53 protein-coding genes (2 of these 53 only partly in view) are annotated in these 57,671 nt (G+C 37.9%); 19 read left to right on the top strand and 34 right to left on the bottom strand.

All coding sequences use genetic code 11. From position 1 onward, the window contains the following. The 8 genes from meaB to ABC228_RS08625 all read right to left on the bottom strand — a co-directional run. On the bottom strand, positions 1-910 hold the 5' portion of the coding sequence (gene meaB, locus ABC228_RS08660) for a methylmalonyl Co-A mutase-associated GTPase MeaB (protein ID WP_345824719.1). 23 nt of this gene lie to the left of the window's left edge; 910 of the gene's 933 nt are visible here — the first part of the coding sequence; its start codon is at positions 908-910; its stop codon lies beyond the left edge, outside the window. Between the two features lie 14 nt (positions 911-924). After that, a complete protein-coding gene (locus tag ABC228_RS08655) occupies positions 925-2,064 on the bottom strand; it encodes an acyl-CoA dehydrogenase (protein WP_345824718.1) in 1,140 nt (379 codons plus the stop codon). 12 nt (positions 2,065-2,076) lie between these two features. Then, on the bottom strand, positions 2,077-3,213 hold the full coding sequence (locus ABC228_RS08650; RefSeq protein ID WP_345824717.1) for an acyl-CoA dehydrogenase: 1,137 nt from the start codon (positions 3,211-3,213) through the stop codon (positions 2,077-2,079). Positions 3,214-3,240: 27 nt separating this feature from the next. Beyond that, entirely contained in the window at positions 3,241-4,092 is an 852-nt protein-coding gene (locus ABC228_RS08645; protein WP_345824716.1) for a 3-hydroxybutyryl-CoA dehydrogenase, read from the bottom strand. A gap of 112 nt (positions 4,093-4,204) precedes the next feature. Next, positions 4,205-5,392: an acetyl-CoA C-acetyltransferase gene (locus tag ABC228_RS08640; protein ID WP_345824715.1), complete on the bottom strand. Its 1,188-nt coding sequence runs from the start codon at positions 5,390-5,392 to the stop codon at positions 4,205-4,207. Between the two features lie 276 nt (positions 5,393-5,668). Beyond that, on the bottom strand, positions 5,669-7,777 hold the full coding sequence (locus tag ABC228_RS08635) for a (Fe-S)-binding protein (protein WP_345824714.1): 2,109 nt from the start codon (positions 7,775-7,777) through the stop codon (positions 5,669-5,671). 348 nt (positions 7,778-8,125) lie between these two features. Next, entirely contained in the window at positions 8,126-9,796 is a 1,671-nt protein-coding gene (argS, locus tag ABC228_RS08630; protein WP_345824713.1) for an arginine--tRNA ligase, read from the bottom strand. Positions 9,797-9,798: 2 nt separating this feature from the next. Beyond that, the gene (locus ABC228_RS08625) at positions 9,799-10,224 is read right to left on the bottom strand and encodes a YwiB family protein (protein WP_345824712.1); all 426 of its coding nucleotides are present in this window, start codon (positions 10,222-10,224) and stop codon (positions 9,799-9,801) included. Between the two features lie 198 nt (positions 10,225-10,422). On the opposite strand from ABC228_RS08625, the gene ABC228_RS08620 reads away from it, so the two are divergent. Next, entirely contained in the window at positions 10,423-12,474 is a 2,052-nt protein-coding gene (locus ABC228_RS08620; protein WP_345824711.1) for a transglycosylase domain-containing protein, read from the top strand. Between the two features lie 310 nt (positions 12,475-12,784). On the opposite strand, the gene ABC228_RS08615 is transcribed toward ABC228_RS08620, so the two are convergent. The 3 genes from ABC228_RS08615 to ABC228_RS08605 all read right to left on the bottom strand — a co-directional run bounded on the left by ABC228_RS08615 (position 12,785) and on the right by ABC228_RS08605 (position 15,181). Next, positions 12,785-13,297 (bottom strand): YwhD family protein, encoded by a 513-nt coding sequence (locus tag ABC228_RS08615; protein ID WP_345824710.1) that lies wholly within the window; start codon positions 13,295-13,297, stop codon positions 12,785-12,787. Between the two features lie 74 nt (positions 13,298-13,371). After that, positions 13,372-13,875: a YwgA family protein gene (locus tag ABC228_RS08610; protein ID WP_345824709.1), complete on the bottom strand. Its 504-nt coding sequence runs from the start codon at positions 13,873-13,875 to the stop codon at positions 13,372-13,374. A 4-nt stretch (positions 13,876-13,879) separates the two neighbouring features. Beyond that, positions 13,880-15,181: an HD domain-containing protein gene (locus ABC228_RS08605; protein WP_345824708.1), complete on the bottom strand. Its 1,302-nt coding sequence runs from the start codon at positions 15,179-15,181 to the stop codon at positions 13,880-13,882. A 99-nt stretch (positions 15,182-15,280) separates the two neighbouring features. Here ABC228_RS08605 and ABC228_RS08600 point away from each other — a divergent pair, with 99 nt between their 5' ends. Together ABC228_RS08600 and ABC228_RS08595 are read left to right on the top strand one after the other, a co-directional pair. Next, complete coding sequence (locus ABC228_RS08600) at positions 15,281-16,132, top strand: lipoate--protein ligase family protein (RefSeq protein WP_345824707.1); 852 nt, start codon at positions 15,281-15,283, stop codon at positions 16,130-16,132. 166 nt (positions 16,133-16,298) lie between these two features. Then, positions 16,299-16,766 (top strand): hypothetical protein, encoded by a 468-nt coding sequence (locus tag ABC228_RS08595; protein WP_345824706.1) that lies wholly within the window; start codon positions 16,299-16,301, stop codon positions 16,764-16,766. A gap of 274 nt (positions 16,767-17,040) precedes the next feature. Here the strand turns inward: ABC228_RS08595 and pta are convergent, their stop codons facing one another. Next, positions 17,041-18,015, bottom strand: coding sequence for a phosphate acetyltransferase (gene pta / locus ABC228_RS08590; protein ID WP_345824705.1), 975 nt, complete (start codon positions 18,013-18,015; stop codon positions 17,041-17,043). Positions 18,016-18,312: 297 nt separating this feature from the next. On the opposite strand from pta, the gene hemQ reads away from it, so the two are divergent. The 4 genes from hemQ (at position 18,313) to ABC228_RS08570 (ending at position 20,606) form a co-directional block, all read left to right on the top strand. Beyond that, positions 18,313-19,062, top strand: coding sequence for a hydrogen peroxide-dependent heme synthase (gene hemQ, locus ABC228_RS08585; RefSeq protein WP_345824704.1), 750 nt, complete (start codon positions 18,313-18,315; stop codon positions 19,060-19,062). Positions 19,063-19,319: 257 nt separating this feature from the next. After that, positions 19,320-19,742, top strand: coding sequence for a cell wall hydrolase (locus tag ABC228_RS08580; protein ID WP_345824703.1), 423 nt, complete (start codon positions 19,320-19,322; stop codon positions 19,740-19,742). 26 nt (positions 19,743-19,768) lie between these two features. Next, positions 19,769-20,239 (top strand): spore coat protein GerQ, encoded by a 471-nt coding sequence (gerQ, locus tag ABC228_RS08575; RefSeq protein ID WP_345824702.1) that lies wholly within the window; start codon positions 19,769-19,771, stop codon positions 20,237-20,239. Between the two features lie 115 nt (positions 20,240-20,354). Then, complete coding sequence (locus ABC228_RS08570) at positions 20,355-20,606, top strand: hypothetical protein (protein ID WP_345824701.1); 252 nt, start codon at positions 20,355-20,357, stop codon at positions 20,604-20,606. Here ABC228_RS08570 and ABC228_RS08565 read toward each other — a convergent pair. From ABC228_RS08565 to ABC228_RS08555, 3 genes are all read right to left on the bottom strand, one after another. Beyond that, on the bottom strand, positions 20,601-20,969 hold the full coding sequence (locus ABC228_RS08565) for a DUF423 domain-containing protein (RefSeq protein WP_345824700.1): 369 nt from the start codon (positions 20,967-20,969) through the stop codon (positions 20,601-20,603). The two genes, ABC228_RS08570 and ABC228_RS08565, sit on opposite strands and share 6 nt — an antisense overlap. A 21-nt stretch (positions 20,970-20,990) precedes the next feature. After that, positions 20,991-21,296, bottom strand: a complete 306-nt coding sequence (locus ABC228_RS08560; RefSeq protein ID WP_345824699.1) for a YwdI family protein — start codon at positions 21,294-21,296, stop codon at positions 20,991-20,993. A gap of 212 nt (positions 21,297-21,508) precedes the next feature. Beyond that, entirely contained in the window at positions 21,509-21,658 is a 150-nt protein-coding gene (locus tag ABC228_RS08555; RefSeq protein WP_345824698.1) for a hypothetical protein, read from the bottom strand. Positions 21,659-21,921: 263 nt separating this feature from the next. Here ABC228_RS08555 and ABC228_RS08550 point away from each other — a divergent pair, with 263 nt between their 5' ends. Further along, positions 21,922-23,268, top strand: a complete 1,347-nt coding sequence (locus ABC228_RS08550) for a YjiH family protein (protein ID WP_345824697.1) — start codon at positions 21,922-21,924, stop codon at positions 23,266-23,268. A 144-nt stretch (positions 23,269-23,412) separates the two neighbouring features. On the opposite strand, the gene ABC228_RS08545 is transcribed toward ABC228_RS08550, so the two are convergent. Further along, the gene (locus tag ABC228_RS08545; protein ID WP_345824696.1) at positions 23,413-24,405 is read right to left on the bottom strand and encodes an acyltransferase family protein; all 993 of its coding nucleotides are present in this window, start codon (positions 24,403-24,405) and stop codon (positions 23,413-23,415) included. A 268-nt stretch (positions 24,406-24,673) separates the two neighbouring features. Next, positions 24,674-25,513: a non-homologous end joining protein Ku gene (gene ku / locus ABC228_RS08540; protein WP_345824695.1), complete on the bottom strand. Its 840-nt coding sequence runs from the start codon at positions 25,511-25,513 to the stop codon at positions 24,674-24,676. A gap of 109 nt (positions 25,514-25,622) precedes the next feature. Here ku and ABC228_RS08535 point away from each other — a divergent pair, with 109 nt between their 5' ends. Beyond that, positions 25,623-27,434: a DNA ligase D gene (locus tag ABC228_RS08535; RefSeq protein ID WP_345824694.1), complete on the top strand. Its 1,812-nt coding sequence runs from the start codon at positions 25,623-25,625 to the stop codon at positions 27,432-27,434. 112 nt (positions 27,435-27,546) lie between these two features. On the opposite strand, the gene ABC228_RS08530 is transcribed toward ABC228_RS08535, so the two are convergent. From ABC228_RS08530 to ABC228_RS08520, 3 genes are all read right to left on the bottom strand, one after another. After that, complete coding sequence (locus tag ABC228_RS08530; RefSeq protein WP_345824851.1) at positions 27,547-28,941, bottom strand: L-cystine transporter; 1,395 nt, start codon at positions 28,939-28,941, stop codon at positions 27,547-27,549. A gap of 254 nt (positions 28,942-29,195) precedes the next feature. Further along, a complete protein-coding gene (locus tag ABC228_RS08525) occupies positions 29,196-29,636 on the bottom strand; it encodes an OsmC family protein (protein ID WP_345824693.1) in 441 nt (146 codons plus the stop codon). Positions 29,637-29,674: 38 nt separating this feature from the next. Further along, a complete protein-coding gene (locus ABC228_RS08520) occupies positions 29,675-30,853 on the bottom strand; it encodes a chromate transporter (protein WP_345824692.1) in 1,179 nt (392 codons plus the stop codon). 152 nt (positions 30,854-31,005) lie between these two features. Here ABC228_RS08520 and ABC228_RS08515 point away from each other — a divergent pair, with 152 nt between their 5' ends. Then, a complete protein-coding gene (locus ABC228_RS08515; RefSeq protein WP_345824691.1) occupies positions 31,006-31,974 on the top strand; it encodes a DUF4003 family protein in 969 nt (322 codons plus the stop codon). 84 nt (positions 31,975-32,058) lie between these two features. Here the strand turns inward: ABC228_RS08515 and ABC228_RS08510 are convergent, their stop codons facing one another. Continuing rightward, the gene (locus ABC228_RS08510) at positions 32,059-33,789 is read right to left on the bottom strand and encodes a phospho-sugar mutase (RefSeq protein ID WP_345824690.1); all 1,731 of its coding nucleotides are present in this window, start codon (positions 33,787-33,789) and stop codon (positions 32,059-32,061) included. 196 nt (positions 33,790-33,985) lie between these two features. Between ABC228_RS08510 and ABC228_RS08505 the strand changes: the two genes are divergently transcribed. Next, positions 33,986-35,068, top strand: coding sequence for an AI-2E family transporter (locus ABC228_RS08505; RefSeq protein WP_345824689.1), 1,083 nt, complete (start codon positions 33,986-33,988; stop codon positions 35,066-35,068). A gap of 62 nt (positions 35,069-35,130) precedes the next feature. On the opposite strand, the gene ABC228_RS08500 is transcribed toward ABC228_RS08505, so the two are convergent. After that, entirely contained in the window at positions 35,131-35,979 is an 849-nt protein-coding gene (locus ABC228_RS08500; RefSeq protein ID WP_345824688.1) for a GNAT family N-acetyltransferase, read from the bottom strand. Positions 35,980-36,075: 96 nt separating this feature from the next. Between ABC228_RS08500 and ABC228_RS08495 the strand changes: the two genes are divergently transcribed. Next, a complete protein-coding gene (locus ABC228_RS08495; protein WP_345824687.1) occupies positions 36,076-36,255 on the top strand; it encodes an SE1832 family protein in 180 nt (59 codons plus the stop codon). Between the two features lie 49 nt (positions 36,256-36,304). Here ABC228_RS08495 and ABC228_RS08490 read toward each other — a convergent pair whose 3' ends face one another. After that, positions 36,305-38,137 carry a cation:proton antiporter gene (locus ABC228_RS08490; RefSeq protein WP_345824686.1) on the bottom strand — a complete coding sequence of 611 codons (1,833 nt, stop codon included), beginning with the start codon at positions 38,135-38,137 and terminating at the stop codon, positions 36,305-36,307. A 358-nt stretch (positions 38,138-38,495) separates the two neighbouring features. On the opposite strand from ABC228_RS08490, the gene recQ reads away from it, so the two are divergent. Then, entirely contained in the window at positions 38,496-40,640 is a 2,145-nt protein-coding gene (gene recQ / locus ABC228_RS08485) for a DNA helicase RecQ (RefSeq protein WP_345824685.1), read from the top strand. A gap of 473 nt (positions 40,641-41,113) precedes the next feature. Beyond that, entirely contained in the window at positions 41,114-41,920 is an 807-nt protein-coding gene (locus tag ABC228_RS08480; protein WP_345824684.1) for a YitT family protein, read from the top strand. Between the two features lie 88 nt (positions 41,921-42,008). Here the strand turns inward: ABC228_RS08480 and ABC228_RS08475 are convergent, their stop codons facing one another. Continuing rightward, on the bottom strand, positions 42,009-42,446 hold the full coding sequence (locus ABC228_RS08475) for a hypothetical protein (RefSeq protein WP_345824683.1): 438 nt from the start codon (positions 42,444-42,446) through the stop codon (positions 42,009-42,011). Between the two features lie 74 nt (positions 42,447-42,520). Between ABC228_RS08475 and ABC228_RS08470 the strand changes: the two genes are divergently transcribed. Further along, complete coding sequence (locus ABC228_RS08470) at positions 42,521-42,919, top strand: hypothetical protein (RefSeq protein WP_345824682.1); 399 nt, start codon at positions 42,521-42,523, stop codon at positions 42,917-42,919. Between the two features lie 138 nt (positions 42,920-43,057). Here the strand turns inward: ABC228_RS08470 and ABC228_RS08465 are convergent, their stop codons facing one another. Continuing rightward, complete coding sequence (locus ABC228_RS08465) at positions 43,058-44,302, bottom strand: aminopeptidase (protein WP_345824681.1); 1,245 nt, start codon at positions 44,300-44,302, stop codon at positions 43,058-43,060. Positions 44,303-44,598: 296 nt separating this feature from the next. On the opposite strand from ABC228_RS08465, the gene ABC228_RS08460 reads away from it, so the two are divergent. After that, positions 44,599-44,937: a winged helix-turn-helix transcriptional regulator gene (locus tag ABC228_RS08460; protein WP_345824680.1), complete on the top strand. Its 339-nt coding sequence runs from the start codon at positions 44,599-44,601 to the stop codon at positions 44,935-44,937. A gap of 34 nt (positions 44,938-44,971) precedes the next feature. On the opposite strand, the gene hutG is transcribed toward ABC228_RS08460, so the two are convergent. The 5 genes from hutG to ABC228_RS08435 are packed head-to-tail and all read right to left on the bottom strand — an operon-like array spanning position 44,972 to position 50,483. Then, positions 44,972-45,925, bottom strand: coding sequence for a formimidoylglutamase (hutG, locus tag ABC228_RS08455; RefSeq protein WP_345824679.1), 954 nt, complete (start codon positions 45,923-45,925; stop codon positions 44,972-44,974). Beyond that, positions 45,922-47,175, bottom strand: coding sequence for an imidazolonepropionase (hutI, locus tag ABC228_RS08450; protein WP_345824678.1), 1,254 nt, complete (start codon positions 47,173-47,175; stop codon positions 45,922-45,924). Before hutI ends, hutG begins: the two co-directional genes overlap by 4 nt. A 12-nt stretch (positions 47,176-47,187) precedes the next feature. Further along, positions 47,188-48,840, bottom strand: coding sequence for a urocanate hydratase (gene hutU / locus ABC228_RS08445; RefSeq protein ID WP_345824677.1), 1,653 nt, complete (start codon positions 48,838-48,840; stop codon positions 47,188-47,190). Next, a complete protein-coding gene (gene hutH / locus ABC228_RS08440) occupies positions 48,833-50,359 on the bottom strand; it encodes a histidine ammonia-lyase (RefSeq protein ID WP_345824676.1) in 1,527 nt (508 codons plus the stop codon). The genes hutU and hutH overlap by 8 nt, the downstream gene beginning before the upstream one ends. Next, complete coding sequence (locus tag ABC228_RS08435) at positions 50,340-50,483, bottom strand: hypothetical protein (RefSeq protein ID WP_345824675.1); 144 nt, start codon at positions 50,481-50,483, stop codon at positions 50,340-50,342. The genes hutH and ABC228_RS08435 overlap by 20 nt, the downstream gene beginning before the upstream one ends. Before the next feature lie 141 nt (positions 50,484-50,624). Between ABC228_RS08435 and ABC228_RS08430 the strand changes: the two genes are divergently transcribed. Beyond that, positions 50,625-51,716 (top strand): hypothetical protein, encoded by a 1,092-nt coding sequence (locus tag ABC228_RS08430; RefSeq protein ID WP_345824674.1) that lies wholly within the window; start codon positions 50,625-50,627, stop codon positions 51,714-51,716. Positions 51,717-51,792: 76 nt separating this feature from the next. Here the strand turns inward: ABC228_RS08430 and ABC228_RS08425 are convergent, their stop codons facing one another. From ABC228_RS08425 to cls, 3 genes are all read right to left on the bottom strand, one after another. After that, entirely contained in the window at positions 51,793-53,214 is a 1,422-nt protein-coding gene (locus tag ABC228_RS08425; RefSeq protein WP_345824673.1) for an alanine/glycine:cation symporter family protein, read from the bottom strand. 184 nt (positions 53,215-53,398) lie between these two features. Continuing rightward, positions 53,399-53,923, bottom strand: coding sequence for an acyl-CoA thioesterase (locus tag ABC228_RS08420; RefSeq protein ID WP_345824672.1), 525 nt, complete (start codon positions 53,921-53,923; stop codon positions 53,399-53,401). Between the two features lie 58 nt (positions 53,924-53,981). Continuing rightward, entirely contained in the window at positions 53,982-55,424 is a 1,443-nt protein-coding gene (gene cls, locus ABC228_RS08415; protein ID WP_345824671.1) for a cardiolipin synthase, read from the bottom strand. Between the two features lie 170 nt (positions 55,425-55,594). On the opposite strand from cls, the gene ABC228_RS08410 reads away from it, so the two are divergent. Beyond that, on the top strand, positions 55,595-56,152 hold the full coding sequence (locus tag ABC228_RS08410) for a short-chain dehydrogenase (protein ID WP_345824670.1): 558 nt from the start codon (positions 55,595-55,597) through the stop codon (positions 56,150-56,152). A 1-nt stretch (position 56,153) separates the two neighbouring features. Here ABC228_RS08410 and megL read toward each other — a convergent pair whose 3' ends face one another. Further along, on the bottom strand, positions 56,154-57,338 hold the full coding sequence (gene megL, locus ABC228_RS08405) for a methionine gamma-lyase (RefSeq protein WP_345824669.1): 1,185 nt from the start codon (positions 57,336-57,338) through the stop codon (positions 56,154-56,156). A 203-nt stretch (positions 57,339-57,541) separates the two neighbouring features. Here megL and rarD point away from each other — a divergent pair, with 203 nt between their 5' ends. After that, a protein-coding gene (gene rarD, locus ABC228_RS08400; RefSeq protein WP_345824668.1) for an EamA family transporter RarD crosses the window boundary here: on the top strand, positions 57,542-57,671 show its start. The gene runs 782 nt beyond the window's last position; only the first 130 of its 912 coding nucleotides appear in the window; the start codon lies at positions 57,542-57,544; its stop codon lies beyond the right edge, outside the window.

Here is a 57,671-nt window from a genome sequence, read left to right as displayed (position 1 = left end):
TTTTGTACCAATCACTTGCTACCCTATAGGGATCAAGATTCTCATGTCGTTTCGGATATTCTGGATGTGCTTGAACAAATTGAGATACATCCCGCCAAATTTCCTCTCGAATTAACTCCAGCACTTCTAATTGCATTTGCATATTACGGCGATTCTCTCCCTCATCAGTGCTATACAAATACTGATGATGTGCTTTCATTTTTTCCCACAGGACATCCATTCCTTGGTTTTCAGTTGAAACTGTTTTTACAATTGCGGTTTCATGTAGTTCTGATTTGGTCATATGAACTAATTCACGGAGTAACGCCTTCAGTTTCCCTACCCCTGGCAAATCCGCTTTATTAATGACAAACAAATCCGCAATTTCCATAATTCCTGCTTTAAATATTTGTAAGACATCACCACTATTGGGAGTCAGGACAACTGCTGTTGTATCAACAATCTTCATAATATCCAGCTCAGATTGCCCAACCCCAACAGTTTCAACAATAATGACGTCAAATCCGAATGCATCACAGATACGAATAGCGTCCTTCGTTGCACGTGCAAGACCACCAAGACTTCCACGAGTTGCCATACTTCGTATATAAACCCCGTCATCAGTAAAATGCTCATTCATTCGAACACGGTCGCCTAGAAGTGCTCCACCACTAAATGGACTTGTAGGATCAACTGCAATAACCGCAACTGTTTTCCCTTCTGCCCTAATATGAGAGATTAGCCGATTCACAAGTGAACTTTTTCCTGCCCCAGGAGAACCGGTTAGGCCGATGTACATGCCATTCCCTTTAATGGCATATACATCCTGCATAATCGTTAATTTTTCAGCATGGTCGTTTTCCACAAGTGTTATAGCTTTTGCTAATGCTCGTACGTCTTTTCTAGCAATCCGTTCCACTAACTGATGCATCCCGGACATCCTTTCTACTTCGTTAACATTCTTCCAATTACAAGTCGTTGAATCTCCTGTGTTCCTTCGTAGATTTGCGTGATTTTAGCATCACGCATATATCGTTCTACTGGATAGTCCTTTGTATAGCCGTAGCCGCCAAACACCTGAACCGCTTCTACAGTAATACGCATTGCTGCATCTCCTGCAAACAGTTTCGACATTGCGGACGCCTTCCCATAAGGAAGCCCCTCAGATTCTAGCCATGCTGCTTGATAGGTTAATAGTCTTGCTGCTTCCACTTCTGTTGCCATATCTGCTAGCTTGAAGGATATCCCTTGATTATTAGCGATTGGCTTACCAAACTGTTCGCGTTCTTTCGCATAGTTTACCGCTGCATCTAAGGCACCTTGTGCAATTCCAACAGCCTGAGCTGCTATTCCATTGCGCCCTCCGTCAAGGGTAGACATGGCAATCTTAAACCCATCGCCTTCGTTACCTAATAGGTTCTCCTTTGGCACACGGCAATTTTCAAAAATTAACTCGGTTGTCGGTGAAGAACGAATACCCAGCTTTTTCTCTTTTTTACCGAATGTAAATCCTTCTGTACCTTTCTCTACAATAAAGGCACTTATCCCTTTATGACGTGCATCATGGTCAGTTTTGGCAAATACAACATATATATCTGCCACCCCACCATTTGTTATCCACACTTTACTGCCATTTAGGATATAATGATCTCCATCTAATTTGGCTGATGTTCTCATGGAAGCAACATCACTACCAGCACCTGGCTCTGACAATGCATAAGCTCCTAATGCTTCTCCAGTGGCGAGTCGATATAAGAAGTTCTTCTTTTGTTCCTCATTACCATACTTATAAATAGGCCAACTTGCTAAGGATAGATGTGCTGATAAAGTTACCCCTGTTGATGCGCAAACACGAGACAATTCCTCTACTGCAATAACATAACTCACATAGTCTGAGCCAATACCACCATACTCTTCTGGCCATGGAATACCAGTTAATCCTAATTCAGCCATCTTATCGAAAATCTTTCTGTCAAAGCGCTCTTCCTCATCACGCTCTGCTGCAGTTGGCTCCACTTCTTTCTTAGCAAAATCCTGTACCATTTTTCTTAGCATTTCTTGTTCTTCTGTTAATTGAAAATTCATCTATCTCGCCTCCTAGGCTTTTAGTAAATTGTTTGAAATAACCAAGTGCTGAATTTCATTCGTTCCTTCGTATATTTGTGTGATTTTGGCATCACGAAATAGCCTTTGAACAGGATAGTCTTCTGTGTAGCCATAGCCACCAAAGATTTGTACAGCTTCAATAGCAGTCTTCATTGCTGTATTCGAAGCATACATCTTTGCCATAGATGCTTCCTTCGCACATGGAATACCCCGTTCTATCATCGAAGCAGCACGATAGACTAATAGCTTTGCAGCTTCAACCACTGTTCCCATATCCGCTAGCTTAAAGGAAATCCCTTGATTAGTTGCAATCGGCTTACCAAATTGTTCTCTTTCCTTGGCATAATTGGTCGCATATTCTAATGCCGCTTCCGCAATACCAAGAGCCTGAGCTGCAATTCCAACTCTTCCTTTGTTTAAATTTGCCATAGCGATTTTAAAGCCATCGCCTTCATTACCTAACAACTGTTTTACTGGCACCTTACACTGATCAAATGTAATCTGGACAGTACTCGAGCCATGTAAGCCCATTTTCTTTTCTTGTTTTCCTATAATGAATCCTTCTGTGTCTTTTTCAATAATAAAGGCACTCATCCCATTTTCAGATGCATCGGTTTTCGCAAACGTAATATATACATCTGCAATGCCTCCATTTGTAATAAACACTTTCGATCCATTTAGAATATAATAATCGCCATCTCTTTTTGCTGTTGTCTTTATATTTTTGGCATCTGATCCAGCTCCAGGCTCCGTTAATGCAAATGCACCTAGGTATTCACCTGTCGCAAGCCTTGGAACATACTTTTCTTTTTGTTCTTCTGTTCCAAAAAACAAAATTGGGTTCGTGCCGACAGAGGTATGAACGGATAAAATAACTCCTAGTGTAGCACTTACCTTTGCCAATTCATGAATTGCTATGATATAAGATGTATAATCCATGCCTGCGCCCTGATATTTCTCCGGGATTGGGATACCCATAATCCCCAGATCACCCATTTTTTTCATGAGCTCGATTGGAAATCTCTCGGTACTTTCCATTCTTTCAACTTCTGGGAGAACCTCTTTTTGAGCAAAGTCCTGAACCATTTTACGCATCATCTGCTGCTCTTCCGTAAATTGAAAATGCATTGTGTTTCCCCCTATCTTCGGTGTGAACTAGTCGTACTGATAAAAGCCTCTTCCAGATTTTTTACCTAGCCAACCTGCTTTTACATACTTTCGCAATAATGGACAAGGTCTATATTTACTATCTGCAAATCCTTCATGGAGAACCTCCATAATGTATAGGCATGTATCTAATCCAATAAAATCAGCTAGCTGTAATGGTCCCATTGGATGATTCATACCAAGCTTCATGACGGTATCGATGTCTTTAGGTGAAGCCACTCCTTCATAGAGGGTATAAATCGCTTCATTAATCATTGGCATTAAAATGCGATTCGAAACAAATCCGGGGAAATCATTCACTTCAACTGGCGTCTTTTGCAGTTGATGTGTCATATCTTCAATAGTTTGATAGGTTTCATCACTGGTTTGCAACCCACGAATAATTTCTACTAGTTTCATAACCGGTACCGGATTCATGAAATGCATCCCTATAACTTGCTCCGGTCTATTGGTAGCGCTTGCAATTTCCGTAATTGGAAGAGAAGAAGTATTGGAAGCAAGAATTGCATGTTTTGGTGTAATCGTATCAAGTTGCTTAAATACACTTGTTTTAACATCCATATTTTCCACTACCGCTTCAATCACTAAGTCACAAAGCTTGGCATCTTCTAAATTCGTTGACGGAGTTAAGCGATTAAGCGTCTCTGCTTTGCCTTCCTCTGTCAATCGACCTTTATCAACGGCTCTAGTTAAAAGCTTTTCAATCGTATTGATTCCTTTTGCTAATGCTTTGTCATCCCTGTCGTTTAAATAGACATGAAAGCCTGATTGTGCAAAAACCTGGGCAATTCCAGATCCCATTTGCCCAGCACCGATTACCATTACGTTTTTTATTGTCATCGACTATCCCCCCTGAAAGATTTAGATTCGTAAATTAAGAATTAACCAAAAAACTTACGAGCACGGGGTCGTTCATCCGAATCTCAAACTCCCCCGTGCCGCTTAAATTTTCTTACTCACCAGGCACTTCAACTAATATTGCATCTCCTTGACCACCGCCACTACAGATAGCAGCAATACCTAGTCCTCCGCCACGACGTTGTAGCTCATGGATTAATGTTAAGATAATTCGTGATCCACTTGCACCAATTGGATGCCCAAGTGCAACCGCTCCACCATTTACATTAACTTTCTCTGGGTCTAAATCAGCAATTACACTGCTTGCTAAAGAGACTGCAGAAAATGCTTCATTGATTTCATATAAAGCAATATCATCTTTTGTATATCCTGTTTTTTCTAGTAACGTATTAATAACAATACCAGGTGTCTTTGGAAAGTCCTTCGCTTCAACTGCAACCTCTGCATGACCAACAATCGTTGCAAGTGGTTTTTTTCCTAAACTTACAGCTTTTTCATCAGACATCACAACAAATGCACATGCTCCATCATTTACCCCTGGTGCATTTCCTGCTGTAATCGTACCATTGGGATCAAATGCTGGTCGAAGCTTCGCTAACACTTCTAAACTCGTATCTTTTCTCGGAGCTTCGTCGGTATCGACAACAATTGGATCCCCTTTACGTTGTTGAATTTCAACAGGTACAATTTCTTCTGAAAATTTACCTTCTTCCATCGCTGCAATTGCTCGCATATGGCTACGGTATGCCCATTCGTCTTGAGCTTCTCTCGTTAATTCGAATTCATCTGCAGTGGAGTTCCCGTAGTTACCCATGTGCACACCCGTGAAGGAACACGTCAATCCGTCATGGACCAGCATATCCACTACACGTTTATCGCCCATACGATTTCCCCAACGTGCATCTGGTAAGAAATACGGTGCATTGCTCATGCTTTCCATACCACCAGCAACAATCACTTCTTCGTCTCCTGAACGAATTAATAGATCTGCTAATGTTACACTTCGTAACCCGGAAGCACATACCTTATTGATGGTTTCTGTTTTAACCTCCCATGGTAGTCCTGCTTCACGCGCAGCTTGACGAGATGGAAGCTGACCCTGACCACCTTGGAGCACATTCCCCATAATGACTTCATTAACCTCATCCCCGGAAATACCAGCACGCTTTACTGCTTCTGCAATTGCCTTTCCACCTAATTGAGATGCTGTTAACGGTTTTAAAGCACCACCAAATTTTCCAAATGGCGTTCTAGCTCCAGAAACAATGACAGATTTTTTCATATTATAAAGTCCTCCTCTAACAATAATTTATATTTATGATAAATTTCATGACGTAACTTGATTGAACGCTCGCTCAGTTTATGTGTTAAAAGCATGGCATTCACGTTGATGCGAATGCCTTTAATTATTATGTGTAAGAAGGGGCTGGGACAAAAGTATTTTTAGCAAGGAAAAAACGAACAATTATAGCTAGTGCATATTTCCGGATCTAGTTTAGTTTATCGTTCGGCTTTTCAGAATTCCCTATTAGTTTTGTCCCTTCCTCTTCATTTCTAATTATGCTGTCTTTACTTCCTCTTCAACTAAAACGGATAATGCTAGAATTTCGGCAACATCCATTGTATTAATATCCTCTTCTACCTCTTTTGCTTTTGTACCATCGCTTAGCATGGTTAAACAATATGGACACGCACTTGAAATAACAGATGGAGAAACCGCTAGAGCTTGCTCTGTTCTCGCTATATTCACACGGTTACCTGTCGTTTCTTCTGTCCACATTAATCCTCCACCAGCACCACAGCACATCGCATTTTCACGGCTACGATCCATTTCAACAAGCTCAAGCCCAGGAATGGCTTTAAGGATTTCTCGTGGCGGATCATATACGCCATTATATCTCCCTAGATAACAAGAGTCATGGAAGGTTAATTTCTCATTGATTGCTTTAGTAGGCTTAAGTTTGCCTTCCATTACTAGATCATAAAGTAATTGTGTATGATGATATACCTCAGCCTCATAGCCGAAATCAGGGTATTCATTCTTAAAAATATTGTATGCGTGTGGATCAATGGTTACGATTTTCTTCACGTCATTCTTTTCAAATTCTTTAATGTTTTTCTCTGCAATTTCTTGGAATAAAAATTCATTTCCAATTCGTCTTGCCGTATCACCTGAATTAGCCTCTTTATTACCGAGTATTGCAAAGCTAATGCCAGCTTGATTCATCAATTTTGCAAAAGCAATCGCAATCTTTTGGCTTCGGCTATCAAATGATCCCATCGAGCTTACCCAGAAAAGATATTCGAAATCTTTTTCTTCTTTTTTCAATTCCTTCACAGTTGGAATATAAGCAGACTCATCGATTTCACGCCATTTAATGCGATCCTTCTTCGATAGCCCCCATGGATTTCCTTGACGCTCAATATTCATGACAGCACGTTGAACATCTGCATCCATCTTTCCTTCTGTCATGACTAGGTAACGTCTTAAATCAATTATTTTATCTACATGTTCATTCATAACCGGACATGCTTCTTCACAGTTGCGGCATGTTGTACAGGCATTAATCTCTTCCTCTGTAATAACATCGCCAATTAGACTAATCGTCTCCACTGTAGCTGCGGCTTCATCACGAGTTGATCTTGCTAATCGATTACCTTGTGTATTCGAAAATGCATAGGCTGGTACCCATGGCGATTTGCCTGTGACAGCAGCACCCTTTTCTGTTAAGTGGTCACGGATTTTCACCATTAAATCCATTGGTGATAGCATTTTACCAGTTGTTGCTGCAGGACAAACATCCGTACAACGACCACATTCAACACAAGCATAAAAATCAATCATTTGAACTTGTTCAAAGTCTTCTACTTTTCCAACACCAAATGATACTTCCTCTTCACTTTCCTCATCAATCTCAAAATCAAGCTTTTTCAATTTACCAGGCACTCGCTTGCTCAAAAACACATTGATTGGAGCAGCAATAAGGTGCGCATGCTTGGATTGTGGTACATATACTAGGAATGTTAATAATGTCAGGTTATGAATCCACCATGCTACGAAAAACACAGCCATCGCAGCAGTTGGTGATAAAAAGCCAAACACTCCAGCTATTAAACTAGCAATCGGTTCTGTCCAAGTTCCCGGTTCACCATGCCAGATTAATGCCATACCATTCCCTAATAATACGGATAACATTAATGTTCCAATAAATAATAACACTAACCCTGCCTTAAAACCACGCTTAAGTCGGACAAGCTTCTCAATATAACGGCGATAAAAAGCCCAGATAACAGCTACTAATATTGTTAAGGTGACAATCTCCTGAAAAAAAGTAAAACCAGGATATAAGAAGCCAAATGGTAAATGGTTACCTGGAGATATACCCCTCACAATAAAATCGATCGCGCCAAACTGAACGAGAATAAATCCATAGAACATCATGACGTGAATCGCACCAGATTTTTTATCCTTTAATAGCTTCGATTGCCCAAATACAATTTTAATAATCCGGTTTACGCGTTCCTTAATATCCCCATCAAACTCCGATTTTTTTCCTAACCTAATATAGGCAACTCTTGTTGCTATTACTCTAGCAAACAAATATAACCCATATAGTGTAATTCCAATAAAGAACAAGGTATTAACTAGTAAAAATACATCTTCCATCGGCTGTTCCTCCTGTCTGCTTGAAGTTCTTCCTCTGCTACTCTACTTACTATATTTCTCTCATAAAAACATCTTACAGTTAAAATGATAGCGATTCCATTTTTCTGAATAATAAAACACTACCTCATCTATTACTATAAATTATGAATGACTATTCAGTCAACCTGTTTTTTAATGGTAATTAGTCACCAATGCATCATGACTAGAAAAATCTGTTGGCATAACACTGGATGCTGAATCTTCCTAGCACCCTTTCGCTACTCCCATGAATAGATGAGAGAGTTTTACTCATGTTGGGATAAAAAAACTCCCCTGCCTTTTTTGTTGAGACAAGGAAGTTAGGGTTCATTACATCTTTTCTGGTGCATTTACACCCATTAATGCTAAACCGTTTGCTAGAGTTATTCGAACTGCTTTCATTAAGGCAATTCTTGCATTCGTGAGGTCTAGATTCTCCATATCGAGAACTTTCTCTGCATTATAAAAGCTGTGTAATAATGATGCTAAGTCAAAAACATATTGTGTAATTTTGTGTGGTGCATGCTTTTCTGCAGCATCTGCAATCACTTGTGGAAATTCACCCATCTTTTTCAACAAATCTACTTCTTTTTCTGCAGTAAGCAGAGATGAATCAAACGTTTGTTTAATATCAATACCTTTGCTTTCTGCTTGCTTTAACATCGTACAAATACGTGCATGTGCATATTGAACATAAAAGACTGGATTATCGTTTGATTGTGAACGAGCAAGCTCCACATCGAAGTCAAGCTGTGAGTCGTTTGATCTTGCTACAAAGAAATAGCGAACCGCATCGATTCCAACCTCATCCATTAGTTCTCTAAGTGACACTGCATTACCGGTGCGCTTACTCATACGAAGCTTCTCACCTTCTTCAAACAGATTTACCATCTGAATGATTTTCACATCTAATTTATCACCATCATAGCCAAGCGCTTGAATAGCAGCCTTCATTCTTGGAATATAGCCATGGTGATCTGCACCCCAAACATTTATCAGTTTATCGAAACCACGGTTAATTTTGTTTTGGTGATAGGCAATGTCTGGTGTTAAATACGTATATGCCCCATCATTCTTCACCAATACGCGATCTTTATCATCACCAAAATCCGTTGAACGGAACCATACTGCTCCATCCTGCTCGTAAACATAGTCCCCTGCTTTCAATTTGTTTAAAACATCATTTATTTCATCATTTTTATAAAGACTTCTTTCGGAGAACCAGTTATCAAACTGAACCCCAAAATCGTTCAAGTCTGTTTTGATTTTTCCTAATGTATATTCAAGCCCGTATTCCTTAAAGAATTCCAAACGTTCTTGCTCTGATTTGGTTGCCCATGTATCTCCGTGCTCTTCCGCTAAGTCTTTCCCTATTTGAAGAATATCTTGCCCACGATAACCATCCTCTGGCATTTCTGCATTTTGTCCCAATGCTTGTAAATACCTTGCGTTAACTGAACGAGCTAGATTATCAATTTGATTTCCAGCATCATTAATGTAGTATTCGCGTTCCACTTGGAAGCCTGCAGCTGCTAACACATTACAAAGCACATCTCCAAACGCTGCACCACGGGCATGTCCAAGATGTAAATTCCCTGTCGGGTTAACCGAAACAAACTCTACTTGAATTTTTGTGCCTTTGCCGAATTCTGTTTTTCCGTAATCAGATTCTGCATCCAGAATGGTAGGAATCAAATCAGTTAGAAAATCATTCTTCATAAAAAAGTTGATAAATCCAGGTCCAGCAATTTCTACTTTTTCAATCGATGCTTTTGATTGATCCAAGTTTGCTATAATATCCTCTGCAATTTGTCTTGGTGCCTTTTTCGCTATACGTGTTAATTGCATCGCAATATTTGTCGCAAAGTCACCATGTGACTTATCTTTTGGCTTCTCTAATATGACATCGGGTAAATCTGCTTCAGTCGCTAATCCGGCTGTTAATACTGCGGTACCAATTTGTTCTTTTAAAGTCGTCTCTGTTTGAGCCAATACGTTCATGGTTAGTCCTCCTTTTTATAGGTGAGCGTTAATGCATGGTTACGTTCATCCTGACCGTTTAACTTAACGGTATAATCAATATGTAACAGACCTTCTGAAAATTGGTCACCTACTTGATATCTTATGCTTTTCGTATATGTCTCCATATGGATATGTCCATGTGGGTGTGTATAGACATTTTCTGTAATGTGATTAGTTCGAAACTGTTGGTTCATTGATACAAGTCCTGATCGTTTGATACTGACCTTTTCAGGCTGTATCGTAATTAAATTTTTTATAACATAATTGTCCTCTGTTTTTTCTTCAAATGTAAGGACATCTAAGTTTTGCTTTTTAAAATACTTACCAGATTGTTTACTAGTGGTCGATTCCTTTTGTCCATTGTCATCAATTACCATATGTAATTCAACCCGTACTTGCTGCTCCATAAAATCGCCTTCCTACTTGCTCATATTGTACTATTATAGCGAGAAGTGACGTCGTTTTTCAATAGATAACATTATTCTCTCATCCACATCTAAATAACCACTACTAGAATTATGAAGATAGAAGTTTATTTCTCGTATTGTTTTCCTATAATGATAATAACTGACAAAATACGACAGAACAGATGGAGCTTGAAAACAATGGAGAAAACTATTCGAACAAAAAAAGCAAAGCGTGTTCTTCTTAAAGTATTCTTTGGCTTTTCCTTATTTGTTGTATCCTCTTTCTTACTTGTTTACCTTATTGCATTCTTACTTGGACCACCAAGCCTAGCAAATGAACAAAACACCGTTTATTACAGTGCAAATAATGAAGTGATTGGCGAAGAGCATGGATATGAAAATCGCCATTGGGTTGATTTAGAAAGTATGACACCAAGTATAATTGATGCCACATTGATGATTGAAGATCAGCATTTCTTTCAACATAATGGGTTTGATTTAAAAAGAATAGCTGGTGCGATATTAAAGGATATTAAAACAATGTCCTTAAAAGAGGGTGCTAGTACATTAACACAGCAATATGCCCGAAACTTATTTCTTTCCCATGAAAAAACATGGACTAGAAAGATTAAAGAAGCCTTTTATACGATTCGGCTTGAGATGTTTTATTCAAAAGAAGAAATATTAGAAGGATATCTTAACACAGTCTACTATGGTCATGGTGCATACGGAATCGAAGCCGCAAGTAACCACTTTTTCAATAAGTCAGCAAGTGAATTAACGATTGCTGAGGCCGCGATGCTAGCTGGCATTCCAAAGGGTCCCACCTATTACTCTCCATTTAATGACTCAGAGAGAGCAACCAATAGACAACAGCATATATTGAGGATCATGCATGACAAAGATGCAATATCGGAAGCGCAATATAAGCTTGCAAGCCAGGAGCAGCTTACCTATGCAGACCCACAAGAAAGAAAACAGCTAAGTATTGGTCCCTATTTTCAGGACACCGTCTTAACAGAAGCAGCTAATCGGTTAGATTTGGATAAGGAATCTGTTCGTTCTGGTGGCTATCAAATCTATACAACATTAGACATCACCATGCAAAAAGAGCTTGAAGAGAGCATTACCAATACGGTTACAGAATCAAGTGAGATGGAGGTTGGTGCTGTATCACTTGACCCAAAGAATGGTGCAATACGAGCTTTAGTTGGTGGACGTAATTATCGAGAAAGTCCTTACAATCGTGCTATTCAAGCAAAACGAATGCCAGGCTCATCATTTAAGCCGTTTCTGTATTATGCTGCACTTAATAATGGCTATACAGCAAGTACGAAACTGATGAGCAAGCCAACAGCCTTTGAGATTGAAGATGGTAAGGTCTATCAACCAAGCAATTTTAACGGCTATTATGCAAATGAGCCAATAACATTAGCACAAGCTTTAGCCTTATCCGATAACATTTATGCAGTAAAAACGAATATGTTTTTGGGAACAGAGACATTAGTTGATACAGCAAGAAAATTCGGTATTGCCAGTGATCTTCCTGCTGTTCCATCTTTAGCCCTAGGTACCGCAACAGTTACGGTTGAGGAGATGGTATCCGCTTATGGAATGTTAGCTAACGGTGGCTATAAAATCGATGGCCATACCATCGAAAAGATTGTGGACCGTGAAGGAGAAACGGTTTATGAACGGGATGATGACTCTAAATCAATGGTTCTTGATCCACAAAAAACATTTATCTTAACGCAATTGATGACAGGCATGTTTGATGAAGCATTAAATGGTTATATGTCTGTAACAGGAATATCAATTGCGGACAGATTATCTCGTACGTATGCTGGTAAGACAGGATCCACTGATTCAGATAGCTGGATGATAGGATTTAGTCCGACTCTTGTAACAGGAGTTTGGACTGGATTTGACGACAACCGCACCATATCATCTGGTCCAGAAAGATCTTTCTCAAAAGAAATATGGGCTACATTCATGGAGACTGCTCATAGTGACCAACCAGAAGAGCATTTTGACGCACCAAATGGCCTTGTCGCCATACCAATTGACCCTACTACAGGAGCCCGAGCAACACCTCAATGTCCAACAAGCACCGTGATGTTCTTTGAAGAAGGAACCGAACCTGAATATCACTGTTCTGAGCATTACTTTGGTGATGGTGAAAAAGAACACAATGCGAAGGATGATAAAAAAGGATTGTTCGAGCGTTGGTTTGACGTATTTTTCGACTAATCATGAAACCCTTTTCTCCCCTTACAACAAAAGAAGCCGACGTACAGCAAGGTTGTGCCTTGCGTGACGTCGGCTTCTTTTTTGTCCTAGTAATACATGAGTAAGCCCATGTAATAATTAGTTTACAAATTTCTTGAACAAAGTACAACATTTTCTCGCAACTTTCATGATTCAGTCACAAAATGTTCACTTTTTAAAAATTATTGTTATACTGTCAAAAAATGACCAACAAAATGGTGCTAACCATCAAAAGTAAGCTACAGCTCAAGCTTTTGTTGATTCAGCACCAAATCGTTAGTCCTATCACCTGTTAGGCTAATGCTTGCTTTATTTCCTCCGTAGAGTTCTTCCACATATCTGCATTAAACTCTTTTAAGTAATCTCGGAGAAGGTTTTTCGACTGGTCATCCATATGGTCCACAATAATGTTTCCCTTCAAAGCTTTTTCCATATGCTTGACATGCTCTGGCATTGATTTATATGCCAATTTAATGGAACGATCGACGCGGATTTCACAGCCTGTAACCCCTGCGTAATAAGGGCCATTTTCATTTCGTGCCACATTAACCCAAACAATCCAATATAGCTTTCCATTTGGTACTAATGACTTGTCTGGCTGAAATTTCACACGTCTTTCTACATCACTTCTAGCATGCATGGCACCCATATCTACATAGGCTTTATTTTCATTTGGATCGACTATAACCGAAGACATGTTTTCAAGGCTTATTGCTCCTACACCATAGCCACCATGTCCATCATTAGAATCGTCCTTTATAATTGTAAATGCATTTTTCTTATCTGAAGATTGATCAGCACTCATCAGCTAGCCTCCTTTTCAACTATCCTGTATTTTATTGTAGCATAGCTGTTGAACTGATTTCACGTATCCAACACTTAGTTCAGCTTTGTTTGTAATTCATTGATTAAGCTCCATGCTTCAGCCATTTCTTCATCGCTGTAATTTTGCTTTGGCTTTACAGCATGTACTTTCTCTTCTACTTCCTGCTTTGATAAGTCTTTAAAATATAGCATCGTAGAGACTAGTTCTAAGAAACGAGAGCTTCTTCCTTGTAATAGTGAGATACTCTCCGAGCAGTTCGGAATATCAATTGAAAATTGCTTCAAAAATTCTTGCCCATCTTCTGTTAAGGAATAATGATATTGAAAATAATTGCTTTTTACCTCTTTTTCTTCATGAATAAACCCTAAATTACATAATTCTTCAATGCGTAAGGATAGCTCCTCAGAATATGGCCCGTAGAAGTGAAATTGAAATTTTTCCTCAAATGGTACACCGAAGGATTGCAAAATATAGATCATTTTTTGTAGTTTCTTTCTCCCGGTAACCTGTTTTGCTTCCGAAAAAAACTGGATTAATTTTGTATGATTATCAAGCATCTGCTTACAACTCCTTGCTATATAAAATATCTGTGATTTCTTGGACTATTTTTTTATCTTCAATTGCTTGTAATAGATCTTTCGGGAAATAAAGCTTATGGTCCGTTCGTTTTTTACCCGAGATTGACTCAACAATATCAGAATGTCTCGAAAGCTCTTTTAGAGTGCCATTTGGCATTAATAAGTGGATTGGAAGTCGCTCTTCTTCCTCTCCAGGACGGTAAAAATCATATGGTAAATCAGATGAAGAGTCGACCACTAAGTAATAATCTGGATCGATTCCAGCGTCCTTAAATAACTGGTATAGCTTCATCCAATCATTCATTTGTTTATTCGGATTAAACTCGACATACTTAAATAGCCGACGATTCATGAATCGCTCACATAGATCCCTTAAAATCTCATCCTCTTCTTCCTGCCAGAGCTGGAAGTAATAATGTACGATTGACTCATCGAGTTTCAAATATTCTTCAAGTGATACATCTCCTGTAAAGAAGGAAAGAAAATGTAGTGGCTCAAGTTTAAACGCATACTCGGATTCATAAAGGTATTTCGCTCGATGCAGAATTTTCGTTAAAATGACTTCAGCACTTCTTGTCACAGGGTGAAAATACACTTGCCAGTACATTTGGTAGCGACTCATGATATAATCTTCAACCGCATGCATTCCGGAAGACTTAATAACAACTTGATCCTCTATCGGACGCATGACACGCAAAATACGCTCCATATCAAAATGCCCATAGCTAACGCCAGTAAAATAGGCATCACGCTGTAAATAATCCATTCTATCAGCATCTATTTGACTAGATATTAAACTAACAACAAGCTTGTCCGAATATGTTTTCGCAATAACATCCGCAACGTCTTGCGCAAAGCCGGGATGCACACGCTCTAGAATTTTATTTACGTATGTATCTCCCAAGATAATTTGCTGGGTAAAGTACTCGTGGTCTAGCTTAAATACCTTTTCAAAGGAATGAGAGAATGGCCCATGCCCTAAATCATGCAAAAGCGCTGCACAGAGACATAGCAAGCGTTGATCATTATTCCAGTGTGGACGATCCTGAAAATTAGAGATAATACGACGGACAATTTCATAAACACCTAAGGAATGATTAAACCGACTATGTTCAGCACCATGAAACGTAATATTTGTCGTTCCAAGCTGTTTGATTCTGCGGAGACGCTGAAATTCAGGGGTTGCAATTAGATCCCAAATAACACGATCACGAACATGTACATAGCGGTGCACCGGATCTTTAAATACCTTCTCCTCATGCAATTGTTCATCTTTATATGACAAAATACTTCAACTCGTTTCTATTCGACGATTTTGTTATTATTATATAATAGATAACTAGGTGAAAAAAGACATAATTCACAAGTTCTGAAGGAGATTAACATGAAAAATTGGAGAGACATCATACACCATACGACATTCCGCTACATCGACCATACGGAAGAAAAATATTTTCATAATGTGCCAAACACTGCGCTAACCTCATTTGCAATTGATGATGCACTAGCGACTTCTGTTAGCAATCATCAATCCCCTCCTACGATTCGCCTTTGGGTTCATCCTAAGACAATTGTTTTGGGAATACCAGATGCACGTTTACCTTATTTAGATGAGGGCGTTAGACTATTAGCTGATCATGGTTATCAGGCCATTGTAAGGAATTCTGGTGGTTTAGCAGTAGCACTAGATGAGGGTGTTCTAAATCTTTCACTGGTTCTCCCCGGGGTAAAAGATATATCCATTCATGAATGCTACGAGGCAATGGTTCGATTTATTGAATATATGCTCCGTGATATAACACAAGAAATTCAGGCATATGAAATTGTCGAATCGTATTGCCCCGGTGATTATGATTTAAGTATTAACGGAAAAAAATTTGCCGGTATTTCTCAAAGGCGGGTTCGAGATGGTGCAGCTATTCAAATCTATTTGGATGTAGAAGGTGATAGCCATCATCGTGCATCGCTTATTCGAGAATTTTACAGGGTTAGTCTTCGGGGTGCAGAAACCAAATTTACCTATCCGAACGTAAATCCAGAGGTAATGGACTCTTTGTCGAATCTTACCGGACATGCTATTACCGTAAACGACATGAAGCGACGCGCCTTGACTGTATTGCGGGAATTAAGTGATGTTGTCGAGATGGATTTTTCGAACGAGGAGATACGTGAGTTTGAAAAACGATATGAACAAATGATGAAACGTAATGATAAAATTATCAATCTACAGAAGTAATAGTGTGGAAGCTTAATGAATTCGAATTAAGCTTCCACTTTTTTTACGCTCTGACCCTCCAGTAGGTCTATGGATTCATTTTTTTCCATTTTTTATAAAAAAGAAGGGATTTTTTGTCAATTTATAGAATAACTTGTAGAACTTATAATCTAGGAGGAGTTAAGAAATGGAAAGACAAGGAAATAATTTAGGTTTGTCTATTCTCGGTGCTCTATTAGCAGCAGTAGTTGGTGGAGCAATTTGGGCAATAATTGCTATTGTTTCAGATTATGAAATAGGCATTGTTGCTTGGGGAATTGGTGGCCTAGCAGGCTATCTCGTATACCAATTTGCAAAGGGCTCTATTACTGCTTTACACCAAATCATTGCAGTAGTTGGTAGTATCTTTGGAATAATATTAGGAAAGTATTTCATTTTAGGGTATTTCTATAATTATGAAAGTGTTTCTGGCATGTTCCAAAGTGATACGATGTCCGTATTTGCCGACGAATTCACAGTGCTATTTAGTGGTATGGATTTTGTCTTTATTTTATTGGCAGTTGTGACTGCTTGGCAATTACCAGTACAACTTATGCAAAAAGCTGTACAGAAAAGACCAGTTATTGAATCTCCAACAGAATCTGCAGCTGAATAAGGACTAATTATTTATTTATACGAATCATTACATGTAAAAATCCCTTCCGTAGAAATGTAAAATAGCCTCTTCAACAGACGGCTACAATCTACTTGAAGGGAATTTTCTTTTATAGAATTGAAGATCTAGTCAAATGAATAGGTATTCGAATTGAATCGTGCAGTAGTTACATAAAACGAATAAACAACGAAGCCACCTAGCAACAACGATTGAATATTGTTACTAGCTGGCTTATTCTTAACTGGAAATAAAGTTACGATTCATTAGCGACTTATTATTGAACTGCTTGAGCAGCAGTAATGAGCGCTAAATTATAGACATCCTCCGCGCTACAGCCTCGAGATAGGTCATTAACAGGCATATTTAATCCTTGTAGGATTGGACCTACCGCTTCAAATCCACCTAAGCGTTGTGCGATTTTATACCCAATATTCCCTGCCTCCAGACTTGGGAATACAAATACATTCGCATCTCCTTGGATTAGGGCATCTGGTGCTTTTTTAGCGGCAACACTCGGAACAAATGCAGCGTCAAATTGAAACTCTCCATCAATTACTAACGATGTATTCTTTTCCTTCGCTAGCTTAAGTGCTTCCACAACCTTCTCTGTCTCCTCCGATTTGGCGGAGCCCTTCGTTGAAAAGCTAAGCATTGCAACTCTTGGATCTACACCAAATAACTTAGCAGTCTCAGCAGATTCCACCGCAATCTCTGCTAAATCATTACTATCTGGTGAAATATTAATGGCACAATCAGCAAATACATATTTTTCATCATCTCTTACCATGATAAATACACCTGATGTTTTCTTAACGCCTTCTTTTGTTTTAATAATTTGAAGTGCTGGACGTACAGTGTCAGCAGTTGAATGTGCTGCCCCACTTACAAGTCCATCCGCTTCATTCATATAAACAAGCATTGTACCAAAATAATTTTCATCTAGTAAAATCTTGCGTGCATCTTCTTCTGAAGCTTTCCCTTTACGGCGTTCAACAAATTTTTGGACCATTTCATCAAATTTTTCATAGCTTTGAGGATCTAATACAGTAGTCGTATGAATATCAACATTTAATTCCGTTGCTTTTTGCTGAATAGCTTCTTTATTTCCAACAAGTATTGGACGTAATACTCCTTCTGTATCTAGTCTACTTGCTGCTGTAAGAATTCTTTCATCTAACCCTTCTGGAAAAACAATGGACTTGTCTTTCCCATTTACCTGAGCTTTTACTTCTTCAAATAAGTTACTCATTTTTTTACCTCCATTTGCTGTATGTTCTTAATATGTATCAACTGCTAGAAATGTTGCACATAATGATGCTATAAAACCAAATATCATGATAGTACAAATATGCCTTAAATTAAAGAAATCTCCCTTATGATAAATGACAATATGGTGACAATAAACGTGACAATCCTGTTAACACTGGAACAAACCTTATTCTATCAACCTTTTCAGGATGTCCTTTTAAATGTCTTGCTCATGAATATCAACAATAATTGTGATATAGTAAACATATGAAAATCAAACTTTAAGGAGAGATACATAATGGTAGAAGCTGTCGAAACAATGGATGGTTGGTATAGTTTACACGACTTTCGTACAATAGATTGGAACTTCTGGAAAACGGCAACACCAGAAGAACAACAAGAAGCAATTGCAAGCTTTGAAGCATTAATAGAAAAATGGGATGCTGTCGAGGAAGCAAAAAACGGTTCGCATGCTATGTATAAAATTGTTGGGCAAAAAGCAGATTTAATGTTTATGTTCCTTCGCCCAACTATGGAAGAATTAACGGAGCTAGAAACAGAGCTGAATAAATCAAAATTTGCGGAGTACTTAACTCCTGCACATTCCTATGTATCTGTTGTGGAGCTTTCGAAATATCGTCCAGCCAAAGATGGTATTGATCCAGAAACGTTACCAGAAACTCAAGCCCGTCTAAAGCCTATTCTTCCAAAATGGGAGCATGCTTGCTTCTATCCAATGGACAGACGTCGACAAGGTGAAGAGAACTGGTATACATTAGAAAAAGATGTACGTGGTAAAATGCTTTATGAACACAGTAAAACAGGACGCAAATATGCTGGTAAAGTAAAACAAATCATTACAGGCTCCATTGGGTTGGATGACTGGGAATGGGGCGTTACATTGTTTGCACATGAGCCACTCCAATTCAAAAAAATTGTTTATGAAATGCGTTTTGATGAAGTAAGCTCTCGTTATGGTGAATTTGGTGAGTTTTATGTTGGAAACATCCTGAATAAAGAAGAAATCGGTAAATTCTTGGAAGTTTAATAAAAATTGAAGGACTTTCTGTTTCGACAGGAGGTCTTTTTTTGTTGTATTTATCGAAATGCTAAAGATTCCTGCTAAAAGGCTAAAGCGTCATCAAAACCCTCTTTAATAACTGTAACGCTGAAAACAACCACCTATCTCCACACCTACTTCACCATAAATTTTCATTTATCCGAATTAATTTCTCTTGTCATATCACTTTCCGCCCAATCATACATATAATCATAGTAGACCTTGGATAGAAATGAGGTGTACGAATGGCCGTTATACCCTTTAAAGAAAATGATGTACAATTATTGGCTCGATTAATCCGCGCAGAAGCAGAAGGCGATGGTCAATTAGGAATGTTGATGGTTGGCAATGTAGGCGTAAATAGGGTTAGAGCTGACTGCTTAGACTTTAAGGATATTCGGAATATAAATGATATGGTTTATCAAAGTCCTGGTGGTTTTGAAGCTACACAAAAGGGTTATTTTTATCAACGTGCTAGAGAAACCGAGAAGAGATTAGCAAGAAGAACAATTCAAGGGGAAAGGTTTCATCCTGCCACGAACTCACTATGGTTTTTTAGACCAGCTGGGGCTTGTCCTGCTCAATGGTTTAATCAATGGAATAGCGGAAGGTTTAAAGCACACTGTTTCTATTCACCAACCGCTGAAAATTGTCCAACTGTATTTTAAAACAATATTATTAGGAGGTTTTTGTTATGTCAGACAATCAAGGAAAGTCACAACACAGTGCAAACTTCGGGCAACAACCTTATTACTATTACCCACAAACATCACCAGCTTACTATCCAGCTTTTAATTATCGTCAATTTGGTTACCCACAACAGCCGCAACCTACGCAGCAGCAACCACAACAGCAACCGTTTATCGATGTTCCAGGAATGTTACCAGCAGAGCAATCGTATATTGAAAATATCTTACGATTAAATCGAGGAAAAGTAGCAACTGTTTATATGACATTTGAAAATAACGAAGAATGGAATGCAAAAGTGTTTAGGGGAATTATTGAAGCTGCTGGTCGAGATCATATCATACTTAGCGATCCGCAAACTGGAAAGCGTTACTTATTGTTAATGGTTTATCTCGATTATATTACGTTTGATGAAGAATTAAATTATGAGTATCCATACGGAAGCACCGGGCAAATGTCAACCTATTCTCCTAGATAATCAGATTCGTTGGTTATTAGAACAATAAATTGCTATGACCGTAATAAAATTTAAAAGGATGGTACCAAGAGTAGTACCATCCTTTTCTTACATATTGTTAGTGTGAGGCGATTCCATGAGACATCCCTATGAAAAATTCATTCGTGGCGAACTAGTTGCAATTGTACTTGCTGTACTTTTTGGACTTATTGCTTTAATTCAAGGTGTCTTCTTTTTGATAATTATCTGTTTGTATTTAGTTGCAGCAAGCCTTGTCTGCGATGGTCTTATCGCATTATACATGCGAAGCCAAGTTCATGGTATAAAACAACTATTACGTTCCGTATTAATATTTCTATTTGCAACCTTCTTGCTTCTATTTTTATAAGAATTTAACGATTGCATAGCCAAGAAGTATCCAGCCAGCTAGGAATAATAATCCTCCAATTGGTGTTATCATCGCAAACGTTTTTATCCCAGAAGTTGAATAGATGTATAAACTTCCGGAGAATAAGATGATTCCAATAAAGAATAACCATCCCGCCCAATTGAGACTTGCGACTTGATATTTCATTAAGATTAATCCTGTCACAAGCAATGCAACGGTGTGAAACATTTGATAGGTTACAGCTTTTTCCCATGTGTTTAAGGCTTTTTCGGTGAGCTTCCCTTCTAAACCATGTGCTCCGAATGCTCCAAGCGCAACAGCTAAGAAGCCATTGATCACTCCTAGTACTAAAAATAACTTCACTACATTCACTCGCTTCCCTTTTTAAAAATCAAAAATTGAATCTCCATTACCATCATCATCTAGCTCAACTGATTTTTTAAATGGTTGAGCTTGCTTTGAATTTCCTGATTTCTCCTCACCAACCATTGCCTTTAATTCAGCAGAGCTGATTTCCATCTGATTCGGATTAGAAGTAGTCTGAGAATTATCTTCTGTCAGAAATAAATCACATAACAAACGTATATTAGCAATATGCTTTAACATTTCGGGTTGGTTATGCTGTTCTTGCTTTGCTTGCTCTAATTCACGCGTCATCTTTTGCAAAATCGTATCATTTGCGACTGCCATATAGACACTCCTCTTATGTAAAAATCATTCTACTTTATCATACAGAATAATACCGGTATCTCAAAGTGAAACCTCACCCATCGAGAACGGTAAACAAAACTACACAAACTAAATCTTGATAAAATTGCATAATAAAAAGCCTTGATAATTCAAGACTTCTGCACGTCAAGGAATATACTAACAATCATAGCGTTAGTTTCCGAGAATGTTATTTATGCACTCTGTTGCTCTTTCTCTTCCAAATAGCGATTGAAAACCCATTGCAAAAAATCCATTTCTTCGTTCGTTAGATCTCTCTTTAGCTTCGATTCTATGTCTTTATAAAGCTCTAAGTTACTACATAATTGCAAGCAGCTTTTCATACGCTAAAATTCCCCCTCCGAACTATGCTATTATCTATATAATAACGCCCACCTATTATAGACGCAATATCGATTTATAAAATAGGAAATTCGAACTAGAAAACCTAACTTATTCTCGCATTAAATTAACATCAATGCTTCTCACTCTATAAATATACATTTTGACAAATATTTATTCGTAATCTATACTAGGAAAGTTGGTTTATAATTAACTAAAAGAAACATAATCTAATAATATAATATGGTTTTTAGGAGGATTCCGGATGAAAAGTAAATTTTCGCTAATTGAACATCTTAAATTTATTATTCCCTCTCTTATTGGTATTTTATTATTCATTATTCCTGTTCAGACTAAGGATGGATTTACCATCCCAATTGCCATACTAGCGAATTGGATTCAGGATTTACTCGCTGATCAATTATCGTTTATTATGATGATTATTATAACTCTAACAGCTTTCCTTACTGTTTTAGCGAAGATAATTGGTCGTGATCGTTTAGACAAAACACCTTTCTTCCAAAACCTACTTTTAGTCAATTGGTTTTGGACAATAACAAGAGTACTTGCCGCTGTATTTGCAATTATGGTGTATTATAAAATCGGTCCTGAAGCAGTACATGGAGAAGATACTGGACAATTATTATTAGATAGCTTACTTCATGTTTTATTTGCTGTCTTTTTATTTGCTGGATTATTCTTACCACTATTGATGAACTTTGGCTTAATGGAGCTTTTCGGAACTTTAGCAACAAAGTTTATGCGGCCTTTATTTAAACTACCAGGGAGATCCTCTATTGACGCATTAGCATCTTGGATTGGTGATGGAACAATTGGGGTACTACTTACAAGTAAACAATATGAAGATGGCTATTACTCGAAGCGCGAGGCAGCAGTTATTGGTACAACATTTTCCGTAGTTTCTATCACCTTTACACTCGTAGTTATTGAAGAAGTGGGTCTTGGCCATATGTTTATACCGTTTTACCTTACGGTGTTGGGAGCTGGTCTTATTGCTGCATTAATCATGCCAAGGATACCACCACTCTCCAGAAAACCTGATTCTTATGTCAATGAACAGGCAACAGGAATTGAGGAGAAACTTCCAGAAGGATATAACTCCTTAACATTCGGTTATGAAAAAGCAGTAAAGCGCGCAAAGAAAGAGTCTAGCTTCTATCAGTTTCTGAAAGATGGAAGCCAAAATGTATTAGATATGTGGATGGGGGTAGCCCCTGTTGTAATGGCACTTGGCCTTGTCGCGCTAATAATTGCTGAATATACACCTTTATTTCAATGGTTAGGGACACCGTTTATCCCCATCTTAGAACTTATGCAAGTACCATTTGCCCACGAGGCTTCTGAAACAATTCTTATTGGTTTTGCGGATATGTTCTTACCTTCTGTCATTGGGGCTTCAATAGAGGCAGAGATAACCCGTTTCATTATCGCTGCTCTATCGGTTACGCAATTAATTTACATGTCAGAAGTTGGGGGATTATTGTTAGGTTCTAAGGTGCCAGTTTCCTTTAAGGATTTAGCGATTATCTTCTTATTAAGGACGATTATTACGTTGCCTATCATCGTTCTTGTGGCACATATCTTGTTCTAATAAATCAAGACAAAAGAGCAATCCGTAAATGGATTGCTCTTTTTTTGGTTAATAAACCAACCTCTAGTTTGGTTTATTACCAAATCTATTCTAGAAAAAGGGGGGCTACTTATATATACGAAAGTTTTTCGAGAAAAGTTTCATTTATCCTGAAATATTTAACGATTTTTTCATATGGGTTAACTTCCCTTCAACAAATGGCTGGCTTACGGTAAGAACTGGTGTACTAGACAGTGCCCATACGGTTAGAACAGAAATTCCGACTAACCCAATAACATCCATAATAGTAGTCACATGGAATAGTTCGTATGCGCGAAAATACTGGATAATGAACCCATGTAATAGGTAAACATATAAGGTTCTTTCACCTAAATGGGTAAAGCTGTATCGCTTCGTTGGAACCCAGGCTAGCACACTAGCAGCCATTAATGTTGAGGTTACATAAACAAGTAATCTAGCGATTCCTCCGAACTCTTGCATTCCTAAGTCATAATATGATTTCGATGCTAATAGCCAACCGGTGTTGATTTCTGGTGCAAAATAAATGGCAAGTGCTGTAGCTGTGAGTATCAACCCTGCTATGACTTGAATGCCCTTTCGCTTCAAGTACATGAGATGCTTCTCTTTTAGCCAAAATCCCAATAGGAAGAATGGAAAGAATACAAATGTTCTTGATAGACTAAAATAATGTCCTACGCCAGCTAAATAGCCTACAAGAATCCCTAAAGCTACTGCTACGGATAAACTGATAATAGGTGGTATTTTTTTAAACCAATATAATAACAAATGCCAACTAAATAAACTAATTAAAAACCATAAGGACCAATGAGGATAGAATATATCGGTTAACCAATTCGATTTTCCAATGAAGTAATAATAAGAAGAATAGGTTAATTGAAATATGAAATATGGCAGAAGTAATTTCTTAGCGAGCTTTATGAAATATCCGCTATCTCCAAACCCTTTGGCAAAAAATCCTGCTAGAAATATAAATGCTGGCATATGAAACGTATAAATCCAAGTATATAAGGCGTGCATTTCTAACGAACCAGCAATAAAGGGTTGGATTACATGACCGAAAACAACTAAGAGAATAAGAAGTAATTTCGCATTATCAAAGAAGGCGTTACGCTCCAAGATGCTCATTCCTTTACTATAGTATTGTTGGGGGTAATACTTTTCTACCCGCTTCAACACAGTAATACGCACTGACCAGTACGATTTATTGTGGTTGTTAACATCATGTAAATGGAATGAAAGATTGATAATGGAATGTAATGTAGGTTCCAATAGATGGATAATTACAATCACTGCTATTGGTGAAACTTAATTACCAAAAAGTAGAAATCACTCTTTGCTTTGCATTTTCCCAATAGAAAAACCCTCATAAATGAGGGCTTATACATTACTGCGCTTTCTTCTTGGTTGTAGTCGTTTTTCGTTTTTTGGGTTGTTTCGGCTTCGGTTTATCTTTCTTCGCTCTTTCTAAGGATGCTTGTAATGCATCCATCAGATCGGTTACGTTATCAGGTTTCGGTTTATCTTTTGCTGTAGTAGTTTGATCTTGATTCTTCTTCTCTTCAATTAACTCTAATAATGCAGTACGATAATCATCCTTATATTTCTCGGGTTCAAATTCAGTGGTTAACTGTTCAATAAGCATTTTTGCAGTATCGATTTCCTTTTTCGCGGTCTCTACTTTTTCCGGAACATTCGGTACTTCCTTTACGTCACGAACTTCATCTGGGTAATGTATGGTTTCAACCACAAGTGTGTTTTGATAGATACGGATAACTGCAAGCTGCTCTTTAGAGCGAATCATCATTTTGGCCACACCGATTTTCCCAGTCTCCTCCAGGGCGGCACGGAGTAAACCATACGCTTTACTCCCCCCTTCATTTGGTGACAAATAATAGCTTTTTTCGAAGTAAATCGGGTCAATATCTTCTAATTTAACAAAATCTACAATTTCAACTGCCTTATCTTCTTGCTCCTTCTTTAACTCAGCAAGATCGTCCTCATCCAAAACGACAAATTTATTTTTGGCGTATTCATACGCCTTTACGATATCATCATTACCAACTTCTTTTTCACAAACCGGACAAACCTTCTCATATTTTATTGGCGATTTACATTCCTTGTGTAGCTGCCTTAAGGAAACATCTTTATTTTCTGTTGCAGCATGCATTTTAACAGGGATATTGACAAGTCCAAAGCTAATGGTGCCTTTCCACATCGTATGCATCATCATACCTCCCTTTTTCCCATAGTTTGTCGAAAATAGATAATTTTAATCCATTCTGGTTATTTTCCCCGATTTATAGCATTTTAAATGGGGAAGGGAGAATGATGAAATGGACGTAATGAAGCCAATTGCAAGTAACGAAATTCCAACAGGAAATGAATGGCTTTACGAGGTTAAATATGACGGATTTCGGTGCGTTCTCCATTGGGAAAAAAATGACGAAATTAAATTAGTTAGTAAAAATCAAAAAGATTTAACACCACAATTCCCTGAAATTGTTTCTTTTTGCCAGCAACATGAGAATCTTGTCAAAGAGCTTCTACCTGTTAAACTGGATTGCGAATTAGCCGTATTAAACAATCGTTACCAAGCTAACTTCTCGTGGATTCAAAAGCGAGGAAGACTCAAAAATGCTGATTCCATTCAAAAAGCTTCTGTGAATAGACCTGCAACCCTGTTAGCATTTGATATTTTACAGTATTCAGGTACTTCCACCGCAAGAAAGACATTTGCTGAACGAAAAAAGGTTTTAGAATCCTTTTGTAGTCTTATGGAGATTACGGATGAGAAATGGAAGAAACTCGGATTCATTCAGGCATACAAAAATCCTGACGAACTATGGAAAATTATTTTTGACCATAAAGGAGAAGGAATGATTGCCAAGCGAAAGAAGAGCAGCTATTCGACAGGAAAAAAACATCGGGATTGGTATAAGATAAAAAATTGGCGAGTTATTCATGGATTTTTGACAGCATATGATAGTAAAAATGACTATTTTGATGTCCATGTATTCGATAGTGACTCGATTTATGCTGTCGGAAAATGCAAGCATGGATTGGCTACAGATGATTTTCAAACAGTGAAGCAACTTTTTATAGCAAACGGTGAAAAGGAAGGTGTTTTTTATAGGCTACCACCTGCAATCTGTGCCTCCATACATACCTTAGATCGGTATATGGGAGAATTACGTGAACCTGAATTTGACAGAATTGCACCAGAATTAACTCCAGCTGAATGCACAGTGGAGCAATTAGAATTAGACTTGTCCATGCTTCCCCCTAAAATAGAGTTCGCAAATACCGATAAGCTCTACTGGCCAGAAGTAGGATTTACAAAAGGGAAGTTTCTAGCGTATATGCGAGAGATTGCCCCCTATATGTTACCATTCCTAGAGAACCGAGCATTAACAATCATTCGTTGTCCAGATGGCGTTAAAGCAGAGTCATTTTTTCAGAAGCACCTACCTGCTTATGCGCCAGACTTTATTAATGGTATTGGTACAGGAGAAGAAAAATTGATGGTATGTGATACGTTAGAATCTCTTATGTGGTTTGCAAATCATGGTGCGTTGGAATATCATGTACCCTTTCAAAGCCTAACAGGTAATAAACCAATCGAGATTGTATTTGATTTAGACCCACCTAATCGGGATAAATTTAGCTGGGCTATTCAGGCAGCATTACTAATAAAACAATTATTGGATGACTTAGACCTTGTCTCATTTGTTAAAACATCAGGAAATAAAGGTCTTCAGGTCCATATTCCAATTTCAGAAGGTAGTATGGAGTATGACGAAACTGCCGTATTCACACAAGCTATTGCATGGACGATTGAAAAACAGCATCCTGATATTTTTACTACTGAAAGAATGAAGGAAAAGCGAGAGGGTCGACTATATATCGATTACGTTCAGCACGGGAAGGATAAAACGTTAATTTCCCCCTACTCTACACGTAAAACACCAGATGGGACAGTGGCAACCCCGCTTTACTGGGAGGAAGTTACAGTGGAACTAAGACCGGAAGCATTTACAATTGAAAACGTCGTGAAACGTGTACAGGATGTCGGCTGCCCGTTTCATGGTTATTTTGACTACGGTAGAAATCAGAAATTAGACAGGGTTCTGGCGTTAATAAAATAATATGATACTCATTAATAAAGGTGGTTACCATCATTTATTCGCGTCGTTCGCCCGCCCTGTATCGATGCCTATAAAAATAACCGCTCCACGTGGGAGCGGTTATTTGGCACAATTATAATGATTTTGCTTCTTCTATCGCGTTCTTATCATGAAAGATTTTCGTATTAAAGTTTCCTAAAATACGTGAGGTCAGTGTACCGGTTACCATTGCACCATTTACGTTCAATGCAGTACGACCCATATCAATGAATGCTTCAATTGAAATTAACAGACCTGCTAACCCTACAGGTAATCCCATTGAAGAAAGAACGATTAGTGCTGCAAATGTAGCACCACCACCAACACCGGCAATACCAAATGAACTAAATCCAATGATGATAACTAGTGGTAATAAGAACTCCACTGTTAATGGATCAATACCAACAGTTGGTGCAATCATAACAGCGAGCATTGCAGGATATATTCCAGCACATCCATTTTGCCCCATTGTTGCTCCAAAGGAAGCAGACATATTGGCAACCCCTTCTTCAACACCAAGAGCGTTTTTCTGTGCAGAAACATTTAACGGAATAGTACCAGCACTAGAACGGGATGTGAATGCAAAGCTCAGCACTGGCAATACTTTACGTAAATAACCAAGTGGACTTATTCCGAATACCGATACAAGTACTAGGTGAATAATAAACATTACCGCCAACGCTACATAAGATGCTAATACGAATTTACCAAGCTCTAAAATTCCAGCAAAGTCTGTATTTGCTACCGTATTTGCCATTAACGCCAAAATACCGTAAGGCGTTAAACGAAGTACCAAGGTAACGATACGCATTACAACACCATATACTGCATTGACCATTTTCGTAAAGAATTCTGCTTGTTCAGGATTTTTTCTGCGTAACCCAAGTACTGCAACCCCAACAAATATAGAAAAGATTACAACTGCAATAACGGATGTTGAACGCTGTCCCGTCATATCTAAGAAGATGTTAGATGGGATAAAGTTCAAAATTCGGTCCGGAGTTGAAGCTCCTTCAATTTCAGTAGAATATCTATCTTCTAGAGAAGCCGCTCGCTCTTGTTCTTCCTCACCTGCAGTAATATCTTCTGCATTTAGATCAAAGATTGTTGCAGCACCAACACCAATTAAAGCTGCAATCATTGTCGTTACAATTAAAATACCAATAATCCAACCAGCCATTTTTCCAAGCTGAGCTGACTTTTCCAGATTCGTAATGGATTGAATAATCGATACCATTACTAAAGGAATTACGATCATCATTAGGAAGCTAACATACCCTCTCCCCACTACATTGTACCAATCACTAGTCAGTGCTAATGTTTCAGATCCACTTCCATAAATCCATTGTAATACAGCTCCAAGAACAATCCCCAAACCTAGACCTGTAAATACACGCTTCGTAAAGGAAACATGTTTACGTTGCATAAAAATTAACAATCCGATAATTGCAAGTAGAATTGCAATGTTCAAGATTAATAGCCAATCCATCATAAAATCCCCCTATTTTTTTTGATTTCGGAAAAGAAGATATTCGCCAACATGCATTTGCAAACACCTAGTTTTCTAATACTATATGCACCTAATCTTTTTATCGCTCTTTAAATTATATAATTCCGATAAAAATAGTATGACTTTAATAAGATACAATGGTTTTAATAGGGTGTCAAGAAAATGAATTCACATTACTTACAAATCGTAATTAAAAGGAACACTACTGTTATTGATAGTGTTCCTTTGTCCATTTATAGAATCTTCGCCTGTAATTCTAATTCGACATTGCCCTGTATGGCTCGAGAAATCATACAGCTTTTTTCTGCCTTTTCCACGAGCTTCTTAACTAATTGGTAATCGCCATCACCGGCTTCATCAGTTAATGCTACTGTCGGTCTATGAATAATTTTTTTATACGTAAAAACGCCCTTTGTTACATCCACAATCCCTTCAGATTCCAACGCCATTTCCTTCAGAGGTAGACTAGCTCTTTCAATCATTGCGGCAAGCGTAATAATGTAGCATGTTGCAGCCGCTCCGAGTAGCATTTCATCTGGATTCGTTCCGACTCCTGGACCATCCATTTCTTTTGGAATGGAGATTTTTGTATTTAGATTTCCTGCGTCAATATGTCCTTCACTATTACGGCCACCTGGCCAATCTGCTTTTAAATGAAAATGATGTTCTGCCATTCAACTTCACCTCGAACTCATTGTATCTTATATATGTGCTAAATAAAAAAGTAATGCATTACTTCCCCTAACACGACCCCAATAATCACAATGAGCCATGCAGGGGTTTTCCAAAAATACATAAGTGCGAATAGAATTGCAGCTAATGAAAAGCTTGCGGCATTTGTAATGGAGCTTGTAAATACAGGGTCGTAGAAGGCAGCAAGTAGTATCCCGACTACGCTTGCATTAACGCCCATCAATATTCCTTGAAAGCTCTTACGCTTTCTTAGTTCACTTAAGAAAGGTAGGGCTCCAACAATCAATAAAAATGAAGGTAAAAACATTGCTACTGTGGCAATAATACCACCTGTTAAGCCTTGTATCATCGTCCCTAAATAACTCGCAAATGTAAATAGAGGACCTGGAACCGCTTGAGCCATCCCATAACCGGCCAAAAATTCACTGCTCGTCAAAAGACCATTCGGCACAACCTCTTGCTCTAGCAATGGTAGCACCACATGTCCCCCTCCAAATACAATGGAGCCAACCCGAAAGAATGTATCAAAAATACTTACATAAGGATTCTGAACAGCTTGTGCCACTATTGGCAACCCAATTAGTAGCAGCACTAGTAGGGAAAGCGCGAAAATCCCTTGCTTTTTCGTGATAGAAATGGAAAACGCTTCGACCTTTGATTGTGCATTTTTAGAAAACATAAAATATCCGAGAATAGCGGCACCCAAAATGACAGCAATTTGCACAATAGCCGATGGAAATAATAACATAATCAGCATTGCAAGAACGGCGATTGCTATTCTTGGTTTATCTGGCGTAAGATTTTTCCCCATTCCTAAAACTGCATGTAATATAACAGCCGTTGCAACTATTTTTAGAGATGTTATCCAGGTGGCATCTCCAAGTGAGAAGGTTTGAAAGGCAAGTGCAAATAATATCAATACAATAACAGAGGGCATCGTAAAGCCTAACCAAGAAATAACTCCCCCAAAGAAGCCACCTCGAAGCATTCCAATTGATATTCCAACCTGACTGCTCGCTGGACCAGGTAGGAACTGACACAGCGCTATAATATCTGCATACGTCTTATCGTCTAGCCATTTACGCTTATCTATATATTCGTTTTTAAAATATCCTAAATGTGCAACAGGCCCACCAAAAGAGGTCAACCCTAATTTCAATGATGTCCCTAAGATTTCCAGTAATCGGTTCTTCTTCATTATTTCCTCCAAGCATTTTTTGTTTTTTCTAAGATAACATAATCTGTTGTTTGTGTATTAACATTTACATAGAATTTACAAAAATACGCATATGAATCTATTTTAGGTTGGTAACCGTATACTATACTAAGTAGAAAGAAAGGGGATGGAAGATGAATACAAAGATGGACAACTATATGAACTATTATGAGGAATTGAAACAACAGCTAAAATGGAAGGTCTCTGACAAACGGATACTAATGACAATTTCCTCTATTTATGTTCTTCATGAAAAAGAATTAAGAATGAATCGATTTCTGGATCTAGCTGAAACAATAAAGCGTAATGCTAGTCTTTTTTCATCCATGCGATCCTATGCAAGATTTACAACTGCCGCAATATTTGACGTTAACTTTGAGGAACCGGATGAAAAAATCCAACAGCTATTTGACTTATACGATAGGTTTCGAGAAAAGAAATTAAGCAGTGGAACGTATACCTATATTGCCGCTTCCATTCTAATCATCAATAATACAACCAATCCAGAACAAAAAATTGAAAGAATGAAAGAAATCTATGATGGCATGAAGAAGGAGCACCTATTTTTAACTTCAAGTGAAGACTATCCACTAGCAACATTATTAGCACTCGAAGAAACCCCTAATATAATTCAGCATATTGAGGGGTTTTATGAAGACCTAAGTAAAAGTGGATTTCGAAAAGGAAACGATTTGCAGTTCCTAAGTCATATTCTTGCTCTTGGGAAAGATGTAAGTAAAAATATCCTTATAAGCCGTGCCCAGTATGTAATGGATTCATTTAATCATGCGGGGATTAAACCGAAAACAAGCTATTATCCAGTTATTGGTATGCTTGCATTGCTCCCACAGGAAGAGTTCGATATGCAACATATAAAAGCGATGTATACCTTTTTGAATGAGCAAAAGGATTTTAAATGGCAAAAGGATATGAATGTGATGATGGCCACTAGCTTCTTTGTGCATGATAAGTTGGATCACAAGGGGTTAGCTGAAACGAGCTTGAGTACAATACTAGAAGCTATTCTACAAGCACAACAAGCCGTCATGATTGCAACAATAGCCGCCTCAACCGCTGCTTCCAATAACAATAGTGGCAGTTGACGTAAAATCAATTACCGAATAGTTTCAGCAATCTGCATAGGATTCGATAGAAAAAAATCATCCCTTCGATGGGATGATTTTCTATTATATAATTTGATGCATAACGTTGTTCATATAATCTTTTAATTGGTTAAGCGTTGCTTCGCTTTCAGACTCATTTACGCCACATGTTCCAAAGTAACACTTAATCTTAGGCTCTGTGCCAGATGGTCTTAAACACACCCAGCTATCATTCGCTAAAGTAAATTTCAAAACATTTTCTGCCGGCAAATCAATTTTTTCAATTGTACTACTAGCATTAATATATCGCTTTCCAACTAAATAGTCTTCTAGCATTTCTACCTTTAGTCCTGCAATGTCCGTTAAAGGATTGTCACGGATTGTATGCATAATTTGCGAAATCTTTTCTGCACCCGCTTTACCCTTTAAAGTTAGCGATGACATTGTCTCTCGATAGTATCCGTGCTTCTTATATAGCGATTCTAATGCATCGAGTAAGGTCATTCCTTGTTTTTTCCAATAATCCGCCATTTCACTTGCCATTACCGCTACCTGAATGGCATCTTTATCACGTGTAAAGCTACTAATTAAATAACCGTAGCTTTCTTCATAGCCAAAGACAAACGCTTCACCTGTGGTATCGAATTGGCGAATTTTTGCTGCAATATATTTAAAACCAGTTAAAGTGTCTATTGTCTTAACACCATAAGATTCTGCAATTGCTTTCCCTAATTCAGATGTTACAATCGTTTTGATTACTCGATCGTTAGCTAAAAGTACTGGATTGGTATGGGAAAGAATATAATCAATTAATAGTGCTCCAAGTTGATTTCCTGTTAAAACGGTATAATCACCTGACTTCGTCTTCACTGCAACTCCCAAACGGTCTGCATCTGGATCTGTTCCTAATAGAATATCTGCATTTACCTTTTTTCCTAAACCAATAGCCATGGTGAACGCTTGATGTTCCTCCGGGTTTGGTGATGACACTGTTGAAAATTCCGGATCAGGAACCATTTGTTCTTCAACTACTGAAACCTGGTCAAAGTTTAGCTGCTTTAAACCAGCTGGAACTAGCTCACTCGCTGTACCATGAAGTGGTGTAAATACAATTTTTAAATCCTTCGGTTGTTTACATTCATCATGACTTAATTTGGTGATAAGGCTTAGTTTTTCTAAATAAGCATTATCCACTCCATCGCCAACCCAAACCAGTAATTTTTTTTCTTCTAATTCTGGTTGCTCTATAATTGGAATGTCCAATTCATTATCAATGTCTTGTATTTCTTGAATAATTTGGTTTGCTTCTTCTGGAATCATTTGTCCGCCGTCTTCATTATAGACCTTAAAGCCGTTATATTCTGGTGGATTATGACTTGCAGTAATCATCACCCCTCCAGCTGTACCTAAATAACGAACAGCAAAGGACAATAAAGGAGTTGGTCTTATCGAATGGAAGACATATGCCCTAATTCCAAACGCTCCAAGTGTTTTGGCTGTTTCAATTGCAAATTCTCGGGATTTATATCTTGAATCGTATGCAATCGCTACACCACGATCCTTTACATTTACGGAGTTTTTTAATAAATAGGATGCTAAACCATATACTGCTTTACGTACCGTATAGATGTTCATTCGATTGGTACCGACTCCAAGTACACCGCGCATCCCACCTGTACCAAAGGTTAATTCTTTATAAAAAGCATCTTCCAATGCTAGTTGATTCGACTCTATACTCACTAATTCTTTCTTAAGCTCGGGATCAAGATTTTGAAATGTGTTCCATTTATGATAGACTGACTCCCAATTATTCATAGGGTTATCCTCCAAAAACAATATATGCTCAAATTTTAACATAAAACGAACGAAGAATCTAACAGACTAGTAAATAGGGTTTAATTTCCTTTAATGAAGGAAATAATTTAATATGTTCGATTTATGTAAATTACAAGTGCATTCTCTAAAAAAATATTATAAGATTAACCATAATAACTTAGAAAGTGTGATGAGTATGACGAAGAAGCGTTGGTTCCAAACCTTAATTGCGTTAATATTAGTATTTCTATTAATCTATTTATTGTATGAAACTCGGTTTATATTTGATCCATTATTGAAATACATTGGGGCCGTTGCATTTCCATTTATTGCAGCTGGGCTATTATATTATTTAGCCAAACCATTAATGAAGCTTTTAATAAAATATAAAACACCAAAGTTTTTAGCAATTGTTATCGTGTTTATCTTGTTCATTCTAATAGGCTACGTATTTACGATGTTCATCATACCAGTTGCCCAGGATCAATTTACAAGATTCATGGATAATATGCCTGGAATGATATCTGGTGCACAGGAAGTAATTGACTACGTTGAAAAGAATCAAAACATCATTCCAAAAGAGGTTTATGACACAATCGACGATATGATGGCAAATATGCAAACCTATATCGAAGGGTTTATGACCTTCCTATTTAGCTTCATTAGTCAGGTTATTGGATTTGTTTTTGCGCTTGTATTAGTCCCATTTTTCCTATTCTTCATGCTCAAAGATGATGAAAAATTTGTTCCTTTCGTGACACAAATTTTCGAGGACAAAAAAGCAAGCAATTTAAGAAGCCTGTTATATAAGATTGATCATACATTATCGGCGTATATCCAAGGGCAATTGCTAGTCAGCTTGAGCATTGGGATTATGCTTTTTATCGGCTATTTAATTATTGATTTAAATTACGCCTTGACACTTGCATTGTTCGGTATGATTATGTGTGTGGTACCATTTGTTGGACCATTTATCGCTGTCGTGCCAGCAGCTATTGTCGGCGTATTTCAGGACCCAATGAATGTCGTATGGATTGCCATCATCATGATTATTGCGCAGCAAATTGAAGGGAACTTTATCTCACCAAATATTATGGGGCGTGCCTTACGTATTCATCCTCTAACCATCATTACGATTATTTTGGCAGCAGGTAGTATTGCAGGGTTCATTGGTATTCTCTTTGCAGTACCATTTTATGCAGTTGTTAAGGCAATTATTGTGCACTTTTATGAAACATACAAAGATACGAGAAAAAATAAGGAAGATGCCTTAATTTAATAAACAGCGACAAACTTTGTTTGTCGCTGTTTTTTTACTTTAACAATGATGTGTGCTCAAGCTTATTCAAAATAATATTCGACTGATGAGCCTACATCATAATATCCAATCTTTCGATAAATGCTGTTTGAAGTTGGGTTTAATGTATCTGTATACAAACTACAAAACCGAAAACCCTCATCCAATAGTTGTTGAGAGAGTCCAGCCACAACACTAGTAGCATGTCCTTTCCGCTTCTGATCATCTGGTGTGAATACTGCATTAATCGTTGCTCCATTTCTGGACCTTCTGGAGTTATTTGCCATAGAAACGATTTGATTATTCACTTCCCAAAGGAATAGAGATTGATTTTGAATGTAATTCCTTGCCATACTATCGGCGTGCGGCTTTGAAATGTTCATATTAGCTTGAAGTCCAAAATGATATAACCATTCTCGAATAATTGGAAGATGCTTTTCGATTGCTAGTATTAGTTTCCCTTCTGCATTTGGTGTAACCTTTACCTTGTCTAATTGATAGATTAATTGTTTCATATGTAAGATTGCCTTCTTTTTAGACAAGTTCTTCCATCGTTTCACGAACTCCTCTACCTGCTCTTCTGGACCGAGCACACCAGGTACAGGATATTTATGACGATCTAAAAATTGTACGATCGCTGGAATGACCCTCTGATCAATCCCATCGATTTTTGCCAATATCCATTTATTTGGAGGGGTTTGCATAAAAGCATAAATTACTTGTCCATCCTCTTCCACAATCCCTAATCGTATACCGTCTGTGTATATACCAATGTTGTTTCTTCCTCTTTCTAATAATCCAAGCATTAAGTTGTTGTTAACCTCTTGTTCTAACAATACATTTTCTACTTTTTCTAAATAGCGATTTATCGATGTTTCAAGATATACTTTCATATAACGCCCCCCTTTTTATCGTAATTGAATCTATTTTAACGTAATTAATTGTTTTGTAAAGAGGGAAACGCTACACTGTAATGGAGGAGTGATTCGATGACAAAACAAGAACTTGAAGATAAACTAGCTGAATTAAAATCTGATTATGTTCGCATTCAAAGTGACTTAGATAAATTAGAATACGTTCGTGGTAGAGCTTCTTCTGCCCAAGAACAATTAGTGCGATTAGAAGAAGAAATTGCGGAAGTATACAAGAAACTAGAAGCATTTGAATAAATTAAAGGAGCATTGCCCTAAACTAGGCAAATGCTCCTTTTGTATTACTTTATTCACTTTCCAATCTAGCTTGAATCTTAGCCTTTTCTTTATTCCTAGGCATTAAACTTACGATAATATCACCATTACTTGGTACTGTACGCATTTCTTCTGAGTAAAATTTAATTTGTCCAGATGGTTTAATGATATATAAGAAGACAGTTTCTTCGTCTTTTTCATCACGGTATTGTTTATAGGTATATTGCTCCGTGATAGTAGTTTGACGTAAAACAAACCCGTTATTAATCTTATCAATTAAGTCTTCTAGGTTAACTTCCTTTCGGAAAAGAATTCTTCCACCAACTTTTGAAACAATTTCAGTAGTCGTTCCATAGACCTTATCATAAGGACTCACTTTAAAGACATTCGTCCGTCCATACTCTGGCATAAAGGTCGTGCATACTAAGGAATTATACGATCTACTATCCGTTGCCGCAATTAAATACTCATAAGGCATCGTATCTAAATGATATTCTGTCTGCTCGGATAACATTTCCTCGTGATAAAAAGGAACGCCTGCCTCTCTAGCAACCTTTAATCTTTCCCATGAATTATCCACGATAATTATCGGAACATTTACTTTAGCAAGTGATTTTGCAAGCTCTACCGTAAATACATTGCTCCCAACAATTAACGTACCTGGTCTTCCTTCTACCGATAAATTCAACTTTTTCGCTAGCCATCCAATGGAGAAGCCATGCGCGATAACGGTAAAGAATACGAGACCAAACGTTAAGGCTGTTAGAATTTCTGCATCTGGATAGCCAGCTGCCAGTAGGATCGTAGCAAAATAACTCGAAACTGTCAGTGCCACAATTCCTCTTGGAGCAATCCAGCCAACTAATAATTTTTCATTGAATGTTAACCCCGTACCAATCGTCGATACAAAGATAGACAGCGGCCTAACTAGGAACATCATCAATATTACATAGCCAATTATACTCGGACTAAAAATATGAAGAATGGTTTCTAATTGTAAGGAAGCGGTCAACATAATAAAAATTGCAGAAATCAATAGAATAGAAATGTTTTCCTTGAAGTGTCGCATATCAGCAACGGATGATATGCCCATATTGGCGAGTGTAATCCCCATTGCAGTAACGGATAGTAGTCCTGTCTCATGCATAATTTCATCTGCAACTGTAAAGCACAGGATTACCACGGTAAATACTGCTGGTGATTTAAGGAATTCTGGAATATATCCTGTCTCAAACATCCAGCCAATTCCACGTCCACAAAACCAACCAAATATTCCCGCAAAAATAGAGGCCGCTAAGAACATCAATAGTTTTGTTCCATCAGGATCATTAGCAGTTAAATAAGCTATAATTTCAAATGCAAAAACAGCCAATAATGCTCCAATAGGATCAACAATGATACCTTCCCACTTTAAGATTTTTGCAGGTCGAGGCTTAAGTTTTGATTGGCGTAGTAATGGCATAATAACGGTTGGGCCTGTCACGATAAATAAGCCCCCGATGACAAATGCCACAGCCCACGAAAGACCTGCTATATAATGTGCAGTAAGCGAGCCTAAAATCCATGCAATAAAAGCACCGAATGTCGAAATTCTGAAAACCGGTTTTCCAAGTCCTCGTAGCTCTTTAAAGCTTAAATTAAGGCTTCCTTCAAATAGAATAATTGCTACTGCAACAGAAATAATCGGATGATAAAGATTGCCAAAGTCTTCTTCTGGATTGATGAAGCCTAAGATTGGACCAATTAATAGACCCGTAACGGCCATTACAACAATCGCTGGCATACGGTAACGCCAAGCCACCCATTGTGAACCAATCCCTAGAAAGAAGATCAGCATGACTTCCAATAATAAAGACGGTACCATTTCGTGCCCCCTTTTTTTCAAATATATGGTCATTCTAAATGTACCCGCAAAAAAAGTAAACAATTTTATTCTTAAATCGAGACGACTATTTCGTGTCATGTTAAATATAACCAAGTTGCCAGCATTTCAACTTCTCTGGCAACAGGAAACAAACATTTGATTCTATCGTTCTTTCTTTTATTTATAGTATCCACTTTTATCTATTATTTAATTATATATCAATATAAATATAAAAATCTTCCATTAGCGCGCTACATTAATTCCTTTTATTTGCGAATCTAACACTTATATTCCAAAAATAAGAACTCGTTTCTGTTCTAAGATTGTGATAGGATTAACAGTTGAGAGGAGGAGCAGCATGATTGCAGAACAACAAAATATTCTTAAAACCTACTTTGGCTATGAATCGTTTCGCCCTGGTCAAAGCGAGGTAATTGATAAAGTAATGTCTTTAACAAATACACTAGCAGTTATGCCTACCGGTGGAGGAAAATCCATATGCTACCAGGTTCCAGGTTTAGCCCGTGACGGGACTGCCATCATTATATCCCCATTAATTTCACTGATGAAAGATCAGGTTGACTCCCTTCTGGCATTAGGAATCTCTGCTACCTTTATTAATAGTTCCATAACTTCTACTGAGCTGGAAAGACGTATGACTGATATAGCAGCAGGTCGTTATAAATTTGTTTATGTTGCTCCGGAACGATTCGAGTCTTCTGTATTTGTAAATGTCATGAAAAAAATTAAGATTGCATTAGTTGCTTTTGACGAGGCACATTGCATTTCCCAGTGGGGACACGATTTTCGACCGAGCTATCGCTCGATTGTTCCCAATTTGAAGCGACTACGTAATATTCCAGTATTTATGGCTCTCACTGCTACAGCTACAGAAGAAGTCATTACGGATATTCAAGGGTTACTCCAAATCGAGGAACAGCATGTTATTAATACAGGGTTTGCAAGAGACAATCTTGCGTTCCATATTGTAAAGGGGAAAGATCGCACAACCTATATTCGAGCATTCCTTGAAGAAAACCCTGATAAATCAGGTATTATTTATACTGCCACTCGAAAACAAGCTGATACATTATTTGAGCAATTAGAAAAGCGTGATATTCAGGTTGCTAAATATCATGCTGGTATGTCTGAAACGGAAAGAAAGCTCGCTCAAACATCTTTTCTTCACGATGAAAAACCGGTCATGATTGCTACGAATGCCTTTGGTATGGGAATTGATAAATCAAATGTACGGTATGTCATTCATTATGCAATGCCAATGAATATCGAATCCTATTATCAGGAAGCTGGTAGAGCCGGACGTGATGGAGAAGCAAGTGACTGTATCCTACTATTTTCTCCTCAGGACATTCAGTTGCAAAAGTTCCTTATTGAGCAATCATTAATGGATGAAAATGCTAAGCAGCAGGAATACCGAAAGTTGCAATCGATGGTCAATTATTGTCATACACAAGGCTGTTTAAGTAAATTTATTCTAGATTATTTTAAGGACAGGACGAACCAAGAAAATTGTGGTAGTTGTAGCAATTGTGTTGACCATTTAGAGAAAACAGATATTACAGAAGAAGCGCAAATGATTATGTCTTGTGTAAAACGAATGGGTGAACGCTTTGGAGTTAGCATGACAGCTAAAGTTCTAAAAGGCTCCAAGGATAAGAAAATCCAGGAATTCAACCTGCACACACTATCAACTTATGGATTGATGTCTGCTTATACAGAAAAGGAATTAACGGAACGAATTCACTTTTTAGTAGCAGAGCAGTTACTTGCAACAGAGGAAGGCAAATTTCCTACATTAAAATTAAATCAAAACTCCGTAGAAGTGTTAAAGGGAAAGCGTACGGTTGATATGTACACGGCCCCTATTCCAACTGGTGAAGATGACGATTATTATAAGGATCTATTTGAGTCGTTACGTGCATTGCGGAAGGAAATAGCGGATGAGAATAATATTCCACCATATGTCCTATTCTCTGATGCAACGTTAAAAGAATTGAGCCGTTACTTCCCGGATACAAAAGAAGATATGCTACAAATCAAAGGTATTGGTGAGAAAAAATATGACCAATATGGAGAAGTGTTTTTACAAGTCATTCAAAAGTGGCGTACTGAACACCCAGAGGCAAAGACAAGAGTGAAAATATCTGGCTCCCCTGCAGCACCGAAGACAAGAAAAAGTGAGACGGAAGGTCCTAGCCATCTAGAAAGCTATAAGCTTTTTCAAACTGGTAAATCCATTAAGGATATTGCGGTAATTCGAGACATGACGACGATGACGATTGAAAATCATTTGTTCAAGGCATTTCAGGATGGCTACCCAATTGCCTGGAATATCTTTTTTAATGCAGAAGAAGAAACCAAAATAATTGCCGCAAGAGACCAAATCGCTGAACCAAAACTAAAAGCGTTAAAGGAAATATTACCAGAAGAATATGACTATACGAAGATAAAAGCTGTTTTAGTAAAGAATGGATTCATGTAGTTAGGAAGAAGCTGTACGAAAAGTATGGCTTCTTCTTTTGTGTTCGTCCAGTTAGAATATGTTCTCCTGCGCCTTTATAAAGATAATGACGGTAAAGAATAGAACTCGAATACAAATTGATTACAAAGACTTCGAATTTGACGAAGCTATTATGATTTGATACCTTTATTTTACCCAAATAAAGTGTTAAAGTATTATCCACCTTCTCCGCTAAATTTATTTTCATCCAAAATCTTGACTATTGGGAGTATCCATCCCAATCGTAGCTAACATATTGAAATCAAAGCTTCGTATCGAGATTTTAACTTGTCCCTTTCGTGGACGAGTTTTTTTCTGATATAAAAATTTTCTCTACCTGTACCATTCAATTTAAAGATTAATTATATCTGGAAGGGTTGTTCATACTAAAAAAGAGCATGCTGATATTTTCATGCACCAACCCTTTCATTCAGCATCAAAGGAGATTACATACTATGAAAAACGTTATCGTTATTTTAGGATCATTGATTATCGCATTTGCGTTTAATTTTTTTCTCGTTCCCTACCAAATATTAAGTAGTGGGATTAGTGGAATCGCTATCTTACTAGGCTTACTTACACCTTTTGATACAGGTTTATTAAACCTCGTGTTAAATATTCCTTTAATCCTATTGAGCTACTTTAAGCTTGGAAGAGAAATTACGATGAACACACTTCTTTGTGTCGTATCTCTATCCATCTTTTTATATTTTTTGCCAGTTATGGCTGTAACAGATAATGTGTTACTTTCCACTATATTTGGTGGTGTCATTTGTGGTATTGGAATTGGAATTATCCTTAAGTACTCAGGTTCTTCCGGTGGATTAGATATTATCGCTATCATTATTTCGCGAATAAGTAATATTAGTGTTGGTCTACTACTAACTGCCATGAATGGGACGATTGTTCTTATTTCAGGATCGATATTTGATTGGAACATTGCATTGTACACATTACTGTCCATTTATTTATCAGGAAGAATTATTGACAAAATTCATACCAGTCATATTAAATTAACCATGCAGATTGTAACGACTAAAGGAGATTTAATCCGAAAAGAGTTACTGCAATCCATTTATCGCGGCATTACGATAACAGATGGATACGGAGGATATACCTTAGAGAAAAAGCAGATATTAATGATGGTTGTTACGCGCTATGAAACCATGCAAATAAAAAACATTGTCCGCAAATATGACGACAAGGCCTTTATAAATGTTTATGAAACAGTGGAGGTTGACGGTGCGTTCGCAAAGAATTAGTAAGAACTTACACATTGCCAGATAAGGATGCTTATCTGGCATATTAAATGTATTAAGTAGCACGCTCTATGAAAGCAATCATCTACTATTACTTCTCCAAGCGTTTAAAATCTTTCGTTTTCGTAACCGCTATATTATAGTGATTTGCATATTCATTCAAATCCTTATAAATGGTTTTCGGATGAAAGTTAGCAACGCGTAAGTTAAATCCCTCACTCACTTTTATAGTCGCACACTTATGTCCCCAGCCAATTCGCTTGAACTTGATCTGATTAATTTCTTGTGATTCCACTGTTTTTTGATATACCGTCATCGCAAATAAAAAAGTGCGAAAGGTTAGCATGTCTTCCTTTAGGCTTAGCTCAAACCGAAGAAAGATTACTAAAAATGTAAAGATTATGAGTAGTACCTGAAAGATAAAAAATGCTAAATAAAAGTTTCTACCTATTACTGAAACAATCATATATAGATCGATAATCAAAAGAAAAACTAGTGGTCCTCTTTCTGTATTTGCATGATAAGTCAAAAGAAATCCTCCTTCATATTTATCATTTCTTATGTAATACTTGGATAGTAAAACTTTTGGAAGGATGAGCAAAGTTGTTGGAATCTACTATTCTGTTCATACTATTCTTTATCATCATTATGATTCTTGTTAAAAAAGGCGTTCTTTCGATTTCCCAACAAAGAGGCTTTGTATATAAGAAAGGAAATCGGAAAGTATCGCTTTCCTATCAATACTTTAACGGGATACAGGATTCTACGTTTCGATTTACACCAGGTCAAAAAGTAACAATACATTACCACATTACGGTGGAACAAGGTCAATTTATTCTTCTCATTGGTCGTACTTTTTCGAAACAGGAAAATGCCATTTTTGAAGAAAAATACAACTTGAATTCTGAAGGGGAAATTACATTTATTCCAAATGAGCATTCCTATGTAATTAGAATGGAAGGTATCAAAACAAAGGGTGGCTGTCAGATAGAGGTTCACTAAATGAGTAAGCTCCAATCATTCCATTAGTATGTAGAACCATTACCTCCTTCTTCATTATACATGAAATAGACTGAAGTTTTACATAACTCCTTATAAAAAAACTGCTACACAAGCATTGTGCAGCAGTTCGTACATTCATTAATTTCCTTTAACATTTAAAGCCCAAGTACCATTTCGGAATACGGCTTCTGTTGTCCCATCTGCTAGAACACCATCAATATCTAGCTTCTCAGAGCCAATCATGAAGTCAACATGTGTTAAGCTATCATTTACGCCAGACTTATCGAGCTCCTCTTCATTCATCGCAGATCCACCTTTAAGGTTTGTTGGATATGCTTTGCCAAGTGCGATGTGGCAGGAAGCATTTTCATCAAATAACGTATTATAGAAAATTAACCCTGATTGTGAAACTGGTGATTCATGTGGTACAAGTGCAATTTCTCCTAGGCGACTTGCTCCTTCATCTGTTTCCAACAGATGTTTTAATGTATCTTGGCCTTGCTCCGCTTTAAAGTCCACTACTTTACCATCTTTAAACGTTAGAGAGAAATTATCGATTAGACTTCCTCCATAGTTTAATGGTTTTGTGCTTGATACCGTTCCATTCACACCATATTTATGAGGCATGGAGAATACTTCCTCAGTCGGCATGTTTGGATTAAAGGTAATTCCTTTTTCAGATACCGCAGATCCACCCTTCCAAATATGACCTTCTGGAAGCTCCATTTCTAAATCTGTTCCTGGTGCTTTGAAAACTAGCTTTTTATAATTTTTTTCATTTAGAATTTCACGAGCTGTTTTTAGTGTAGCATTATGTTCATCCCATGCAGCTACTGGATCCTCCTGATCCACACGAACAATCTTAATAATTGCTTCCCAAAGACTTGCCATTGCATCTTCACGTGACTTATCAGGGAAGATTTTCTGTGCCCAGTCTCCAGTAGGAATAGATATAATCGACCACGTAATTTTATCGTTCATGGTATATTTACGGAAATTTTTCATTGCTTGAGCTGCTGCTTTATTTGCTTTAGCAACCTTCGTTGGATCAATATCCTTTAATAAGTCTGGATTAGTCGAACGAATCGATAGCACAGCTGCTCCGTCTTCTGCATACGAGTCATGAAGCTTAACCTTCCACTCCGGATAATCAGCAATTACTTCTTCTGGTGCATATTGATATTTTAATAAAGTAAGCTCATCATCCGCCCAGTTAATATGTACATCTTTTGCACCTATTTCATATGCTTTTTTCGCAACAATCTTCGTAAACTCAGCTCCCTCAATGGTGGAGTTTATCATTAGGGCTTGCCCTTTTTGCAAATTAACACCTTTACGAAGAGCTAATTCCGCATATTTTTCTTGAATTTGTTGAGATACCATTTTATAGCCTCCAATAAAAATATTTATTTCGTTACACTTCCGATTAGATATTGTCCCATCTCTCGCTTTGAAAAGGGTCAATTTGTTCAGCAAACATTCCCGAATATAGAATGTCGTTTCACTTTACAGTTATTATTTCACAAAATAACAAAATAGCCAAATAACTTATACTCTTTTATCAATTTGATGTCAATTCTTGTATTTTACACAACGAAAAGGTTATGTTAAAATTATTGTAGGTTACTTTTTGTAAGCTAATGTAACGCTTTCGATGCCATAATAATGAGGTGATCATCATGAGTGAGCTCTGTCCGCGATTTGAAAAAGCAATGCAAATTATAAGTAAGCGATGGGTCGGTTTAATATTGTTTGAAATGCTAACCGGAGCAAAACGTTTTTCTGAAATGGAATCAAACCTACCGATTAGTGGAAGATTACTCTCCGATCGTCTAAAAATGCTTGAAAAAGAAGGCATCGTTGAACGCAAAATATACTCTGAATTCCCAGTTCGTATTGAATATTCTCTTTCGAAAAAGGGCCAGTCACTTCGACCTGTTATTGAAGATATTCAAAAATGGGCGGATGATTGGATAAATCCTGAAGAAGTAAACGAGCATATTACTAATAGCCAATAGAATTTCGCGTGGATCCTATAAATGATCCACGCTTTTATATTAGCGAGTTTTTACCTTTCATATATTCCAATAGTACATAGGCCGCTACTCGACTGGTCATATTGCGAAAATCGATAGTAGGATCAATTTCAACAATATCCATTGCCTTTACAATGTCATATTGCGCAGCCTTATTTATTGCATGTAGTAACGTTGTACTATTCATTCCACCAGGACCTATTGCTGGACAGCCAGGCGCAAACGCTTGGTCCAATACATCCATATCAACGGATAAATAAACAGCATCTACTCGATTACTTAATTTATCTATTTCATTTCTCACGATAGTTGAAATCGCCTGTTCCCTTACATCCTCCATCGTATAGATGGTGATTCCTTGTTCCATCGCATAATCATGATATGCCTTTGCATTCGTAAAATCACGGATACCTATTTGAACGATATTCTCACCTGATACGATTTGATCATCTAATAATCTCCGAAATGGCGTTCCATTTGTTGGACCTCCATCTTTTGTATTTCGTAAATCATGATGTGCATCAAATTGAATGATTCCCACATTAGTATGTGTTTCTTGAAAAGCTTTAATCGCCGAGTAGCTTACTGAATGGTCACCACCTAGTAAAAGCCAGTTTTCGGCTGCAGCCGTTTGAAAGATGTCCGATAGTCCTTCATAAATTCTTTGTTGATTGCCGATAATATCAGTTGGATTCATTATCAGGTCGCCAAAATCAATGATTTCATCTGTTAACTCTATCTGTTTCTCTCCAGAATAATTCGAATAGCTCTGTAATGCTTCTCGAATTGTATTCGGAGCAAATGCTGCTCCCGAATGACTAATGGAAGGCTTTGATAATGGTAACCCTATCATTCCATATCTAGCAGTCTTTCCAGAATTCCATTCTGTTAATAGTTCCTTTGCTTTCGTCGTATAGCGGTCCTTAAAGATAGCTTTTCCAGCAGGACGAAGATGACGAATGTCGGTCATCGAATCGCCTGCCTTTCATAGATTATCTCTCCTGATTTAATAACGGTATTCGTATGATTAACACCATAATGATACGGGATATACTTGTAGTTTGGAGCATCCCAGAGAACAATATCCGCTTTTTTCCCGATTGCAATCATTCCCGCTTCTCCTCCGCGTCCAATAGCGTGTGCGGCATTAATGGTGACCGCATGCCAGATTTCTTCTGGCGACATCTTTAATTTTAAGGCCGCAATAGACATGATGAGCTGCAGGTTTTCCGTCACAGAGCTCCCTGGATTAAAGTCAGTTGAAATAGCAATAGCAGCCCCTGCATCAATCATTTCACGAGCTCTAGCATAATCATCCTTCCCAAGGTAAAAGCTAGTACCTGGTAAAATAACACCTATCGTGTTTGAGTTTGCTAGCTTCTGAATGCCTTCATCAGAGGTTACTGCTAAATGATCACCGCTTATTGCTCCAAGTTCAACAGCTAGCTCCGTCCCACCTAGGGGATCGATTTCATCGGCATGGATTTTCAACCCAAAACCCTTCTCCTTTGCCTTTAGTAGATAGCGTCTGGATTGAACCACTGAAAACACGCCTGTTTCAGTAAAGATATCAATAAATTCTGCTAGATTTTCCTGTTTTATTACATCGAATAGCTCGCTCATATAGTCCAGGAATGCCTCTGGCTCTTCCTTATAGTTTGTCGGTATCGCATGTGCTCCTAAAAAGGTGGATACGATATCAATTGGATGTTGTTTACCTGCTTCTTTCGCAACTCTTAGCTGTTTTAACTCTGTTTCATGGTTTAATCCATAACCACTTTTTGCCTCCACTGTCGTTATACCGTGCATCGCCATTCGATCCAAATGAAATAACGCCTTTTCTAATAAATCCTCCTGTGAGGCCTCTTGTGTAGCGGTTACGGTCGAAAGGATTCCTCCACCCTGCTTTAATATGTCTAAATATGGGACACCCTGTTGCTTTAGAGCCATCTCTTCTTCTCTAGAACCGCCAAAAACTAAATGTGTATGTGGCTCAACTAAACCCGGCGTTACTAGTTTTCCATTTGCATCTATCGTTTGAGAAGCCTTTAAAATCTTAGCTTCCTTCGATGAACCTATCCAGACTACTTGCTCTCCCTTAATACCAACCGCCGCATCATTCCAGACGGTTAATTCGCCCATATCAGCGCCTTTAACTGGGCCCTTTTTATCCATTGGTAATAGCTGACCAATATTAGTAATAAGAATATCTACTTCCATTTCGTTCCCCCCTTATTTTTGCATTGGAATCGTAATATCGTGATCCTTCGCAAAATCTTGTGCCATATCATAGCCTGCATCTGCGTGTCGAATAATTCCCATACCTGGATCAGTCGTGAGAACTCGTTCTAGTCTTTCCTGTGCCAAATCTGTCCCATCCGCAACAGCAACCATTCCAGCATGTAAGGAATACCCAATACCTACTCCTCCCCCATGATGAAACGAAATCCATGATCCTCCTGCTGCAGTATTAATTAAGGCATTTAAGACTGCCCAGTCCCCAACTGCATCACTGCCATCCTTCATCGCCTCGGTTTCCCGATTTGGTGAAGCTACTGAACCACAATCTAAATGATCTCGCCCGATAACAATTGGTGCCTTTAGTTCGCCCTTTCTAACTAGATCATTGATTGCTAGGCCCATTTTCACTCGCTCCCCATAACCAAGCCAGCATATTCTTGATGGAAGCCCTTGAAACGCGACACGCTCCTGTGCCATATCAATCCAGCGATTTAGTGCTTCATTTTCTGGAAAAAGCTCCTTGATCAATTGATCTGTTCGATAAATATCTGCTGGATCTCCTGACAAGGCTGCCCAACGAAACGGGCCCTTTCCTTCACAGAATAACGGACGAATATAGGCTGGAACAAATCCCGGAAAATCAAAGGCATGCTTAATGCCCTCATCCTTTGCAACCTGGCGGATATTGTTTCCGTAATCAAATACAACGGAGCCTCTTTTTTGATACATTAACATGGCATCTACATGCTTAGCCATACTTTGCTTTGTAAGTGTCTTGTATTTTTCTGGATCTGCTTTACGAAGCGCTACTGCTTCTTCAACTGTGTAACCAATTGGAATATACCCATTTAATGGATCATGTGCAGACGTTTGATCTGTTACAATATCAATTTGTACCGTTGCTTGTAACAATTCATAGTGGACCTCTGCTGCATTACCTAATAACGCAATCGATAATGCTCTCCCCTCTTGCTTTGCTTCTTGCGCTAATGTAATTGCCTCATCAACACTCTCGGTCATGACATCGCAATACTTTGTTTTTAGTCGCTTCTCAATTCTACTTCTATCCACCTCTACCGCAATCACGACACCTTCGTTCATGGTAACCGCAAGTGGTTGTGCACCACCCATACCACCTAGTCCAGCTGTTAATGTAATCGTTCCCTTCAGTGAACCACCAAAATGCTTTTTGGCAACAGCTGAGAAGGTTTCATAAGTTCCTTGTAATATCCCCTGTGTACCGATATAAATCCAGCTTCCAGCAGTCATCTGTCCATACATCATCAACCCTTTTTGATCGAGTTCATGAAAATGCTCCCAGTTGGCCCATTTCGGTACCAGTACAGAATTTGCTAAAAGAACCCTCGGTGCATGACGATGCGTTTTGAATACACCAACTGGTTTTCCTGATTGCACTAGCATTGTTTCATCATTTTCAAGGTTTCGAAGTGTATTAACAATTGCTTGAAAAGCATCCCAATTTCGTGCTGCTTTACCAATTCCACCATAAACCACTAAATCTTCCGGATTCTCTGCGACTTCTGGGTCTAAGTTGTTATAAAGCATACGAAGAGCAGCTTCTTGCTCCCAGCCCTTACATTCTAATTCCAATCCTTTCTTAGCACGAATTTGCATATTATTCATATACCTCCACCTCTCTATTTTTTAATTCGACAGAACTATCTCCAGAATTTTTTAACCAAGCTGTTAAGTTTTCTATATCCGTTGCGAAAATCCGATCCTTTCTAATACTTGAAACAATCTTTCTAGCTTGGTCATACCACTTCCGCGTATCTTCAGCCATTTTTTCAATTCCTCTATACTCGACCGCCTGCATAGCGCATATTAATTCTATGGCGATAACACGTCTTGTATTCTGGAGCATCATTAGGGCATGGCGAGCAGCAATTGTTCCCATACTTACATGATCTTCTTGGTTTGCTGAGGATGGGATGGAATCAACACTTGCTGGGTGTGCTAACGTTTTATTTTCCGACACTAGTGAAGCTGCACTATACTGCATAATCATCGCACCTGACTCCAGACCAGGATTTGGACTTAAGAAAGGCGGAAGATCATTTAATTGCGGATTCACAAGACGTTCAATTCTTCTTTCAGAAATATTCGCTAACTCTGCAATTCCTAGCTTTAAAAAGTCCATTGCAAATGCAATTGGTTGTCCATGAAAATTACCACCCGAGATGACTTGATTGGACTCCGAAAAAATTAATGGATTGTCTGTTACAGCATTAATTTCTGTTGTAAGCTTTTCTTCTGCATAGTGAAAGGTCTGCCAGCATGCGCCAAGCACCTGCGGAATACATCGTAACGAATAGGCATCTTGGACACGCAATTCTCCTTGAGAAGTTGTCAGCCTGCTATCTAGAAGCATCTCTCGAATTCTCTCTGCAACAGCCATTTGTTCTACATGGCCACGTACTCTGTGCAAGTTTTGATCAAATGCATCGATAATCCCATTTAGACCTTCTAACGTCATTGCTGCAGTTACTTCACTTTGATACAATAATTTCTTCATCTCTAGATAGCTGATAACGCCAACAGCCGTCATCGCTTGTGTTCCATTAATAAGTGCTAAACCTTCCTTTGCTTTTAATGTAATTGCTTGAAGCCCTTCTTTTTGGAAGGCAATCTGTGTCTCGATACGTTTTCCTTCATAATACACCTCACCCTCTCCAAGCAATACAAGGGCTAAATGTGAAAGTGGCGCTAAGTCTCCACTAGCTCCGAGTGATCCCTGCTCAGGAATAACAGGATGAATTTTAGCATTAATCAGATGTAAAAATTGTTCCACTAATTCTGATCTCACCCCGGAGTAGCCCTGAGCTAATGCATTGGCACGAAGCAATAGCATTGCCCTACTAATCCTTTCATCAAATGGATTACCTACACCACATGCGTGGGAGTGAATTAAATTTAACTGAAGAGATTCTAAATCTGACTCACCTATTAGAACATCACTAAATTTGCCAAACCCTGTATTGATGCCATACATAATTGTTTTATCAGTCAGCATACTTTCCACTGTCTGACGGTTTTGGTCAATCCTATTTTTTTGTAATTCACATAACCCAACTGGTTCGTCGTGATAAACAACCTTCTCTATATCCTCTAATGATAATGAATTACCAGTTAACAGTACCATTTGATACACCTCCAAAGCAGTGCTTTACTAAGATAAAGTGCGCATTGAAAAAGGAGGCTTTGTATAAAACCAAGCCTCCTTGCATATTTTGCTTTTGATTAAAATGCGCGTGAATGATACTCATTCCTGCACCTCTTTTATTTAAATTTTCGTATTATTTACATTGTAAGCGCTTCCTAATAATAATTCAATAGTTTTTCAATATGAAAACAGGTAAGCTTAGAGTAGTATGAAGTAAATAGATACTATTAGAGGGGTGAATCGTGTGTATCAACGGAAAATTGTTTCGGTATGCTTTGGATATATATTCGGTCTTACATCCGCATTAGTTCTTGTATCACTACAGAATCAAGGCGATTTTATCTTATGGAACAGCTTGGGATTTATACTTGAAACTATATGGTTACCATCTCCACTCCTTCTATATGCAATAGTAGCTACACTTCTTTCAGATTTTATTACAAAAAATATGATTGGTAAGGTACGCTCGTTATTTGCCTTCCTTATTCATCTTGTTTTCGGTGTATTGTATGGTATCTTTTTCCCAAGCAACATTTTCTATCACTTATTTTTAGTTGAGATTAATGGGAGCCTATTTGTAGCTCTAATCGTTCTGATTTTCTTTTGGATATTTGATGAGCTCATACGTTTTAAAAAATTCACTTCTAAGACATTACTATTTAGTAGTGGTACGGTCTTATTTTTTATTAGTATCCCTTATTCCACTTTAACAGCAATGGAATTTTTGAAGGAAAAGCAATTGAAGCATGATTATGAAATATTAACTCACTTCAGTAGCAATCCATCTCTCACTCCTATCTATACAATAGGTGAGTTTACCATATCCATTGAGGAAGTAATACCAAAGAATCGGAAACCTTATTTCGATCAATGGGAAAACAAAGTAATACTTGGTGATTTATCTGTTCTTGTTAATGATCAGGAAGTTGCTACTTTATACGAAAACCCTATTCGCACTGAATGGGAAGGTCTTGGACGATATTATGGACAGATTTCTTTCATCTCTTTACATGATAATTCGAAGGACAAAGAACTTTTTATCGTCATGCTAAAAAACACTCCTGAGAAAATTAGCACTTCATCCGCAAAGCTTGAGGATCTTGCGTATTCGTATTATCAATTTGATGAGACTGGTATGAAGGTAACGGAATCATTTAAATTTACCGAGCGGAATCATTATCAAACCTTTCTATTACGGAATAGTACATTATCGCCATACGGACCTTTACACTACTATGGTGACATTAATTATTCACCTGTATTTTTAATCCAATCGCTCATTGGAGTAATACTATTGATATATAATTTTCCTTTTCGCAAACGATATAAATCATAAATAATGCCAACCAATAAAAAAGGCTATCTCAAAAAGGTTTGCATGCCTTTGAGATAGCCTAAATTCTACTCACTCTTTACTCTTTCCCCTTAACTTGACCAGATTCCCAATATTCTACTCCACTAGAATCTTCTAAAATATCTCGAGTAAATACAGGATCTTTTCCAGCTTTTCGCTGATCGCGATAGTCTTTTAATACACGGTGCACAATTTTGTATAGTTTCGTTATGGCATAGAGGTTAATCAATGCCATAATCGCCATTGTTAGATCGGCTAATGCCCAGACGAAGTCGAAGCTAGCAATTGCTCCAAAAGCAACCATTGCTAATACAGCTAACCGATAAACTAACAGCCATCCTGGGCTATCTTTTATATAGCCTATATTACTTTCACCATAATAATAATTTCCTAAGATTGAACTGTAAGCAAATAAGAAGATCGCAATAGCAAGAAAGGCTCCTGCCCAATCGCCAATATGCTGTGTGAAAGCATTTTGAGTGATTTGAATACCATCTAGTTTACTTCCTTCATAGCCTCCAGCTGAAATAATAATGAATGCTGTAGCACTACATATAAGTAATGTGTCAAAAAACACACCAAACGCTTGAATTAAGCCTTGTTTGACAGGATGGGATACTTCTGCAGTTGCTGCTGCGTTAGGCGCACTACCCATACCCGCTTCATTAGAGAATAGACCACGTTTAATCCCCATCATAATTGCTGCACCGAATCCGCCACCTGCTATCTCTCTAATTCCGAAGGCGTTTGCAAATATTAATGAAAAAATATCTGGTATGGAGCCCAAATTTAAGATAACAACATAGAAGGCAATGACAAGATAAAGAATAGCCATAATTGGAACGATTATTTGAGATACATTTGCAATACTCTTAATTCCGCCAAATATTACGGCAGCTGTTAAGACAAGTAAAACAATAGCCACAATACTTCCATCAACTGCAAATTCCCCTTCAAACGCTAAACTAATTGTGTTCGATTGCACGGAATTAAATACCAGTCCATACGTGAAGGTAATGGTGATGGCAAAGATAATACCTAACCACCGGTTCTTTAGCCCCTTCTCCATATAGTACGCAGGGCCACCTCGATATTGCGTTTTCTCTGGCACCTTATACACTTGTGCTAATGTGCTTTCAACAAATCCAGATGCAGCACCAAGCAGGGCAATAATCCACATCCAGAAAACAGCACCAGGACCCCCGATTGCTACTGCAGATGCAACCCCAGCTAGATTTCCAGTACCTACTCTTGAGGCAGCACTTATTGCAAATGCTTGAAAGGATGAGGTTCCTTTTTTCCCAGAGGCATTTATTGCACGCTTATCAAAAATAACACGCAACATTTCTGGGAAGTTCAAAAATTGTACGAAACCTGACCGTATTGTAAAATATAAACCTAAACCAATTAAGACAATAATTAAGACATAAGACCAAAGTACATCATTTGCATAACCTATTATATCTTCTAAGAAACTCACAATTTCTCTCCTTCCAGGAAAAAGATATTCATTCTATTCCTATTAGATAGCATAACCAAATATGAGAGAATCCCTCATAAAAATGAGTTATGATACACTATTCGGTATTTTTTCATAGTTTATTCTGGTTGTAAAATAAAAAGCAGATAATACCTGGGAAAATCCAGCTATTATCTGATTCTGGTTACATATTTCTCTGATTCCAAGGATACTTCGTACCAAATCGAGCGGCAAATTCTTTTGAATTGTTTCTGCGTTCTCTCCGTCTTTCCGCACGAAGTGGCGCACCTTCGTGTAATAATTTCTCTGATTCCGTTTCAGGAAACACCTCTGGTATTGGAACTGGACGCAAGTCTTCATCCACCGCGACAAACGTTAGAAAGGCAGTTGCACAAACTCTCCTGTCACCGGTCAACAAATCCTCTGCAACGGCTTTTACAAACACTTCCATGGAAGTGTTTCTTGTCCATGTGACAAAGGCTTCAATACAAATGGAGTTTCCTTCTTTTACTGGCTCGAGAAAATCCACAGAATCTGTTGATGCTGTTACAACAGCTCTTCTAGCATGACGAACAGCAGCAATTGCAGCGACGTCGTCAATATGCGCCATCAATATACCACCAAATAATGTCCCATGATAGTTTGTATCAGGTGGTAAGACATGTGACGTTTTTACAGCTAATGAACTTGAGCATGGCTTTTTTTCCATTATGATTCCTCCAAATTATTCTTGTTGTATTCTTACCACTCACGTATTGACTGATTCTTTATAGTATTGGCGAAATCAATCTAGATATTGATTCTTTAATCCGAATTCCAAGGGATCTTTTGCTATATAATTTCTTCGTCATCTGAGTGGAATGTTCTATATCATCATGAAAGGCTTCGACTAATCGGTTCGCTAAGCCTTTATCATATAAGAAAGCATTCACTTCAAAATTTAATCGAAAGCTTCGCACATCTATATTTGCAGTACCAACTGAGGCAATGTTACCATCTACGATTATCGTTTTGGAATGTAAAAATCCTTTTTGATAAATATAGACCTCAGCACCTGCTTCAAGCATATCACCAACGTATGATAACGTCGCCCAATAGACAAAAGGATGATCCGGCTTATTTGGAATCATGATTTTGACATCAACTCCAGACAATGCAGCGATACGAATCGCATCCTTTAGACTTTCATCTGGAATAAAGTAAGGCGTCTGAATATATACGTATTTTTTGGCAGACATAATCATCTTAATATAACCGTTTTTGATTTGTTCCCAATCTGAGTCAGGGCCACTAGAAACGATCTGTACGCCAACATTACCACCCGGAACTGAAGTATAATATCGCTCATCGTAAATAATATCATCACGAGATGCTTGATTCCAATCCAAGATAAAGCGCGTTTGCATACTTTGTACCGCTTCACCACAAACCTTTAGGTGCGTATCACGCCAGTATCCAAATTTTTTACTTTTTCCTAAATACTCATCCCCGATATTGAATCCACCAATATAACCTATTTTTCCATCAATAATCGCTAGTTTACGATGATTTCTATAATTAATCTTAAAATTTATCTTTGGGATGCGTGAAGGGAAAAACGCCTCTACCTGTACACCCGCTTTCCGTAGGTTGCGAATATACTTCGGTCTGAGATAACGGGTGCCTAAGTCATCATACAGCACGCGAACCTCCACACCCTCTGCCGCTTTTTTAATAAGCATATTTGCAATTCGTTGCCCCAGTTCATCATGACGAATAATGTAATACAATAAATGAATGTGATCCGTTGCTTTTTCCAAATCCATTAGAAGCGAGTTAAACTTTTCTTCTCCATCGACAAAAATATCCACGTGATTATCTTGCGTGAAAATGGAATCATCATTCCGCAGATGCAAATAATATAAATCCTTATACTCTGCTAAATCATCATGCTTATAGAGGAATTCATCATTTTCTAATGCACGTAATTGCGACTGAACAATTGTTTTGACACCTAGCTTTGCTTTTGCATCCCAAGTAAAAATCCGCTTTCCACTCAGCCTTCTTCCAAATATCAAGTAAAGACAAAATCCAATGACGGGAACGAATAATAATACCATTAACCATGCCCATGTGGCGGATGGATCCTTACGCTCTAGAAATACTATCGATAACCCCAAAGCAATGTTAAAAATGATAAATGCTATTAATAGATAGGGCATAATTTCCATCCCGATTACCCCTTTGTTTTCAATTTACAATCTTCTTCTATTATCGACATTTGTTAACAATCGAACATTTAATAAAATTATTTCACATTATACTATAGCATACTTCCGACAAAATTCGTTTATACAGAACTATTTGCTATACTATACTATAACAAAAGGGTGGTGAAATCATGAGTAAAAATTTATTTTCAATTGTAATAGGTGGTACTGGTATGTTAGAAGGGGTTTGCCATTGGTTAGCGGATGAAGGGTACGACGTGTTTGTCATCCATCGTAACCGTGAAAAGTTTGAAGCAATGCAAAATAGAAGCAGTCACCCAAAAAGAATCCATTCCATTCCGGTTGATTATCACGATGATGATGCCTTGAAACGAAATGTACGAGACACAATAAATCAAGTTGGACATAGTCCTGATTTGATTGTAAGCTGGATTCATAATTCGGCCCCAAATGCGCTATCTCTCATTTTACAAGAAGTAGACTGCCGAGTAGAACCATGGAGATTAATTCATGTTCAAGGTAGCTCATCGTTCTTTGTAAAAGAAAACACGCCTGTACCAAAAGCTTGTGCGTACAGACGTGTCTATTTAGGCTTTGTAATGGAAGAACAAGGGTCTAGATGGCTATCGCATGAAGAAATAGCAACTGGCATTATTAAAGTAATCAAGCATGATTATCAAGAGACCGTAATTGGCACGTTAAAGCCTTGGAGTAAGCGCCCAATTTAATTTATAGTGTATCTAATGCTTGCTCCAAATCTGCCCAAATATCTTGCCATGCTTCCAGTCCAACTGATAATCGTATTAACTGGTCGGTTATTCCCATATCATGCCTGGAAGCCTCCGGTACTACTGCATGTGTCATGGTTGCTGGATGTTCAATCAACGTTTCTGCGTCTCCAAGGGATACAGCTATTTTTAGGAACATTAGATTATTTAGGAAACCTTGGGCATCTGATTTAGTGCCCTTTATTTCAAACGAAATCACACCCCCACCTCGCTTCATCTGCTTTTGCATGATGGCGTAATCCGGATGTATTTCATCATTTGGATAATACACATTCGCTACCTTTGGATGAGCTTTTAGTCGTTTATATATTTCCTCAGCATTGTCACAATGGCGGTCCAATCGAACCGGTAATGTTTTTAATCCCCTTATGAGTAACCAAGCATCAAATGGTGACATCACACCACCATAATCCTTTAGTGTTGTTTTGGCAACCCCATCTAAAAAGTCTTTTTTCCCTACAGCTAACCCTGCAATAACATCACCATGCCCACCGATATACTTTGTGGCACTATGAATAACCACATCACAACCAAGATTCAATGGATTCTGTAGATATGGCGATGCAAACGTATTATCTACCACTACTGGAATGGCATGTTCCTTTGCAACCTCTGCCACCATCTCCAAATCAATTAATTTCATGGTCGGATTAATTGGTGTTTCCACATAGATACAGGTCGTTTCAGGTTTTATTTTTGAGCGTATTTCGTCCTTCGATTCCATACCTGAAAAATCATGTGTAATCTGATACTTTTCTTCCATCAATTTTAATAGTCCATACGTACAACCATAAAGTCCTGAGGAACATAATATATGATCATTTGCCTTCGTTAGCGCTACTAAAATAGCAGAAACTGCAGCCATTCCAGATCCAAATGCAAGGCCTCGTTCCCCATTTTCAAGTGCAGCAATTCTTTCTTCTAATACTGCCACCGTTGGATTACCTAATCTAGAATAAATATACCCATCTTCCTCACCCGCAAATCTTCTTTCTCCTTGCTCTGCAGAGTCAAATGTATAGGTTGAAGTTTGAAACAATGGTGTAGAAAGACTTCCAAGCATATCCTTTGATTGATATCCTTCATGAATAACAGCTGTTTCCATATGCTTATAATTACGTTTCATGTATTTTTCCTCCTATAAAGCGGAATCTATTACTATCATATTCTATTATGCTATTTTTTGAAAGCGTTTTCTTTTTTTTGTTCCTTAAAGCCTTTTTATTGCCTTTTCGATAAAAGCATTCTAAAATGAGTTTATTTCAATCGAATCATCACCGTATACATACAGGAATATCAAATAAAAATTATTATAAATGAGGGTTGGCCATGGAACAGAATAATGAAAGACTTGGCATTATGTATACTGCTGGAGCATATATCATTTGGGGATTTTTGCCGATATATTGGAAGTTAATTAGTGAGGTATCTGCTGGCGAAATTTTAGCATATCGAATTA

Origin of the sequence: Ornithinibacillus xuwenensis (assembly GCF_039614845.1) — a bacterium.
GTDB classification, from domain to species: Bacteria; Bacillota; Bacilli; order Bacillales; family Amphibacillaceae; genus Ornithinibacillus; species Ornithinibacillus xuwenensis.
The sequence above is the reverse complement of the archived record's forward strand: the minus strand, read 5'-3'. Positions and strand labels throughout refer to the sequence as shown.

Excerpts from the sequence above, each read along its gene's own strand:
- ABC228_RS08515 (WP_345824691.1), top strand. The coding sequence starts at position 31,006 with ATGAATACAAAGATGGACAACTATATGAACTATTATGAGGAATTGAAA.
- ABC228_RS08525 (WP_345824693.1), bottom strand. The coding sequence starts at position 29,636 with ATGGCAGAACATCATTTTCATTTAAAAGCAGATTGGCCAGGTGGCCGT.
- cls (WP_345824671.1), bottom strand. The coding sequence starts at position 55,424 with ATGGAAATTATGCCCTATCTATTAATAGCATTTATCATTTTTAACATT.
- ABC228_RS08535 (WP_345824694.1), top strand. The coding sequence starts at position 25,623 with ATGGACGTAATGAAGCCAATTGCAAGTAACGAAATTCCAACAGGAAAT.
- hutG (WP_345824679.1), bottom strand. The coding sequence starts at position 45,925 with ATGACCGACATTCGTCATCTTCGTCCTGCTGGAAAAGCTATCTTTAAG.
- ABC228_RS08635 (WP_345824714.1), bottom strand. The coding sequence starts at position 7,777 with ATGGAAGATGTATTTTTACTAGTTAATACCTTGTTCTTTATTGGAATT.
- ABC228_RS08555 (WP_345824698.1), bottom strand. The coding sequence starts at position 21,658 with ATGAAAAGCTGCTTGCAATTATGTAGTAACTTAGAGCTTTATAAAGAC.
- recQ (WP_345824685.1), top strand. The coding sequence starts at position 38,496 with ATGATTGCAGAACAACAAAATATTCTTAAAACCTACTTTGGCTATGAA.
- ABC228_RS08640 (WP_345824715.1), bottom strand. The coding sequence starts at position 5,392 with ATGAAAAAATCTGTCATTGTTTCTGGAGCTAGAACGCCATTTGGAAAA.
- ABC228_RS08500 (WP_345824688.1), bottom strand. The coding sequence starts at position 35,979 with ATGAAAGTATATCTTGAAACATCGATAAATCGCTATTTAGAAAAAGTA.
- ABC228_RS08480 (WP_345824684.1), top strand. The coding sequence starts at position 41,114 with ATGAAAAACGTTATCGTTATTTTAGGATCATTGATTATCGCATTTGCG.
- ABC228_RS08615 (WP_345824710.1), bottom strand. The coding sequence starts at position 13,297 with ATGAGTGCTGATCAATCTTCAGATAAGAAAAATGCATTTACAATTATA.
- ku (WP_345824695.1), bottom strand. The coding sequence starts at position 25,513 with ATGCATACGATGTGGAAAGGCACCATTAGCTTTGGACTTGTCAATATC.
- ABC228_RS08645 (WP_345824716.1), bottom strand. The coding sequence starts at position 4,092 with ATGACAATAAAAAACGTAATGGTAATCGGTGCTGGGCAAATGGGATCT.
- ABC228_RS08410 (WP_345824670.1), top strand. The coding sequence starts at position 55,595 with ATGAGTAAAAATTTATTTTCAATTGTAATAGGTGGTACTGGTATGTTA.
- ABC228_RS08460 (WP_345824680.1), top strand. The coding sequence starts at position 44,599 with ATGAGTGAGCTCTGTCCGCGATTTGAAAAAGCAATGCAAATTATAAGT.
- ABC228_RS08550 (WP_345824697.1), top strand. The coding sequence starts at position 21,922 with ATGAAAAGTAAATTTTCGCTAATTGAACATCTTAAATTTATTATTCCC.
- ABC228_RS08650 (WP_345824717.1), bottom strand. The coding sequence starts at position 3,213 with ATGCATTTTCAATTTACGGAAGAGCAGCAGATGATGCGTAAAATGGTT.
- ABC228_RS08600 (WP_345824707.1), top strand. The coding sequence starts at position 15,281 with ATGAAAAATTGGAGAGACATCATACACCATACGACATTCCGCTACATC.
- ABC228_RS08625 (WP_345824712.1), bottom strand. The coding sequence starts at position 10,224 with ATGGAGCAGCAAGTACGGGTTGAATTACATATGGTAATTGATGACAAT.
- ABC228_RS08435 (WP_345824675.1), bottom strand. The coding sequence starts at position 50,483 with ATGAGTATCATTCACGCGCATTTTAATCAAAAGCAAAATATGCAAGGA.
- ABC228_RS08570 (WP_345824701.1), top strand. The coding sequence starts at position 20,355 with ATGAGACATCCCTATGAAAAATTCATTCGTGGCGAACTAGTTGCAATT.
- hemQ (WP_345824704.1), top strand. The coding sequence starts at position 18,313 with ATGGTAGAAGCTGTCGAAACAATGGATGGTTGGTATAGTTTACACGAC.
- hutH (WP_345824676.1), bottom strand. The coding sequence starts at position 50,359 with ATGGTACTGTTAACTGGTAATTCATTATCATTAGAGGATATAGAGAAG.
- pta (WP_345824705.1), bottom strand. The coding sequence starts at position 18,015 with ATGAGTAACTTATTTGAAGAAGTAAAAGCTCAGGTAAATGGGAAAGAC.
- ABC228_RS08560 (WP_345824699.1), bottom strand. The coding sequence starts at position 21,296 with ATGGCAGTCGCAAATGATACGATTTTGCAAAAGATGACGCGTGAATTA.
- hutI (WP_345824678.1), bottom strand. The coding sequence starts at position 47,175 with ATGGAAGTAGATATTCTTATTACTAATATTGGTCAGCTATTACCAATG.
- ABC228_RS08595 (WP_345824706.1), top strand. The coding sequence starts at position 16,299 with ATGGAAAGACAAGGAAATAATTTAGGTTTGTCTATTCTCGGTGCTCTA.
- hutU (WP_345824677.1), bottom strand. The coding sequence starts at position 48,840 with ATGAATAATATGCAAATTCGTGCTAAGAAAGGATTGGAATTAGAATGT.
- ABC228_RS08490 (WP_345824686.1), bottom strand. The coding sequence starts at position 38,137 with ATGGTACCGTCTTTATTATTGGAAGTCATGCTGATCTTCTTTCTAGGG.
- ABC228_RS08620 (WP_345824711.1), top strand. The coding sequence starts at position 10,423 with ATGGAGAAAACTATTCGAACAAAAAAAGCAAAGCGTGTTCTTCTTAAA.
- megL (WP_345824669.1), bottom strand. The coding sequence starts at position 57,338 with ATGAAACGTAATTATAAGCATATGGAAACAGCTGTTATTCATGAAGGA.
- ABC228_RS08465 (WP_345824681.1), bottom strand. The coding sequence starts at position 44,302 with ATGGTATCTCAACAAATTCAAGAAAAATATGCGGAATTAGCTCTTCGT.
- ABC228_RS08580 (WP_345824703.1), top strand. The coding sequence starts at position 19,320 with ATGGCCGTTATACCCTTTAAAGAAAATGATGTACAATTATTGGCTCGA.
- argS (WP_345824713.1), bottom strand. The coding sequence starts at position 9,796 with ATGAACGTATTGGCTCAAACAGAGACGACTTTAAAAGAACAAATTGGT.
- ABC228_RS08530 (WP_345824851.1), bottom strand. The coding sequence starts at position 28,941 with ATGGATTGGCTATTAATCTTGAACATTGCAATTCTACTTGCAATTATC.
- ABC228_RS08610 (WP_345824709.1), bottom strand. The coding sequence starts at position 13,875 with ATGCTTGATAATCATACAAAATTAATCCAGTTTTTTTCGGAAGCAAAA.
- ABC228_RS08520 (WP_345824692.1), bottom strand. The coding sequence starts at position 30,853 with ATGAAGAAGAACCGATTACTGGAAATCTTAGGGACATCATTGAAATTA.
- ABC228_RS08505 (WP_345824689.1), top strand. The coding sequence starts at position 33,986 with ATGACGAAGAAGCGTTGGTTCCAAACCTTAATTGCGTTAATATTAGTA.
- gerQ (WP_345824702.1), top strand. The coding sequence starts at position 19,769 with ATGTCAGACAATCAAGGAAAGTCACAACACAGTGCAAACTTCGGGCAA.
- ABC228_RS08420 (WP_345824672.1), bottom strand. The coding sequence starts at position 53,923 with ATGGAAAAAAAGCCATGCTCAAGTTCATTAGCTGTAAAAACGTCACAT.
- ABC228_RS08510 (WP_345824690.1), bottom strand. The coding sequence starts at position 33,789 with ATGAATAATTGGGAGTCAGTCTATCATAAATGGAACACATTTCAAAAT.
- ABC228_RS08655 (WP_345824718.1), bottom strand. The coding sequence starts at position 2,064 with ATGAATTTTCAATTAACAGAAGAACAAGAAATGCTAAGAAAAATGGTA.
- ABC228_RS08495 (WP_345824687.1), top strand. The coding sequence starts at position 36,076 with ATGACAAAACAAGAACTTGAAGATAAACTAGCTGAATTAAAATCTGAT.